This window comes from Ornithinibacillus bavariensis, assembly GCF_050433565.1.
GTDB classification, from domain to species: Bacteria; Bacillota; Bacilli; order Bacillales; family Amphibacillaceae; genus Ornithinibacillus; species Ornithinibacillus bavariensis.
The window spans coordinates 1-57395 of sequence record NZ_JBNPWZ010000005.1; the positions used below are offsets into that span (position 1 = coordinate 1).

The 57395-nt window shown below is 34.9% G+C and carries 71 protein-coding genes and 2 riboswitches (1 of these 73 running past the window's edge); of the genes, 56 read left to right on the forward strand and 15 right to left on the reverse strand.

Annotated features, from left to right (window positions below; translation table 11 throughout):
* The 14 genes from HNR27_RS10040 to HNR27_RS10105 form a co-directional block, all read left to right on the forward strand.
* The coding region (locus HNR27_RS10040) for an FtsX-like permease family protein (RefSeq protein ID WP_429339646.1) at nt 1-1704 on the forward strand (1704 nt) is incomplete at its 5' end.
* Between the two features lie 484 nt (nt 1705-2188).
* Entirely contained in the window at nt 2189-2818 is a 630-nt protein-coding gene (locus HNR27_RS10045; protein WP_429339647.1) for an NDxxF motif lipoprotein, read from the forward strand.
* A 215-nt stretch (nt 2819-3033) separates the two neighbouring features.
* Nucleotides 3034-3183 carry a 50S ribosomal protein L33 gene (gene rpmG / locus HNR27_RS10050; RefSeq protein WP_026681152.1) on the forward strand — a complete coding sequence of 50 codons (150 nt, stop codon included), beginning with the start codon at nt 3034-3036 and terminating at the stop codon, nt 3181-3183.
* An 86-nt stretch (nt 3184-3269) separates the two neighbouring features.
* Nucleotides 3270-3830, forward strand: a complete 561-nt coding sequence (locus HNR27_RS10055) for a 5-formyltetrahydrofolate cyclo-ligase (RefSeq protein ID WP_212921019.1) — start codon at nt 3270-3272, stop codon at nt 3828-3830.
* A 68-nt stretch (nt 3831-3898) separates the two neighbouring features.
* Entirely contained in the window at nt 3899-4096 is a 198-nt protein-coding gene (locus HNR27_RS10060) for a hypothetical protein (protein WP_212921018.1), read from the forward strand.
* A gap of 159 nt (nt 4097-4255) precedes the next feature.
* The gene (locus tag HNR27_RS10065; RefSeq protein WP_429339648.1) at nt 4256-4747 is read left to right on the forward strand and encodes a GNAT family N-acetyltransferase; all 492 of its coding nucleotides are present in this window, start codon (nt 4256-4258) and stop codon (nt 4745-4747) included.
* A 38-nt stretch (nt 4748-4785) separates the two neighbouring features.
* Nucleotides 4786-5349 (forward strand): HAD-IA family hydrolase, encoded by a 564-nt coding sequence (locus HNR27_RS10070; RefSeq protein WP_429339649.1) that lies wholly within the window; start codon nt 4786-4788, stop codon nt 5347-5349.
* Between the two features lie 34 nt (nt 5350-5383).
* Nucleotides 5384-6310 carry an MBL fold metallo-hydrolase gene (locus tag HNR27_RS10075; RefSeq protein ID WP_429339810.1) on the forward strand — a complete coding sequence of 309 codons (927 nt, stop codon included), beginning with the start codon at nt 5384-5386 and terminating at the stop codon, nt 6308-6310.
* An 8-nt stretch (nt 6311-6318) separates the two neighbouring features.
* Nucleotides 6319-7077 (forward strand): GNAT family N-acetyltransferase, encoded by a 759-nt coding sequence (locus tag HNR27_RS10080; protein WP_429339650.1) that lies wholly within the window; start codon nt 6319-6321, stop codon nt 7075-7077.
* A 307-nt stretch (nt 7078-7384) separates the two neighbouring features.
* Nucleotides 7385-7888, forward strand: a complete 504-nt coding sequence (locus tag HNR27_RS10085; protein WP_429339651.1) for an RNA polymerase sigma factor — start codon at nt 7385-7387, stop codon at nt 7886-7888.
* On the forward strand, nt 7888-8658 hold the full coding sequence (gene lepB, locus HNR27_RS10090) for a signal peptidase I (protein WP_429339652.1): 771 nt from the start codon (nt 7888-7890) through the stop codon (nt 8656-8658). Before HNR27_RS10085 ends, lepB begins: the two co-directional genes overlap by 1 nt.
* Before the next feature lie 21 nt (nt 8659-8679).
* Nucleotides 8680-8868: a hypothetical protein gene (locus tag HNR27_RS10095; protein WP_212921012.1), complete on the forward strand. Its 189-nt coding sequence runs from the start codon at nt 8680-8682 to the stop codon at nt 8866-8868.
* Nucleotides 8869-9237: 369 nt separating this feature from the next.
* Nucleotides 9238-10791 (forward strand): rhomboid family intramembrane serine protease, encoded by a 1554-nt coding sequence (locus HNR27_RS10100; RefSeq protein ID WP_244853552.1) that lies wholly within the window; start codon nt 9238-9240, stop codon nt 10789-10791.
* Nucleotides 10792-11140: 349 nt separating this feature from the next.
* Nucleotides 11141-11479 (forward strand): hypothetical protein, encoded by a 339-nt coding sequence (locus HNR27_RS10105; protein WP_429339653.1) that lies wholly within the window; start codon nt 11141-11143, stop codon nt 11477-11479.
* A 51-nt stretch (nt 11480-11530) separates the two neighbouring features.
* Here HNR27_RS10105 and HNR27_RS10110 read toward each other — a convergent pair whose 3' ends face one another.
* The gene (locus HNR27_RS10110) at nt 11531-12370 is read right to left on the reverse strand and encodes a hypothetical protein (protein ID WP_429339654.1); all 840 of its coding nucleotides are present in this window, start codon (nt 12368-12370) and stop codon (nt 11531-11533) included.
* Between the two features lie 142 nt (nt 12371-12512).
* Here HNR27_RS10110 and HNR27_RS10115 point away from each other — a divergent pair, with 142 nt between their 5' ends.
* From HNR27_RS10115 to HNR27_RS10130, 4 genes are all read left to right on the forward strand, one after another.
* A complete protein-coding gene (locus tag HNR27_RS10115) occupies nt 12513-12716 on the forward strand; it encodes a YqgQ family protein (RefSeq protein ID WP_212921009.1) in 204 nt (67 codons plus the stop codon).
* Between the two features lie 7 nt (nt 12717-12723).
* On the forward strand, nt 12724-13683 hold the full coding sequence (locus HNR27_RS10120) for an ROK family glucokinase (RefSeq protein ID WP_212921008.1): 960 nt from the start codon (nt 12724-12726) through the stop codon (nt 13681-13683).
* A 164-nt stretch (nt 13684-13847) separates the two neighbouring features.
* Nucleotides 13848-15722: an LTA synthase family protein gene (locus tag HNR27_RS10125; protein WP_429339655.1), complete on the forward strand. Its 1875-nt coding sequence runs from the start codon at nt 13848-13850 to the stop codon at nt 15720-15722.
* Between the two features lie 265 nt (nt 15723-15987).
* On the forward strand, nt 15988-16998 hold the full coding sequence (locus tag HNR27_RS10130) for an IS1595 family transposase (RefSeq protein WP_429339656.1): 1011 nt from the start codon (nt 15988-15990) through the stop codon (nt 16996-16998).
* Nucleotides 16999-17053: 55 nt separating this feature from the next.
* Here HNR27_RS10130 and HNR27_RS10135 read toward each other — a convergent pair whose 3' ends face one another.
* On the reverse strand, nt 17054-17332 hold the full coding sequence (locus tag HNR27_RS10135; RefSeq protein ID WP_429339657.1) for a hypothetical protein: 279 nt from the start codon (nt 17330-17332) through the stop codon (nt 17054-17056).
* 231 nt (nt 17333-17563) lie between these two features.
* Nucleotides 17564-17743 carry a DUF2759 family protein gene (locus HNR27_RS10140; RefSeq protein WP_212921006.1) on the reverse strand — a complete coding sequence of 60 codons (180 nt, stop codon included), beginning with the start codon at nt 17741-17743 and terminating at the stop codon, nt 17564-17566.
* 174 nt (nt 17744-17917) lie between these two features.
* On the opposite strand from HNR27_RS10140, the gene HNR27_RS10145 reads away from it, so the two are divergent.
* Nucleotides 17918-18544 (forward strand): MBL fold metallo-hydrolase, encoded by a 627-nt coding sequence (locus HNR27_RS10145; protein ID WP_429339658.1) that lies wholly within the window; start codon nt 17918-17920, stop codon nt 18542-18544.
* A gap of 58 nt (nt 18545-18602) precedes the next feature.
* Here HNR27_RS10145 and HNR27_RS10150 read toward each other — a convergent pair whose 3' ends face one another.
* The 8 genes from HNR27_RS10150 to comGA all read right to left on the reverse strand — a co-directional run bounded on the left by HNR27_RS10150 (nt 18603) and on the right by comGA (nt 22840).
* On the reverse strand, nt 18603-18845 hold the full coding sequence (locus tag HNR27_RS10150; RefSeq protein WP_429339659.1) for a DUF2626 domain-containing protein: 243 nt from the start codon (nt 18843-18845) through the stop codon (nt 18603-18605).
* 114 nt (nt 18846-18959) lie between these two features.
* Nucleotides 18960-19364, reverse strand: a complete 405-nt coding sequence (locus HNR27_RS10155) for a competence type IV pilus minor pilin ComGG (protein ID WP_212921003.1) — start codon at nt 19362-19364, stop codon at nt 18960-18962.
* Nucleotides 19336-19752: a competence type IV pilus minor pilin ComGF gene (locus HNR27_RS10160; protein ID WP_429339660.1), complete on the reverse strand. Its 417-nt coding sequence runs from the start codon at nt 19750-19752 to the stop codon at nt 19336-19338. Before HNR27_RS10160 ends, HNR27_RS10155 begins: the two co-directional genes overlap by 29 nt.
* Complete coding sequence (locus HNR27_RS10165) at nt 19736-20071, reverse strand: hypothetical protein (RefSeq protein WP_429339661.1); 336 nt, start codon at nt 20069-20071, stop codon at nt 19736-19738. The genes HNR27_RS10160 and HNR27_RS10165 overlap by 17 nt, the downstream gene beginning before the upstream one ends.
* On the reverse strand, nt 20058-20480 hold the full coding sequence (gene comGD, locus HNR27_RS10170) for a competence type IV pilus minor pilin ComGD (RefSeq protein WP_429339662.1): 423 nt from the start codon (nt 20478-20480) through the stop codon (nt 20058-20060). Before comGD ends, HNR27_RS10165 begins: the two co-directional genes overlap by 14 nt.
* Before the next feature lie 5 nt (nt 20481-20485).
* Nucleotides 20486-20800 carry a competence type IV pilus major pilin ComGC gene (gene comGC, locus HNR27_RS10175; RefSeq protein WP_212920999.1) on the reverse strand — a complete coding sequence of 105 codons (315 nt, stop codon included), beginning with the start codon at nt 20798-20800 and terminating at the stop codon, nt 20486-20488.
* A gap of 14 nt (nt 20801-20814) precedes the next feature.
* Nucleotides 20815-21852, reverse strand: coding sequence for a type II secretion system F family protein (locus HNR27_RS10180; protein ID WP_429339663.1), 1038 nt, complete (start codon nt 21850-21852; stop codon nt 20815-20817).
* Entirely contained in the window at nt 21830-22840 is a 1011-nt protein-coding gene (gene comGA / locus HNR27_RS10185) for a competence type IV pilus ATPase ComGA (protein WP_429339664.1), read from the reverse strand. Before comGA ends, HNR27_RS10180 begins: the two co-directional genes overlap by 23 nt.
* Before the next feature lie 97 nt (nt 22841-22937).
* On the opposite strand from comGA, the gene HNR27_RS10190 reads away from it, so the two are divergent.
* Together HNR27_RS10190 and HNR27_RS10195 are read left to right on the forward strand one after the other, a co-directional pair.
* On the forward strand, nt 22938-23429 hold the full coding sequence (locus HNR27_RS10190; protein ID WP_429339665.1) for a shikimate kinase: 492 nt from the start codon (nt 22938-22940) through the stop codon (nt 23427-23429).
* A gap of 55 nt (nt 23430-23484) precedes the next feature.
* Nucleotides 23485-23670, forward strand: coding sequence for a YqzE family protein (locus tag HNR27_RS10195; protein ID WP_429339811.1), 186 nt, complete (start codon nt 23485-23487; stop codon nt 23668-23670).
* Nucleotides 23671-23782: 112 nt separating this feature from the next.
* Here the strand turns inward: HNR27_RS10195 and HNR27_RS10200 are convergent, their stop codons facing one another.
* Together HNR27_RS10200 and HNR27_RS10205 are read right to left on the reverse strand one after the other, a co-directional pair.
* A complete protein-coding gene (locus HNR27_RS10200; protein WP_429339666.1) occupies nt 23783-24562 on the reverse strand; it encodes a YqhG family protein in 780 nt (259 codons plus the stop codon).
* Entirely contained in the window at nt 24549-26216 is a 1668-nt protein-coding gene (locus HNR27_RS10205) for a DEAD/DEAH box helicase (RefSeq protein ID WP_429339667.1), read from the reverse strand. Before HNR27_RS10205 ends, HNR27_RS10200 begins: the two co-directional genes overlap by 14 nt.
* A 148-nt stretch (nt 26217-26364) precedes the next feature.
* Nucleotides 26365-26466, forward strand: a riboswitch (glycine riboswitch).
* Between the two features lie 2 nt (nt 26467-26468).
* A riboswitch (glycine riboswitch) is annotated at nt 26469-26557 on the forward strand.
* Nucleotides 26558-26657: 100 nt separating this feature from the next.
* Here HNR27_RS10205 and gcvT point away from each other — a divergent pair.
* The 9 genes from gcvT (at nt 26658) to HNR27_RS10250 (ending at nt 36289) form a co-directional block, all read left to right on the forward strand.
* Entirely contained in the window at nt 26658-27770 is a 1113-nt protein-coding gene (gene gcvT / locus HNR27_RS10210; protein ID WP_429339668.1) for a glycine cleavage system aminomethyltransferase GcvT, read from the forward strand.
* An 18-nt stretch (nt 27771-27788) separates the two neighbouring features.
* Nucleotides 27789-29138 (forward strand): aminomethyl-transferring glycine dehydrogenase subunit GcvPA, encoded by a 1350-nt coding sequence (gene gcvPA / locus HNR27_RS10215; RefSeq protein ID WP_429339669.1) that lies wholly within the window; start codon nt 27789-27791, stop codon nt 29136-29138.
* Nucleotides 29131-30591 carry an aminomethyl-transferring glycine dehydrogenase subunit GcvPB gene (gene gcvPB / locus HNR27_RS10220; RefSeq protein ID WP_429339670.1) on the forward strand — a complete coding sequence of 487 codons (1461 nt, stop codon included), beginning with the start codon at nt 29131-29133 and terminating at the stop codon, nt 30589-30591. Before gcvPA ends, gcvPB begins: the two co-directional genes overlap by 8 nt.
* A gap of 502 nt (nt 30592-31093) precedes the next feature.
* Nucleotides 31094-31768 (forward strand): response regulator transcription factor, encoded by a 675-nt coding sequence (locus tag HNR27_RS10225; RefSeq protein WP_429339671.1) that lies wholly within the window; start codon nt 31094-31096, stop codon nt 31766-31768.
* Nucleotides 31765-33120, forward strand: a complete 1356-nt coding sequence (locus tag HNR27_RS10230; RefSeq protein ID WP_212920989.1) for a sensor histidine kinase — start codon at nt 31765-31767, stop codon at nt 33118-33120. Before HNR27_RS10225 ends, HNR27_RS10230 begins: the two co-directional genes overlap by 4 nt.
* Nucleotides 33121-33205: 85 nt before the next feature.
* On the forward strand, nt 33206-34267 hold the full coding sequence (locus HNR27_RS10235) for a hypothetical protein (RefSeq protein ID WP_429339672.1): 1062 nt from the start codon (nt 33206-33208) through the stop codon (nt 34265-34267).
* 661 nt (nt 34268-34928) lie between these two features.
* Nucleotides 34929-35507 carry a VanZ family protein gene (locus tag HNR27_RS10240; RefSeq protein WP_429339673.1) on the forward strand — a complete coding sequence of 193 codons (579 nt, stop codon included), beginning with the start codon at nt 34929-34931 and terminating at the stop codon, nt 35505-35507.
* Nucleotides 35508-35520: 13 nt separating this feature from the next.
* Nucleotides 35521-35697, forward strand: a complete 177-nt coding sequence (locus tag HNR27_RS10245) for a hypothetical protein (RefSeq protein WP_429339674.1) — start codon at nt 35521-35523, stop codon at nt 35695-35697.
* A 142-nt stretch (nt 35698-35839) separates the two neighbouring features.
* Nucleotides 35840-36289, forward strand: coding sequence for a GNAT family N-acetyltransferase (locus HNR27_RS10250; RefSeq protein WP_429339812.1), 450 nt, complete (start codon nt 35840-35842; stop codon nt 36287-36289).
* An 87-nt stretch (nt 36290-36376) separates the two neighbouring features.
* Here the strand turns inward: HNR27_RS10250 and HNR27_RS10255 are convergent, their stop codons facing one another.
* Nucleotides 36377-36748, reverse strand: coding sequence for a rhodanese-like domain-containing protein (locus HNR27_RS10255; RefSeq protein ID WP_212920986.1), 372 nt, complete (start codon nt 36746-36748; stop codon nt 36377-36379).
* Nucleotides 36749-37139: 391 nt separating this feature from the next.
* Here HNR27_RS10255 and HNR27_RS10260 point away from each other — a divergent pair, with 391 nt between their 5' ends.
* The 5 genes from HNR27_RS10260 to HNR27_RS10280 all read left to right on the forward strand — a co-directional run bounded on the left by HNR27_RS10260 (nt 37140) and on the right by HNR27_RS10280 (nt 42312).
* Nucleotides 37140-39698, forward strand: a complete 2559-nt coding sequence (locus tag HNR27_RS10260) for a vitamin B12-dependent ribonucleotide reductase (RefSeq protein ID WP_429339675.1) — start codon at nt 37140-37142, stop codon at nt 39696-39698.
* Between the two features lie 393 nt (nt 39699-40091).
* Nucleotides 40092-40631 carry an AAA family ATPase gene (locus HNR27_RS10265; RefSeq protein WP_429339676.1) on the forward strand — a complete coding sequence of 180 codons (540 nt, stop codon included), beginning with the start codon at nt 40092-40094 and terminating at the stop codon, nt 40629-40631.
* 20 nt (nt 40632-40651) lie between these two features.
* Nucleotides 40652-40837 carry a hypothetical protein gene (locus HNR27_RS10270; RefSeq protein WP_212920983.1) on the forward strand — a complete coding sequence of 62 codons (186 nt, stop codon included), beginning with the start codon at nt 40652-40654 and terminating at the stop codon, nt 40835-40837.
* Nucleotides 40838-40927: 90 nt separating this feature from the next.
* Entirely contained in the window at nt 40928-41347 is a 420-nt protein-coding gene (gene mntR, locus HNR27_RS10275) for a transcriptional regulator MntR (RefSeq protein ID WP_212920982.1), read from the forward strand.
* 74 nt (nt 41348-41421) lie between these two features.
* Nucleotides 41422-42312: a patatin-like phospholipase family protein gene (locus HNR27_RS10280; RefSeq protein WP_212920981.1), complete on the forward strand. Its 891-nt coding sequence runs from the start codon at nt 41422-41424 to the stop codon at nt 42310-42312.
* 15 nt (nt 42313-42327) lie between these two features.
* Here the strand turns inward: HNR27_RS10280 and HNR27_RS10285 are convergent, their stop codons facing one another.
* A complete protein-coding gene (locus HNR27_RS10285) occupies nt 42328-42699 on the reverse strand; it encodes an SA1362 family protein (protein WP_429339677.1) in 372 nt (123 codons plus the stop codon).
* A 196-nt stretch (nt 42700-42895) separates the two neighbouring features.
* Here HNR27_RS10285 and HNR27_RS10290 point away from each other — a divergent pair, with 196 nt between their 5' ends.
* The 21 genes from HNR27_RS10290 to HNR27_RS10390 form a co-directional block, all read left to right on the forward strand.
* Nucleotides 42896-43414, forward strand: coding sequence for a YqhR family membrane protein (locus HNR27_RS10290; RefSeq protein ID WP_212920979.1), 519 nt, complete (start codon nt 42896-42898; stop codon nt 43412-43414).
* A 125-nt stretch (nt 43415-43539) separates the two neighbouring features.
* Entirely contained in the window at nt 43540-44601 is a 1062-nt protein-coding gene (locus tag HNR27_RS10295; RefSeq protein ID WP_212920978.1) for a M24 family metallopeptidase, read from the forward strand.
* A 28-nt stretch (nt 44602-44629) separates the two neighbouring features.
* A complete protein-coding gene (gene efp / locus HNR27_RS10300; protein ID WP_429339678.1) occupies nt 44630-45187 on the forward strand; it encodes an elongation factor P in 558 nt (185 codons plus the stop codon).
* Nucleotides 45188-45796: 609 nt separating this feature from the next.
* On the forward strand, nt 45797-46732 hold the full coding sequence (locus HNR27_RS10305; RefSeq protein ID WP_429339679.1) for a hypothetical protein: 936 nt from the start codon (nt 45797-45799) through the stop codon (nt 46730-46732).
* Nucleotides 46733-46812: 80 nt separating this feature from the next.
* The gene (locus HNR27_RS10310; RefSeq protein ID WP_212922036.1) at nt 46813-47346 is read left to right on the forward strand and encodes a GNAT family N-acetyltransferase; all 534 of its coding nucleotides are present in this window, start codon (nt 46813-46815) and stop codon (nt 47344-47346) included.
* Between the two features lie 54 nt (nt 47347-47400).
* Nucleotides 47401-47673, forward strand: coding sequence for a hypothetical protein (locus tag HNR27_RS10315; protein WP_429339680.1), 273 nt, complete (start codon nt 47401-47403; stop codon nt 47671-47673).
* Between the two features lie 499 nt (nt 47674-48172).
* Entirely contained in the window at nt 48173-48661 is a 489-nt protein-coding gene (locus tag HNR27_RS10320) for an AraC family transcriptional regulator (protein WP_429339681.1), read from the forward strand.
* An 84-nt stretch (nt 48662-48745) separates the two neighbouring features.
* Entirely contained in the window at nt 48746-49063 is a 318-nt protein-coding gene (locus HNR27_RS10325) for a hypothetical protein (RefSeq protein WP_429339682.1), read from the forward strand.
* 224 nt (nt 49064-49287) lie between these two features.
* Nucleotides 49288-49695 (forward strand): SRPBCC family protein, encoded by a 408-nt coding sequence (locus HNR27_RS10330; RefSeq protein ID WP_429339683.1) that lies wholly within the window; start codon nt 49288-49290, stop codon nt 49693-49695.
* A gap of 30 nt (nt 49696-49725) precedes the next feature.
* Complete coding sequence (locus HNR27_RS10335) at nt 49726-50106, forward strand: VOC family protein (RefSeq protein ID WP_429339684.1); 381 nt, start codon at nt 49726-49728, stop codon at nt 50104-50106.
* 86 nt (nt 50107-50192) lie between these two features.
* On the forward strand, nt 50193-50390 hold the full coding sequence (locus HNR27_RS10340; protein ID WP_212922031.1) for a hypothetical protein: 198 nt from the start codon (nt 50193-50195) through the stop codon (nt 50388-50390).
* Between the two features lie 312 nt (nt 50391-50702).
* Nucleotides 50703-51203, forward strand: coding sequence for a GNAT family N-acetyltransferase (locus HNR27_RS10345; RefSeq protein WP_429339813.1), 501 nt, complete (start codon nt 50703-50705; stop codon nt 51201-51203).
* Between the two features lie 61 nt (nt 51204-51264).
* Entirely contained in the window at nt 51265-52020 is a 756-nt protein-coding gene (locus HNR27_RS10350) for a DUF4181 domain-containing protein (protein WP_212922028.1), read from the forward strand.
* Nucleotides 52021-52058: 38 nt separating this feature from the next.
* Complete coding sequence (locus HNR27_RS10355) at nt 52059-52526, forward strand: SRPBCC family protein (RefSeq protein WP_429339685.1); 468 nt, start codon at nt 52059-52061, stop codon at nt 52524-52526.
* Between the two features lie 109 nt (nt 52527-52635).
* Nucleotides 52636-53121: an NUDIX hydrolase gene (locus HNR27_RS10360; RefSeq protein WP_429339686.1), complete on the forward strand. Its 486-nt coding sequence runs from the start codon at nt 52636-52638 to the stop codon at nt 53119-53121.
* A 275-nt stretch (nt 53122-53396) separates the two neighbouring features.
* Complete coding sequence (locus HNR27_RS10365; RefSeq protein ID WP_429339687.1) at nt 53397-53732, forward strand: hypothetical protein; 336 nt, start codon at nt 53397-53399, stop codon at nt 53730-53732.
* A gap of 313 nt (nt 53733-54045) precedes the next feature.
* Entirely contained in the window at nt 54046-54516 is a 471-nt protein-coding gene (locus tag HNR27_RS10370; protein ID WP_212922026.1) for an NUDIX domain-containing protein, read from the forward strand.
* 45 nt (nt 54517-54561) lie between these two features.
* Complete coding sequence (locus tag HNR27_RS10375; protein WP_212922025.1) at nt 54562-54939, forward strand: hypothetical protein; 378 nt, start codon at nt 54562-54564, stop codon at nt 54937-54939.
* A gap of 43 nt (nt 54940-54982) precedes the next feature.
* Nucleotides 54983-55336, forward strand: a complete 354-nt coding sequence (locus HNR27_RS10380) for a VOC family protein (protein WP_429339688.1) — start codon at nt 54983-54985, stop codon at nt 55334-55336.
* Between the two features lie 869 nt (nt 55337-56205).
* Entirely contained in the window at nt 56206-57216 is a 1011-nt protein-coding gene (locus HNR27_RS10385) for an AraC family transcriptional regulator (RefSeq protein WP_429339814.1), read from the forward strand.
* 98 nt (nt 57217-57314) lie between these two features.
* Nucleotides 57315-57395, forward strand: the 5' portion of a protein-coding gene (locus HNR27_RS10390) for an SDR family NAD(P)-dependent oxidoreductase (RefSeq protein ID WP_429339689.1). It continues 714 nt past the right edge of the window; the window shows 81 of its 795 coding nt (coding positions 1-81); the start codon lies at nt 57315-57317; the stop codon falls past the right edge of the window.

Here is a 57395-nt window from a genome sequence, read left to right on the forward strand (position 1 = left end):
GATACTATGGATACTTTGGCAATAAAAAAACGCTTCCATCTAAGTCCCGAGGATATGTTAGACTTTATTATTGACGGAGAAAAAGACAGTCGTGATTTTTTGGAAACTCTAAACGAAATAGAACGTCTATCTCAAACAACCTTCGAGTTTGATTTGTCACCTTATTTATCTACATTTGATTCGCAACCTATTGCATTAGATTACACAGGTAAACCAATAGAAGTAACAGGATATGCAAAGTCTATTGGGGAAACGACTAAATTTTATTTTACAGAGACTATTGATTATGGTATACATGATGGCTATTTGTCTGTAAAACAAGTTGGTACAGAATCGGGAGTACCTATTCATCGTAAATTAATAGAAAAAGGAAAACCAGCATACGAGATGCGTGACTATCCGTTTGTATTATTTCCGGTAGGCTCCTACACCACAAAAGAATATCAACAATCATTAGCAGCAAGTCCATTAGGGATATACCAACAGGCCCCTGTAACAACTGAGAAAGGGCAAGTAGTGCATGAAATAGCTGTTGCTGGAAGTTTTATTGCCTCACCAGCGCATGGAATAATACAAATTGAAGATGCCGAACTAATTAAAGGAAATGCACCAATTGATGCTATTCGGATCAAAGTCGCCGGTATTTCATCATATGATGATTCCGCAGAGCGAAAGATTTTAGATGTCGTTGAACAATTGTATCAACTAGGCGATTTTCAAATTGATATTGTTGCCGGGGCATCCCCTGAAACGATGAACATGGATGTAGAATCCATCGGTATGGTAAAACAACAGTGGACAAGTTTAGGTGCAGCAACAACTATCTCTGAAGGATGGACTTTATCCAATTTTATTATTACCGCTTTGTTCATTATCGTAGGAGGACTCTACATGTTAAATCGTATCTTATTCTGGAGAGAAACGAGACAAGAGGAAAGCGAACTTTTATTTGATATCGGTTGGAGTAAAAGACACATCACTCAATTCTATTTAATAGAAATAGGGTTATTAACTTTTGCTGCAGTAACAATTTCCTTATGTATAATAGGGGGATTGATTTCAGCACATTTTTTAGATATCGAATCACTATTTTTTTTCATCAGTAGCACTTTACTGTTTTTAATTATTCTTATAGCAAGGATTACTATACCGATTAAAAATAAATTAAAAATTCAGCAAGGTGCACCAGGAAAAACGATGTTACTTAGAAATATATATTATTATCGTAAGTTTATTGGAATAACCTTCCTACAACTAGCAATGGTTACTTTTTTAGTAATATTTATTATTACATCCATTTTTGCAACGATGGAGTTGACTGGAAAAACAAATTTAGGTGAATTTATTAATAGCTCTATTTATTTTATATTACTCTTAGTTGTACTAGTCTCAATAGGGCTTACTATGATTACGGTGTTTGAAAGCAATTCATCATTTCTGACCTTACGAAATACAGAATTGCGTATATTAAAAGATATAGGCTGGGCACGAAAGGACATTCAATTGTTATGTATGAAGGAATCAGCTATATGGACGTTTTTGGGTATTCTACTAGGAGCTTCCGCGAGTCTAGGTATTCTAGTTATATTGTTTGATATTAAACCAGTTATGTTTATTATATCTATAGTAATTGTTGTAATTATTTATTGTATTGTGTTGTGTTTGACGTATATTGTTACATTTTTCCAAACCAATAAAATCTAATCTTATCTTCACAATCCTGTTTTATAGCTTTAGATGATTAAATTGCATTACAGCTAATTTCATTTATGCTATCCTTTTATTATCCGTATTTGTCGGGAATTTTTATTCTTAATACATAGATAAAAATGTGTCTCAAGAACAAAGGAAATAATGAAGCAAATCAGAATTTATTTGCCTCAGTTATCAAGATTTATAAAATCACAACTGAATGGTAAGGGTGGTTAGTGGTTTAGGTACAACATTGAATGGAAATCTGAGCATCCTATTTGAACATTTAGCAAAGCAGTACGTTCAAATATTAAATGTCTTAACAAGTGAAAAAGCATAAATCATTTTTTATATTAGGGGGATTTTTCGAATTTATGAGAGGAATTTTATTAGATACCTTATTAGCAACCCTAGGGTACTAAGCAGGATGAAATTTTATTAGATTCTTACTAAAATACATAAGATAGAAGACATCAATTTCAAAGGGGAAGAATTTATGATAAGAAGGCTTTTTATTAGCTTTTTGATAGTTTTTATTTTGAGCGCATGCTCTCATGAAGAAAATATTCATGATTCAGATGATGCAGAAAATGATATTCTCTCTACGGAGGACGTAAAGGTTCCGAGTGGGATTTTTACCTCCGAAAAACAAAATAGTGTAATTGACGAAGAAGAAATTAGATTAAGCATTAAGACCTACCTTGACAGCCATGAAGAATTAGATCAAGCTAGTATTCCATTTCAAGAGATTATATATGAAGGAAAGGAATTAAATAAAAATGAATTAGAGAAGTTAGCCAAAATTACTAAGCTTACAATAGAAAATGATGAGAACTTTGCTAACTATATTATAAATAATACTTTACCTGATGATTACAAAGAAGAATCTGAAAGAATTAGCAATTATATTACAGCTTACAATGATATTCTTTATGAGCTAGGTGATATCCTCACTGATGTTACAGATAGCGCAACAAAAGGGGAAATTCCAAAAATTAATATAGGATCTATAATGAATAAAATGGAAGTGGTGAATGGGAGAGAACAGAAAAAAATCGAGGAATTTCTTGATAAGAAAAATATTAAGACTAAAGCATTTGGACGGGAAGATTTAGAAAAAGAGTGATTGGGTCGAACTTATTAAGATTGACACGTAAGGGTAACCGAATTTTTAATGATACACCTTTTTTAAGCATTTTTGGCTACTGCTATTTAGTAAATATCATCCTATTTTTCACACAATCATCTTGATTCCAACATTATTTTCTGTTATCATTAACTAGTCTGAAATGAACTAATACATGCAAGTAATGCAAGTTTTGATAGTTTGGAGGGAAAAACATGCGCGTAAACATCACTTTAGCTTGTACTGAAACAGGAGATCGTAACTACATTACGACTAAAAATAAGCGTACAAATCCTGAGCGTATTGAGCTTATGAAATATTGTCCACGTCTTAAAAAACACACTTTACACCGTGAAACAAAATAATTATGGTATTGTACTAAAAAGCTTGCTCTTGAACTTTGGATAGAGCAAGCTTTTTTCTACATTTCCGCGTGTTAGGAGGACAAGCAGTGACCAAACAAGCTATTCGTAAAGGGATTATTGGGACTTTACAAAAGCTTTCTGATACCGAAAAAAAAAGAATAGAACAGAAGCTATATGAACATCTATTTCAATCTGCCATTTGGAAAAATGCAAGCACGATTGGAATCACGATATCACGAGGATTTGAATGGGATACGAGACCGGTTATTGAAGAAGGCTGGAAACAAGGAAAAACGATTGCTGTACCAAAATGTTATCCAGATGAGAAAAAACTTGTTTTTTACCGATTACATAGCTTTAATGAACTGGAGACTGTATACTACAACCTGTTAGAGCCAAAACCAGAAGAACAAAATAGATTAGATGAAAATCAGATTGATCTTATTATTGTCCCTGGAGTTGTTTTTAATCAAAATGGTTATCGAATTGGGTTTGGTGGGGGCTATTATGACCGATTTTTATCAAACTATAAAGGAAATACAGTTTCATTAATCAGTGAGCAGCAACTTGTAGAAGAATTACCCATCGAAAAGCACGATATTCCGGTTCAGCACCTAATAACGGAATCGGGCTTTTTGAAAAAGTGACTTCGCATATTTTCATCTAGAATGAAAAGACTAATAACAGATTACACACAAGGAAGGGATGTTATTAGATGCGAGTGTTTATCGTTTTGACTGCCATTGCAGCTACTATCACGATGATTTATAAATGGCGTTACAAGCTAATGAATGCGATGCTTGCAGTTAGCTTTTTACGAAGAATAGCAGTTAGTCTTACCATGAGAATGCCATCGATTAGAAAAGATATTCTTCCAAGTATGTTTAAGGAAGAGACGACCACACAATCATAAAGAAGTATTATGGCTACCATTTGAAATTTATTGGTAGTCATTTTTTGTTTCTATAAAAAATAATAATTTTCATTCCGCTTTAATCAGATACTTTAGATAATTTTCTATGTTAAAATTTAATTAACGAAGAATGGAACCAACAGGAGGAAGTATAGAAACATGTCTACCCAAATCACAGATTCTGTAACTTTAGATTTTTACTCGGATAAATATAGGAGAAGATTATGCGACTATCATTTATCAAAGGAGCAAAGCCGTTATGCATACGTTCCATTAGAAGTATTAGAAACGTGTAAAGAGGATGACTTAAGATACCCCGTTGTCATTCTATATAATGGTGAGCCAGCGGGCTTTTTTGTTCTCCATGGATGGGAAGGGGTTCAGACTTATAGTGATAATCGAGATGCTATCTTATTAAGAAGTTATTCTGTTAATTCGAGGTTCCAGGGAAAAGGAATTGCAAAAGAATCCTTATATGCATTAGATTCGTTCGTGAAAAAGTATTTTCCTGAAAAGAAAGAGATTATTTTAGCGGTAAATCATCAAAATACGATTGCCCAACATGTTTATAAACGAAGCGGGTTTATAGATAAGGGAGTAAGAAAGATGGGACCAAAGGGTGAGCTGTATATTTTACAAAAGGAGCTATGAGTTATGCAGACTTACTACATAATAAGGTGGTAAATAGTATGAATATTCTATGGGATTTCGATGGAACGTTATTTGATACATATCCAATGTATGCATCGATATTTTCTCTAGTATTAGGTGACAACACAGATGAAATAGAAATAATTAAACATTTAAAAGTATCATTTTCCCATGCGATTAACCATTATAAGCTTTCTAAACAACAAGTTTTGGACATGCATGACCTTGAAAAGGATTTATCACTTAATGAAATAATTCCTTTTGATGGAATCGAGGAGGTACTTAAGTTTGCAAATAAGAATGTGATTATGTCACATAAGGATAGAGACGGTGTTTTAGCCATTTTGCAGCATTATAATTGGGAGAAATATTTCACCGATTTGGTCACAATTTATGATGGATTCCCACGAAAACCAAATCCGGCAGCATATAACTATTTACATAGAAAACATCGTATTGATCTAGTAATTGGTGATAGGGAAATAGATATATTACCAGCTAAGGAGCTAGAAATTGCCACTTGTTTATTTAGAAATAAATATGATAAAGCAGACTATTATTTAGAAAATTATTCAGACTTTTTCAAAATCATAGCAAGATAAGTCTAATATGATAACAGAAGGGGGAAGCCTGTAGATTAGCATGGAGTATATTTCCAACAAACATTTTACTTTAGAAAAGATCACTCAAAATGTATATGCGGCAATTGCTAAAGAAGGTAGCGGTTCTGTAGCAAATGCGGGTTTTGTAGACTTAGGAGACAAAGTAATTGTATTCGATACGTTTAATACGCAACAGGCATCAGCAGATCTGAAAAATGCCGTAGAAAAAGTTACTGGGAAATCAGTAACTTCGGTAGTTAATAGCCATTGGCATGGGGATCATATACGAGGAAACCAGACGTTTAAAGGCAGTAATATCATTTCAAGTGAAACTACTTTTCAGATAATGAAAGAGAATCATCCTTTAAGGATTAAAAAGCAGAAGGAGGATATAGAAGGTTTATCAAACTATATTACATCCTTGGAAAAATCATTAAAAGAGAATCATGATGACAACATACAGAAGCAGATAAGCTTCCTGATCGAGTTAAAACAGTCTTTGCCAACACTGGAATTAGTTTTACCAAATCAGACTTTTCAAAGAGAACTACTTTTTTCAGGTTCTACATGTAGTGCGAAACTTTTTACCTTAGGCGGTGGACATTCTATTTGTGATTCTGTTCTTTATATCCCAGAGGATAAGATTATTTTTATGGGGGATTTATTATTTGTCAATTGTCATCCAACTATTTTTGAGGAGTCAAATGTCAATCAATGGATTGGTATTTTGAAAGAGATTGAACAACTGGACTTTGAAGTAGCGATTCCAGGTCATGGTACCGTGGGAAAGAAGAAAGATCTTACTAAACTAATAAACTATTTTAATGAACTAATAAGTGTAATTAGAGAAAATGATAGCATCGAAGAAATTGAGCTTCCTTCTAGGTATAGCAATTGGAGTTCACCAGAGGTCTATTTTCAAAACCTGAAAATTTTACATAAAAATAATAAAGAGGGGTGAAATACATAATGGAATCGATTAACTTTGTCGAACTTAAAGAAGAAAATCTCGAAAGTGAAGGATGCTATTGTCTCCGCAGCAAGCCCAATTCACACGGTTATAGTAATAAAAACAAGTGGCTTAAAAATCAGTTCCAAGAAGGGTTAAAGTATGTAAAAGTCATGGAGAATAATAAGCCTGCTGGGTTCATTGAATATACCCCTATTGAAAATTCTTCGAGGGTTGTTCATGGAGAGAATTATCTAGTCATTCATTGTCTTTGGGTGAATATTACAGGAAAAGGTTATGCCTCTCAATTGATAAAGAAATGCATTCAAGATGCAAAGAAACAAAATAAAGCTGGAGTTATTGTTATTACAAATCCAGATACATCATGGACTCCGAGTAAGGATATTTTTATTAAGAACAAATTTAAGGAAATTGCTCGTGCACCATATGGTTTTGAATTGCTCGTTTATAAGCTTGGAGAAGCATCAGATCCGTATTTTCCAAATGATTGGGAGGAACGCCTTCATATTTTTAATGATTTAACCATTCTTCGCACACCACAATGCCCATTTGTCGACGTGGCAACAGATAATGTGATGTCCGCTGCAAATAAGGTAGGGATAAAAGCGACAATCATTGATATACAGGATAGAGAAGAGTTACTTCGGATTTCACCAACTCCATATGGAATTTATGGAGTGGTTTATAAGGAAAAGTTAATTTCATATCATCGATTGACCGTACATTCTGCTTATAAGAAATTAAAGGAGCTTGTTTAAAATAGGTAATTATTTGAAATAGGACATATTGTTTTGGTGGGTGGTTCTTATAATGGATTTAATAATGTGTAAAGGATATTCAAAAGTTCGGGAGTCTATCTATTTCAACTCTAGATAAACTTCACAATGAAAGAAATTGAGAAAAGATTAAAAGTAAGTGTCAAGCATATTTCTAAACGGAATATGCTTTTTCTTTTAATTGATGGGAGAGGAGGTATTCGTGCTACGCTATGATTAGTGGGTAGAATTTTCAAATAAGCGCAACCAATCCCATTTTTAATCGACTGTATATATAGGGGGTGCAGTAATGGATTGGGAGGAATTATACCATCAATACAGTGATCATGTCTTTAAATTTATATACTTCATGGTGGGGAACAAAGGGATTGCAGAAGATTTAACACATGATACCTATGTCCGCGTGGAAAAGGCATTACCGAACTATCGTGGTGAGTCCAGCTACTACACATGGATAATATCCATAGCGAGAAATGTAACCAATGACTTTCTGAGGAGAAGTAAAAAGATACGATTTATTCCATTTGAAAATAATCTCCATGATTCGATAGGTGAGAAAGTAGAGGACCGTCTCATTCATGAGGAATCTACCTTAGAAGTGATGAGAATGATTCATAATTTAAAACTAAATTATCGGAATGTCATCATCTTAAGGAAGATACAAGAGCTTTCCGTTGAGGAAACTGCTGAGGCATTGGGTTGGTCTTCGAGTAAGGTTAAATCAACAACTTATCGAGCAATGGAGAAATTAAGAAAAGAATTACACTATCCTGATAATGGGGAGGAAGCGTGATGAATAAAGAACAATTAGACCAAACTCTTTCTGATTTAAATCGTTCCGTAGCTAGAAACTTAGAAGATAAAGAGAGAACATTAAGTAAGATTCGGTTAACAATTGATAATAAGATCCCTACTAATAAATATTTACTAAAACCTCCTATCGCCTTAATGATCAGTGCCGTTCTTTTCGTGATTATCTTTATATCCATTAATAATGGAGCTATTTTTCGAACAGCCCAAGAAAGCACGATAACAGATCCTTATACGGAAAGAAAGCTAGAAAAAGTGAACATGGAAGATGGTATGCTTGTTATAACCTATGGTAGTGATAATATGGAATGGGGAGATAATCCTTACAATTATTTATCGCGAGATATTGTAGTTGACCCAGGTTATTATGAAGTGGAAAAAATTCAAAGAGGCGATGTTGTATTCTATAACGAGCCTGAAGCCTATTTTAATTATGTGCAGGAAAAAGGTGTATATAGCGAAGATATTAACGATACTAAAATTGCTAGAATCATAGCTCTTCCTAGTGAAGAAATTAAAATAGTCAATGGTCAAATTTACATTAATAATAGGAAGCTAGATACATTTTACGGGAACGGAACGAATAATATTCGAAGCAATGATTACGAAGAAGAATACAATATGGAAACAATTAGAGTTCCAAAAGGACATATTTTTGTCTGTGGTGATCTCTGGTGGAGAGGATTAGACAGTAAGGAGTATGGTCCAATCCCGATGGAAAATATAATCGGAAAAGTAATGGGATATCAATAAACTTTTCTTTGGAGGTATATCATGAGATGTGGTGCTAAATGCTTTCTCATTCAGATGGAAGCGGATGGGAAGAAGCAAGTGAAGTCCGTTATAGCAAGAACTCCAGCTGAAGCTAGGAAGAGTTTTCGTAAAGAATATGGGGTTAAACCACAGATCTTATCTGTAAGAGAAAGCAAAAATGATAGGTTAAATAATACTCAATACAAATAGTTTAAAAATAGGGTACAATATAAGTTTTATAATCAAGTAATATGGGTGATTAAAATCGAGTGGCTGTAACAACAGAATGATCGGAAATTTTAAACCGCATAACGTGTGCTTGCCTTATCTTTTTCATGAAAGTATTCGCCCCACTGCCTGGGGCGAATATTCGATTTATAACAAGGATTAACATTTTTACTCCATATTCTTTCGACATACCTTTTCTTGAAAATCGTATCAATTTTATTATTCAACAAATTTCGCCATAATTTAGGAAATGACAAGCACCACTATACGTATAAGCATCATTTCAGTCACTATCTTTATAAAGGCATTTGTTTTTAGATTTTGGTATGATGTTAGGGGGAGGGGAATTGCTTGGAACGTAAAGAGTTGTATGATGCTTATAAGATGGCTTATGAATTATCCACAAATAATGGATTTGAAGTTTTATATTTGAATGATAAAGCGGAAGAAATCTGGTTGGAAAAGCTGGAGAATAAGGTATCCAAGCTTGTTCGGATTTCAACACTTGGCTTTGATTGGAAAAATCACTTGAAACGTGATATTGGAATTGTTTTTCAAAAGACGAAGGCAATGCAGAAGCTACTCCGTAGTAAAAATGTTGAAGTAAATAATATTTATATAACCCCTCATACACCAGTAGACAGCTGGGAAGAATTGAAAAAGCCAATGGTCATTCAGGATAAGCATCTAATTAAAATGAAGACCTTTTATATATCTGGAGAGGACGTTCTTTCTGAGGTTAACCGTTTGGAAGAGACGTTAGCTGTTTCACTACCAAACGAAAATGAAGAACAAACAGGGGAACAGCGAGAAGAAAGCATGCTTCGCTATAAAATGGAACTGCGTCGTACCATTGAGGAAAAAAGAAGAAAAGAACAGCATGTATTTTCCCATGGTAAACCAATCATTACGTATCTGTTGATTGTCATTAATGCAATTATGTTTTTATTATTAGAATTAAACGGCGGCAGTGAAAATACGAAGACACTTTTGGAGTTTGGGGCGAAGTATAACCCTGCTATTTTGGATGGTGAATGGTGGAGAATTTTTTCATCGATGTTCCTTCATATTGGTTTATTGCACTTTGCATCTAACATGTTGTTTTTATATTATTTCGGATCACTTGCAGAGAGAATTTATGGATCGACCCGCTTCTTTATTATTTATATCCTAGCTGGCATTGGTGGGGGAGTCACTAGTTTTGCTTTAATGACAAATCTATCTGCTGGGGCGTCAGGAGCATTATATGGATTGTTTGGAGCTTTCTTGTATTTTGGAATCATTTATAAACGGTTATTTTTCCAAACAATTGGTAAAGACATTCTTGTTCTACTTGCTCTTAATATAGGTCTTGGATTTATCCTACCTCAATTAGATTATACAGCACACTTAGGTGGATTAGTTGCTGGGTTTATTGCTGCAGCAATTGTACATCTTCCAAAAAAGAAAAAACCATTGATTCAGGTTATTTCATTCGTTGGCTATGTAGTATTAATTGTAGCCATGTTCCTATTTGGTGCCGATCATAACCAAGGGAATGCCACCTACCATTTAATGGATATTGAAAGACTTTTGGAGCAAGATCGTTATGAGGAAGTTGTTGCTAGTGCAACAAAAGGACTCGAAAAACCAGACGATTTAGAAGCAATCTTATTATTTCAACGTTCATATGCATTAATTAAGCTAGGTGAGGTGGAACAAGCGACAAAGGATTTGGAAAAATGTGTGGAAATCTTGGATAATCCAGAGGATCTTCCAGAGGCTTATTATAACCTAGCTATCCTATATAACAATGCTGGTGATGAACGTGCCAAAGAGCTTATTAGTAAGGCATATGAAGCAAATCCATCGAATGATGATATAGAGGAATTATATAAACTAATTACTGGGGATACGGTCGAATAAGTTTATAACTGAATAAATTTGAAACAAATTAATATAATAGTTTTTATCATAACCTAAGAAGGTAGTTAGAAAAGGTGATCAGATAATTGATCATCTTTTTTTCTTTTAGAATGGTCACTACAATTTACATGCTAATATGGTAATATTGGTTTATAGAAAATGTACAAGATAAAGGTTAAGTTCGTCCATAACATAGTGATAACAAAGGTAAAAAATGTAGTAATCCTCAATATTCTTTTACATGATAACTTGATTGCTAAGAGTAGAGCTTCTAGACTCCCTACGATGTATCAACCATACGATTCCCAAAAAATCTCTATATCCCAGTAAGAACAGGAGGTATTGATCGTTGAAACGTTTTTTGGTTCTTGTTGTACTCTTGGCTTCTATTGTCTTATTGGTACAGGTTATCAACAATCTTTCTGCAGAAGATGATTATACAATTGACGGTTATTTAATTAACAAAGGAAATAGTACTTATTTAATAGCAGATGAAAATTTTGATTTAGAAAAAGCTGAAATGCTGTCAAATAAGCAGCTTATAGTAGCGTATAGTGGCACTTATGTAATCGATACAAGTGGAAGAACAAAAAATGGCGATAAAGTCCGTATATGGTATAGCCCGAAAGAGATACAAGAAATGCATCCCGCTAGGTTAAAGGTTCTAAAATTGGAAAAAATTAACTAAAAATTAATGGATTACAGCGTTAATTATGGGTTTTTAAGCTGAAACAGTTAACTAATCCAACTGTAATTTTTGAATCAGTTTTTCCTTTCTCCCATTTATCTCATATACAACTAATAAGTGATCACCTTTTTTATCAAATAGAATTAATGGTACAAAGCTTTTTAATGAATCTTTGGACTCGATATTTGGGATAATATAATTTTTATATAAGCCTTCCCATAGTTGTCCAATTACTCTATCCGAATTTTCTTTATCCATATTAAGAAATGGTTTATCTTGTATGGTATAGAGATCGGTTAAAGGTATGCTTTCATAGTTTTGAATATCAATTTTGAAGTAAGTTAATAGACTTTGCCAATGGGATAAAAGTTTTTTCTTTGTTTCGAGTTCTACTAGCTTTTGCTGCTTGGACTTGATGTCAGAGTCTGTAAGTTTAAATATGGAGTTTTGACGGTATACGAAGAGATGATCTGCTGTAATCTTTTGTACACTATTTATGGTGTTATCTAAATGAATTTCTCCATAGTGAAAGGTAATGGCATCCCATCTGGCATCCTGATTATCTTTTAACCTTTCTGTATATTCGATCGTATCCGTATTCTCTCTCCATTTACTTCTCATACCTTTTAGCTCACCATTTGCATAAAGAAGTGAAACATCCTGTCGTAAATACATCGGTACCTCTGTAGTGGAGGAAACATCCCATTCAAGAATATAATTTTTAGTAGAATCATTTGGATTAACTTGTAAATGTGTAGTCGCATTTGTAAAGCTTGTCCCATAATCAATTGGGAAATAGGTAATCGTTGGTAGGCTATTCAAATCTTTAACAAAATAAATTCCAATTGCCGTTAGTAGTATGAGAAATACCACCACAGTTTTCTTTGGCATAATATTCATCCTTACTGGTTTTATCTAGTAAATTTATATGAAATACACTATAACTTTATGAATCTTTCTAATCCACAATTTACTTAGTGAAAATACTATAGGACTTTTGTATAATTTTGGTATAATACAGATTGGTGATAACATGAAAACATTTTATGATGTTCAACAAATATTAAAACGATTTGGTACTTTCATTTATACAGGAAATCGGCTCGCAGATATTGAATTAATGCGTAGCGAAATAAATGAGTTGTTCAAATCTGGTATGTTGGACCCAGAGGAATATAAATTTTCGATATTAATTTTGAGACAAGAAGAAAACAAGCTAAATTCTGAAAATAGGTGAAAATATCATGAATAAAAATGTGATTGTCGGAGTAGATATTGGAGGAACTACCGTAAAAATTGGTTTTATAAGTCTGAATGGAGACTTTAACCAAAAATGGGAAGTTGACACAGATACGTCAAATGGTGGAGCAAATATTCTAAAGAATATATGGGATTCCATTGTTGAAAAAGCAGCTTCTTTTTCGATTGAAATTAGTGAAATAGCCGGGATTGGCATAGGTGCACCTGGTTTCATTGATGGTGAGAAGGGGTATGTTTTTGATGCAGTAAATATTGGTTGGAAGGAGTATCCACTGGCAGCTGAACTATCCAAACTGTCCGGGCTCCCTGTCTATCTTGAAAATGATGCTAATATCGCTGTTTTAGGTGAAAACTGGCTAGGAGCTGGGGAAAACGCTGATAATGTTATCGCAATCACTCTTGGTACTGGAGTTGGTGGTGGTATCATTACAAATGGAAAGATAGTAAATGGAGTAAATGGAACAGCTGGTGAAATCGGGCATATAACGGTAGAGCCAGATGGATACCAATGTAATTGCGGACGTAAGGGCTGTCTGGAAACGATTGCATCTGCAACTGGAATCGCCCGACAAGCAATGAAAATTATTGAAAAAAAACCAGCCAGTAAATTAGCAGAAATTTATAACGTAACTCAAAAAATTACTTCAAAAGATATATTTGAGCTAGCCAAGTCAGGTGATGCCGATAGTAAGCAAATAATAGAGCATACAGCGGATATTATTGGACTCACCATTGCCAACTTAGCAATGACGTTAAATCCATCGAAGATATTAATTGGTGGAGGTGTTTCTAAAGCGGGTGAACAATTATTACAACCAATTAAAAATGCCTTTACAAAATATGCTTTGCCTCGTGTAAGTGAGGCATGTGAAATAAGGATTGCTGAACTTGGTAATGACGCAGGAATGATTGGTGCTGCTTACTTAGTGAAAAGTCATTTGTAGAAATATTTTCTTTTCTATTAAAAGTTTGTAATATTTTTGAAACCTTTTTGTATATTAAACCGTCTTAATTATTAAGGCGATTTTATGTTTGTACCATTTATGCCGTTACAGGCTTTGTTGTACTGCATATATATAAAAGCAGAAGTTTCTTAGGAGGATTTATTATGTTTGGTAAAGGATTTAGGCTTCCTTTATATGTAATTGCTACGTTATTATTTGGAATAAAAACCTATATTGTTTACCGTTTCTTATTTAGTCTCGAGATAGAGAATTCCATGCAGGAGTTTATCCTTTTCATTAATCCATTTGTATCAGCATTTTTAGTATTTGCTATCAGTGTATGGATTAAAAAGACATCGAGACAAGTGAAGTACTTAAGATATACAGCATTAATAGGAACATTAGTAATTTATGCTAATCTAGTTTTCTATCGATCTTTTTCCGATTTCATAACAATACCTCAATTATCACAAGGTGGAAATGCGGGAGATCTGGGATCTAGTATCTTATCTTTAATTAAAGTGTATGACATATTCCTATTTGCTGATGTAATCTTCATTTGGTATCTAGGCAAGAAACAGCAAGATCGAGTGTCAACGAAATATCCAAGAAGTGGAAAAGTATGTGCTTTTGCATTATCGTTAGCACTATTAGTTGGCAACTTTTTCTTGGCAGAAATGGAAAGACCACAATTATTTACACGTGCCTTTGATAGGGAGTATTTAGTTAAATATATTGGGTTATTTAACTATCATATCTACGATGCTTTCCTTCATTCGAAGGTGAAGACACAGCATGTTTTTGCGGATGGTAGTGAACTGCCAGCTATTAAAGAATACGTGAAAACTACTATTGACCAAAAAGGTGAATCTGATTTATTTGGTGTTGCCAAAGGAAAAAACGTCATTTTTATTTCTGCAGAGTCGCTACAGACCTTTGTCATTAATAACACCGTAAATGGTCAGGAGATCACACCGTTTTTAAATAGTTTAGTAGCAGATAAAGATACGTATTACTTTGAAAACTTTTACCATCAAACGGAACAAGGTAAAACATCTGACTCTGAGTTTTTAGTGGAAAATTCATTGTATCCTTTACCAAGGGGGGCAGTTTTTTACACACACGGTCAAAATAATTATCATGCATTTCCGGAAATCATAAAGGAAAATGGATATTACTCTGCGGTATTTCATGCGAATAATGATAGTTTTTACAATCGTGATCAGATGTATCCGAGCTTAGGTTTTGATTATTTTTATGACCAAGAAGCATATGAGGTAACAGATGATAATAAGATAGGCTGGGGACTTAAAGATAAGCCATTCTTTGAACAATCTATGAAATATCTACAATCCTTAGATCAGCCATTTTATGCGAAGTTCATTACGTTAACAAATCATTTTCCATTTGAATTAGATGATCAGGATAAATCAATTGATCGCTATGATTCGAACTCTAATACACTAAATAACTATTTCCCTACGGTTCGTTACATGGATGAAGCAATAGAACAGTTCTTTCAGCAATTAAAAGAAGCAGGCCTTTATGAAAATTCGATTATTGTTATTATGGGTGACCATTATGGAATTAGTTCAAATCATAATAAAGCGATGAGCATGTATCTTGATAAGGAACAAATAACACCTTATGATCATGTTCAACTACAACGTGTTCCATTGTTTATTCATATTCCGGGTCATGGAAAGGGCGAAGTACAATCAACGATTGCTGGTCAGATTGATGTGAAGCCGACACTACTGAGCCTTCTGGGTATAAAAGAAAATGATATATACTTCGGAAATGATTTGTTTAATGAAGACCATAAAGGCTATATTGCTTTAAGAAATGGCGATTTTATTACAAAAGATTATATTTATACAAATGAAACTTGCTACAACTTTGAAACTGGTGAAGCAGTAGAAGAAACAGAAGCAAGTGCTTGCACAGACTTAAGTCAGGTAATCGAGAAAGAACTAAGTTACTCCGATGATATTATATATGGTGACTTGTTCAGGTTTGTAGATTTCAAACAAGAGTGATAATATTTAATGCAAAATGACCATCAATATCGGGGGATATTGATGGTCATTTTGTTTTTTATGATTCCAGTAAAAAAATAGAATCACAGAAGTGGAAAAGTATTATGTGTTTGTTTTTTCACAACTTATTAGAGCTTTTACAAATATTAGATAACCAGTTGGATGGGGAAGGATTATTTATTAAGGCTGTTTTCGTATAGATTGTTGCTTTCTTGACCATACTGTTAAAAGGTTGATATAATAGGGTTTAGGGAGGCGTTCGGATATGTGGAAAGATATTTATGAAGATTTCAGCGAACTAACAAAATCGGAGCAATTGGCGTTGTTTAACGCTATGAAACAAGATTTGTTTCCCGATGAACCAGATAAAATTACGAAACTACTTAAAAGCATTCGAGAAGCCCGATTTGCTTCTGGTTTGGGTTGTGTTCATTGTGGTAGCACATCTGTTAAACGGAACGGTAAGTATCGTTCCAGACAACGCTATCTATGTAATGATTGTGGAAAGTCTTTCAATGATATGACGAACACACCATTTTCAGGCTCTCGCTACCCTGAAAAGTGGGTGAAGTACATTGAACTGATGGTAGAGGGATATACACTACCAAAAATCGCTGAACGGCTAAAAATTCATATCTCCACTGCATTCTATTGGAGGCATAAAATCTTGAACGCATTAGGCAGTCTTGGCTTTAATCAACTACAAGGTATTGTTGAGAGTGATGAAACCTTCTTTCGTGAGTCAATGAAAGGAAATGAAATCACCCATAGAAAACCTAAGAAGCGGGGAGAAAAAGACGAAAAGAGAGGTATTTCTAACCTTAAAATTGCCGTTGTCGTAGCACAAGACCGTAACGGTAGTGTGATTGCCCGAAAAGCAGGAACAGGTCGTGTTAGAGCCGAAGAAATTGACACTGTGATAGGTGAGAATATTCACCCATCTGCTTTGTTATGTACAGATACAGCAACAAATTATAAAAAGTTCGCAAGAATAAAGGGATTACAGCACGAAACGGTCAATGAGCGACAGAAACAGTGTGTGAAGAAAGGAATATACCATATTCAACACGTCAACAACTTTCATAATCGTTTAAAAACTTGGATGGAACGCTTTCAAGGAGTTGCAACAAAATATCTCGACAACTATCTCTATTGGTTCCGTTGGCTTGAATTAGGCAAGAATATGGCATTTGAAAAACGAGTGGAACAAATGCTTATTTCAGCGTGTCAAAAATCGAACGACACCACAGTTAATTCATTAAGGGCTGTTTTGTGAGACGAAAAAACGCTTGGATAAATCTCCAAACGTTTTTTTACCGTATTTAAAATCACTACACGAAAAATGTGAAGGGATAAAAGATATAATAGTCATCTACGTTGTGTATTAATGGATTCCAAACGACATATGAAACAACACAGATTGCAATAGAAATACCAATAAGTCTGGAAGTTTTCATTCCTTTTCTTAGCAACTTAAATGATATAGCCAAACCAAATAACAAAAGTAAAATCGCTCCAAATAACACATATAATCCAATCGAAAATCCAGAGATAAAACTTAGAAAATAAATAACTAAAGCACCTAAATAGAACCAAAGGGAAACCTTCATTTTTACCCCTCCTAAAAGTTACTTGTTATTTCTAATTTATCATATTCAAACCTTTATACAATTACTATTTAATTCCTTTTATATCTTTATTATATCACAATGTTTATTTTTCACCTTAAAAAGCAACAAAGTTTACGAAAACAGCCTTTATTAAAGAAAAAAAGAATAAAAAATTGAAAAAAGCACCGTTTTTTGCGGTGCTTGCATTAGTTCAATATCAATATCTTGAACTTATAGAGAATCCTTCAAGACTTTTACAATAGTTGCAATAGAGAAAAATCCAAAAACAAGAACAGTTAATCCGGAAAACCCTAATGCAAAATAGTTTCTATATTTCATTTGACGAACTACGGAAACAAGCGCAACGATTGCGACAACTAGAAAAATAATACCTAAAACAATATGTCTCATACTATTACCTCCTAACATTTCTAGCGATAATTATTGTTTGTTTGTTTTTAAAAAACATTTATATTAATATGTATCTTACTAACACATTTATTCTAGTATAAAAAAATTCATTTGTCGAGGAAATCAAGTGCTTTTTCAAAAAACTGTCTGATTTCTTCACAGAGGGGGGCACAAATGCAAATCAACGGTTTTTCGCTTGGTCCTTTAGGGACAAATTGTTACATAGTATATCACGGTAACCAAGCCATCATCATTGATCCAGGAGAAGAGGCTAATCGGATAATGGAATGGTTAACAGAAAACAAATTGGTTCCCTTAGCAATTCTTCTAACACATGCACATTTTGATCATATAGGTGCGGTAGAAGATTTAAGAAATCACTTCACTATTCCGGTGTATGTACACCCTAATGAAGCAAGCTGGCTGAGTGAGCCAAGCTTAAATGGTTCAGTATTGTTTCTACGTAAAGAAGTTAAAACGCGGGAAGCTGAAATTCTAATTGAACCTGGCTTACTGCAAATAGGACCTTTTGAATTTGAAATCCTATATACACCTGGACATTCTCCTGGTAGTGTAAGCTTCTATTGGAAAAAGGAGAAAAAGCTCATAAGTGGTGATGTTCTCTTTAACCAGGGGATTGGAAGAACCGACTTACCAGGTGGGGACTTTAATGTTTTAAAGGAATCGATTCTTTATAAATTATATCAGCTTCCAGATGATATAACAGTTTATCCAGGACATGGACCAAGTACGACTATTGGTGATGAAAAGAGACTGAATCCTTTTATACGTCCAGTTTAAGGCAAACAAAAAAACCCTGCAGGTTAAACCAATATGTATACGCAGGGTTTTTTGTATTTTAATGCCCAAAGCCAGGCACTAAAATAAATTCTGAATACCATGTAAAACCAATCATGAAAACAGTACAATAAGCTCCGAACAAGTACATATACATACGCTCAGATAACTTCAAGTAACTTACTGTTAGGAAAAATACTGTTTGAACTAGGAAAAGTATTGATACGTTGAACATTCCACCAACATAGAACATGACAGTGAAAATTCCAGTCCAAAAGCCCAGGACACGAAACATTCGATCCATTATTTCCCCTCCTTTATGATGTCGCTATCATTGTTATTATATACGAGTAATGGAATAAAGTAAACGAATCATGTAATTAGCCTAGGACTATGATGCATAGCCCATCAAAATAGCTTATTCTTTAGTATCATCCAGATCGAATAAATTATGTGATTCAGAATCTAATTTTAACGATTTTGTGACAGAAGTGTGAAAGCCATTATTCGTTTCAATAAGTACATGAATATGTAGCGTAGATTTATCGATAATAATAGGAGTTATTTCAACGGTTCCATTTGGAAAATGGTATATCCGCTTCTCATCATTAGCTAAATGATGTCCTTTGGAAATAAACTCTGTGTATCCCATTTGAAATAGAGTTTCTGCGTGAACCTGCTCAATGATATTCTTCGTCATATGCATATCTTGCCAGTAAGCTACAATCGTGCTTGAAAGATATAACAGGACTAATGCCGAAATAATTAACACAGACGGGAGAATAAAACCATTTTTATGGATAGAAGTTAATTTTCTTTTCATAGGTATATCCTTTTTTATCAGTTATCGTAACAATAAATCCACTAGCTTCTTCTGCAAATTGGATTTTTTTAATTTTTCGTAGATAAATTTCGTGTCCTTGTCCGTTAACCTGTCTGCGAATATTATCTCCATAAAGTTCAATGGTAATTAAATCCTCCTTAGCTCTTAACGTTATCCTTCCATCGCGATGTACAAATAATTCAGATGCTTGTATGACCTCTTGTTGAAGGAAAAAGAAAAACTGCTGTATCGAAATTTCTCGGTAGTAAGAATGGTTTTTCATAGTCTTTAAAATAGCTGCTTCAATAGGGATACACATAATAAGTATCGTTAAGATAAACAGTATCGTATAAAAAGTGAATCCTTTCTCCTTATTTTTGCTTTCCATAAATACAAATCTCCTCATTACGATTTCTGATGTTTGTCCAAGTTGCACAACCCTTTATTAACCTAGATTCGGTATTGGTGAATTCAAATGTTGTGACTACTGAATCTAGGAATACTTTACGAGTCGTTGGAAAATCGTTTTTCATTAGCACAGACTGTAACTCATCATGTAAGAGAAGAACGATTTGTCGTTTGTGGCTAAGTGCTTCTTTCTCATAGGATACAAATGAAGCAAGTGGCAGAAAGGATGTGGCGACGAGCACTAATATACCCAGAGAAACGAATGCTTCTATCACGGAAAATCCATTACTGTTTTTCAAGATAACCACGTCCTTTCCCAAGTGGAAATACATATCTGTAGGTATTATTAGGAGTTTTCAAAGAAATCGTTCCTGCTTTTCGAATAGTCCCATTTTCATTAAAGGAAATGGAATCGAGCTTTCTACGGTCCAATGTCCAATTGCTTGGGAGATCCCTAATGATTGATTGCTGATCTGGCTCAACGATGATGTATTTATTTTCCTGAAGAATGATACGGAAATTCTTAGTAGAACCAATGGCTTGATTTTGAATATAAAGTATATCGTTTTCCATTCTTTCCAAAATCTTCTCCTCGTTCTTTTTAGCAAGTAAGGAGTGCATCGTAGGTACACTTAAGCTTAGTAAAATTGCTAATACAGAAAGTGTGACCAATACCTCTAAAAGGGAGAATCCTACCTCGTTTGCCATCTTCATTAATCGGGTGCCGAAACCTTTCCTGTAGCTGCAGAGTAAATTAGTTTGGATTCGGTGTTAGAGCAGTACGTTTGATTTTTTCGAATATAATTTTCTGTGACTAATTCCTCAAGATTCTTTGGATACGTATATTTTTCTAAATAAAATGCGTCAATCTGCGTTTGGACGACTGATACTAATGCTTCACACCCTTTACTTTGAACATCTTTACTCTTATTCCCTAAATTAGGAATGATTAATATCATTAGAACAGACACAATCATAAGAACGATTAGCATTTCTATTAATGTAAAACCTTTTTGATTTCTGAACATAAATTTTCTTCTCCTCATATTGTTTCAATTATTTGATACATAGGCCACATTAATGATAAGTAAATGAGAATCACGACTAAGCCCAATAAAATAAAAAAGACAGGCTGTATATAGGTAATGGTTCGCATTATCTTTTGGTGGAGATCATCAGTTAAAAAGGTGGCATAGACAGCTAGATCCTTTTCAAGTGTATCGGCATTACTGTTTTTTTGGAAAATAGAGGCCAGCTCTTGCTTAATGAAGCTAAAATTGTGTAACAACAGGGATAGGTGAATTCCTTGGTTTAATCCATCGATTAATATATGGGCATAATGAGAAACAATATTCTGCTTGGGCTGTTCTTTTAAAATTAATAAGACGTCCTTAATGGAAATACCCGTTTGGAGTAACGAGCTAATATGTGTTGCTAGCAGAAATGATGTATTTAGTGTGATATAGCTGCGGTAAATTGGGATCATTTTTATGACCTTCAGCTGTATTTCCATGGGGATTTTATATTGGAAGTGGTTCCAGCTCAAACGAATAGTAAGGACGAATAGGATAACGAAAAGAAATCCGTAATACAAAAAAGCTGAGATGGTAATCATTGTCGTTATAAGCATCGAATGTTCACTGCCTTGTTCCGTTAAGGTTAATAGATTGGGTAGAACGGAATGTTGGATAAAGAAAAATAGAAAGGAGAAAACAACGATTAATATTAGAGGATAGCGTATTACTTGTGTGAATTTTTTACTGTATTCAATACGCCTTTCAAATATTTCTACTGTCTTTTGAATATTGCTTTCTAAATCTCCATATTCCTTGGATAATGCTAAGAACGAAATGACAATAGGATGAAATTTCATTTTTTCTAAAGCGAGAGGAAAAGAATTACCATCGCGTAGAAGTACGATTATCTGATTTGCGGTAGAGGATATTGTTTTATCCCATTGTAATACCTCAAGTGCTTCATTTAATGAATACCCAATTGATAAAGCTCTAGATAATCGCTTAAGAAATCTTAGCTGCATAATGGGCTTTAATGTGGTATTAGAAGCTCTCATATGTGTCATAGGAAATAAACCCATATATAAATGCCTTCTTTCTCATGTGATGAAAGGATTGCTTATTATTTGTAATACTCGATAGCTCCCCATTTATGGCTTGACCCAACAGATTTCCTTCCAATATCTCAAGTATGGCAGCACGTTTCTTTTCAGTAGCCTTTGGTAAAATTGGCAGCAGTTGAATGGAGGCGACCCCAATTAATGATTGCTTAAGGTCTGAAGCAGAGAGTCCCATTTCTTGAAGACGTTGTATCGTACCTGGGGTATTTTTTGCATGGATGGTACTAAGAACTAAGTGTCCAGTAAGTGAAGCTTCAAATGCAAATTGGGCTGTTTGTTTATCGCGAATCTCACCAACCATAATGATATCAGGATCATGTCTTAGTGCAGCCTTTAACCCGGATTGATAGGTGATTCCCGCTTTTTCATTAACCTGTACTTGTAAAATGTCGTCAATATTCTTTTCAATCGGATCCTCAAGGGTAATGGTTTGATAGGATTTTTCTTTGATGACAGATTCAAGAAGTGCATATAGGGTAGTTGTTTTGCCACTGCCTGTGGGTCCTGAAAATAGGATTAAACCAGCTTTATGAAGCATCCAGGACTTCACCTTGTTTAATTGAAATTGAAATAAGAATAATTGATCAAGGGAGAGTTGTTTATCCTGAGGAAGTATGCGTATTGCTAGGCTTTCCTTTTGGTTAACGGGGAGGGTGGAAAGGCGTAAGAAATAGTGTTTACCATGAACTTGATGGGCAATGATTCCATTTTGGGGTTTTCTAATTTCACCAATATCCATTCCTGATGTAAACTTATAATACGTGAGTAAGAAATCGAACTGGGAGGAAGTAATCGTCTGGAGTAGAAGTCTTTCACCTTGTACTCGGATGTAAATAGTTGTTTCAGACTCGAAGGGGTAAAAGTGGATATCGGTGGCATCTCTTGCAATGGCAGTTGAGAGGATTCGCTGCGAAAGTCGTTCAGCAGGATTCAAGTCAAAACACCTCCAATATATTGTACAGCTATCTATTCGACATTCATTTACGAAATCCTTCTTTTTTTATAAAAATAGTTAAAAAGGATGTTGCAAATTGCAAATCATATATTTAATTGGATTTATGGGTAGTGGAAAAACTACAGTAGGACGGGCATTAAGTGAAGCAATGCAGGAACAGGCAGTAGATATTGATGTAGAGATTGAGAGTAGACTCGGAAAAAAAATTGTTGATATCTTTCAAGATGAAGGAGAATGTGGATTTCGCATACATGAGACAGCAACATTACGCTCCTTGCAGCATATACCAATTATTTCAACAGGTGGAGGAATTGTAGAACGCCAAGAGAATATTACATATATGAAGGAAACAGGGGTAATTGTTTATTTAAAAGCTTCTTATGAACTCATCGCGAAAAGACTCTCTGGGGATTCCTCTAGACCGCTTTGGCAGGGAAACCAGGAAAAACGTGCATTATATCAAAGACGGATTACGATGTACGCAGCATGTGCAGATGTTACAGTTGATTGTAATAAGCTGACATTAGAAGAACAAGTAGATTTTATTCTCTCTCAAGTAAAGGTATAAACAATTTTTACAATGTAAAAAATAAGAATAATCCTACCTAAAAGAGGTGATACCCATAAAAGGAAATGATTATGTGAAATTTATGACAGAACAAGTTGTATCATATATCGATTTGCCAAAGGAAGAAAGAAAGAAGAGAAAAACGGATTTAAAAGCTCAAAAAAATCATCCACCGATTGGTAATAGATGGTTTGGCGTATTACCTGTTGCCATTCGGTTCTTCTTTAAAAAAGCAAATTGAAACGATTTTGCTCAAAAAATGGTCTGACTCTTCGAAATAGATGCTTATAGAGTCAGACCATTTATCATGTTAGTCATTCTTAAATGAAAATGTATGTTAATGGTTTACCCAACTACTTCTGCTCCATATAAAAAATCCCACCATTTATAACCGAAACCCTAATCTTAGGGTGATATCGTTCCTTTAAATCCGCTAGTTCTTTATCCATTTGTTCGCGTTCTTCCTCTGAACTGTCTTCGTAAAAATGCTTCAGCAGCTCTATTTCGTTTTGGAGCGCTTCTAAGGAATCCTTTGCCCATTTATGATCTTGGTCGTTAATATACTGGTTGATTACTGTTAGAATCCGTTTATAGCCACTAATTGGTTTAATTAGTGGCGTGATGGTATAGCAATAGTCAGAGATCTGCATTTGAAAATCTTGTTGCTGTAAAAATTCCATCATGTCTATTTTCATCATGCCATTAATTAAATTTAGTCCGATGGAAAAAACTTCATCTTTATTATGTTTTCCGATATAGCTTAATTTCATATTAACAACTAACCATGGGTGTAGCGCAGTGTTATTGTTGGTATTTACTACCTGGAATAGTCTTGTAAATCGTTCGTTATCACGGAGGTGTCTTAGGATTTGCTGAAGCCTTGGACTACCAAAATGAATCCGTTCTCCTTTTACATCGGTTTGCTCCTGATTGGTGATTAACGTAAGTTGCATTGGATCACCATCTCTCCCCATTTTTTTAGTATAATGCCAATAGAAAGGGCGATTCATTAGGGCGCGGTCCATTTTTTCATTTAATTGAATTTGCAAGATACCATCGTGATTGGATAAGATTTCACAGTGGTGAGCAGAAAAATATTCCTGTAAAAAAGTGTTAAGGTTAGATATTGCCATAGTTTCTCTCCTCTTGCATCGATTTCTCTTGTGTGCTCTGTATAACCGCAGCTAAATTGTCTAATTTTATTTTGATTTCCCCGGTAGAAGATGATCCATTCATAATGGATTTTACCTCGTTTTCAAAGCTATCAATATTTAATTCAGCAAGAATATCGTCCAAATGCCCAATAACCTTTTCGAAGAGAACTATTTTTTCATATAACAGCTTCATAATATGCTCTTCAAGTGTATTACGTATGGCAAAATTATAAATATGGACATCTTTTTCTTGACCATAACGATGTATTCTACCAATTCGTTGTTCAAGTCGCATCGGATTCCAGGGTAAATCATAATTTATCATATAATTACAGAACTGAAGATTAATACCTTCACCACCAGCTTCTGTCGCTATCAACACCTGTGCCTTATCCTTAAATAATTGCTTCATCCAATCCTTTTTTCCACGCTTAAATCCCCCACGAAAAGGAACAGAAGTGATTCCATGCTGCTGTAAATACCATTGAAGATAGAGCTGAGAAGCGCGATACTCGGTAAAAATAATGACCTTCTCATCACCAATTTCTTTCATTAATTCTACAACCTTCTGTGCTTTTGCATGATGTGGTAGTTGTCCAATCTTCTCAACGATTGGCTGTAGAATTTCGCGACCTTGATTTTCTTCATCATTAATAAATTTTTGTAGGGAAAGATAACAAGCTTCCCTGGATGAACACAGCTCACGTAGAAAGGTAATTTTCGAGAAGCTAGCAAATGGCTGAAAGCTCCTGTCTAGCTCGTTATAAACCTCGTACTCTTCCGGTGTGAAATCAAGCCAAACGGTTTCAATATGACGTTTCGCCTGATCCAATGAGGTTTCCTTTCTTGTATTTCGAACCATGACCTTTTGAACTAGTTGTTTTAAGTAGACATCCTGGTTGATGCGCTTACGATCACGACCATATTGCTCAAGAAAGGATTCGTAATTGCCTAAGTGTCCCGGCTTTAAAATGGATACGAGATTAAAGATTTCTATTAATTGATTTTGAACAGGTGTTGCAGTTAGTAATAAGCAATATTTCTTTTTTAGTGCACGAACAAACGCATAGTTTTTTGTATTGTGATTTTTAATTTTATGTGCTTCATCTATTAAAATAAAATCATAGTGAATATCTAAAATAGCCTCCCGATGTGGGGAGCGTTTTGCCGTATCGATGGAGGTCACGAGAATATCATACTGATCCCAAGAATAATTCTTACGATAAGCAGCTGCAGGTATATAGAACTTTTCATTTAATTCTTTTACCCATTGATTTACTAAGGATGCAGGAACAATAATTAGTACTTTATTAACAAGGCCACGAATCATATATTCCTTCAATATTAGTCCTGCTTCAATGGTCTTCCCAAGTCCAACCTCATCGGCTAGAATGGCACGGCCATGCATCTCTTCGATCACTTGTTTAGCAGTATCAATTTGATGTGGTAAAAATTCCATATGTGGAAGAAACTCTAATGCTCGTAAGCCAGTAAATTCCTTCGTAACAGTCGTTAGTTCCGCATCATAGGCCATCTTAAATAAACTCCAGGGCGAGAATGGACCATCTTGCTCTAGTTTTTCTTCTAATGCTCCAATAAAACTTACATCATGTTCCATATCTATTTGTTGCATCGCAAACTTCCTTTATCAATAGTTTCTAAAATGGTAAATAATAAAGATACATTTTAATAGCTGTGTGGTATAATGAATCTGAAATAGAAGAAATAAAAGAGTTTTGATACATAGTATAACCATATTGATTTAATTTCATAAAAAGCGAATGAATACAGGGGGAGAGATTACTTTTCGTGCATTCGATAAGTAACGCCGAAGGAGCAAGCTTATTAGCGAATCTCTCAGGCAAAAGAACCCTTGTAGGACGCACCTCTGGAGAGTGTTTGTCAATGGATAAACCACCCACGAAGCACGCATTTTTTAAGGAGATGCTAAACTTTCTGGTTACAGGACAGAGGCAGTAATGTAGGGGCAATGCCTTATTTTCAGGCTTACCCCTACATTACTGCCTCTATTTTTATGTGATATTATTAGAAAATTACAAAGGGAGTGGAAATTGTGAGTGAGCTAAAAAGGACCCCAATCTATCCCGAATATGAAAAGCTTGGGGCAAAGACCATTGATTTTGGTGGATGGGATTTACCAGTGCAATTTTCAAGTATTAAGGAAGAACATGAGGCAACAAGAAATCGGGCGGGGTTATTTGATGTTTCCCATATGGGAGAGATAAGGGTAACAGGTCCAAAGAGTCTCGACTTTCTTCAATATGTTTCTACCAATGATGTTTCAACACTTGTTCCGAATAAAGCGCAATATTCATTTATGTGCTATGAAGATGGTGGAACAGTGGATGATTTTCTAATCTATATGATGGCTGAAAATGATTATTTAGTAGTTGTAAATGCTGCTAATACGACAAAAGATTTCGAATGGATGCAAAAAAATAATCATTTTACTGAGGAAGAAGTAATGATTACAAATGTTTCATCCGATTACGCACAATTAGCATTACAAGGGCCAAGATCAGAAGAAATCTTGCAAGCGATTACAGATACAAATGTAACGGAGATTAAGTTTTTCCGTTTTGATCAAGAGGTCTATTTCACGGGTATAGATAAACCTGCACTAGTGTCTAGAACTGGTTACACAGGTGAAGATGGCTTTGAAATTTATATCGCGAAAGAAGAGGGTCCTAAGCTATGGAACCTCATTCTGGATGCAGGGAAGGACAAAGGTCTTTTACCAGTCGGCCTTGGAGCACGTGACACTCTACGATTTGAGGCTAATTTACCGCTTTATGGTCAAGAGCTATCTGAATCTATCACACCAATTGAGGCAGGTCTGAAATTTGCCGTAAAAGTGAATAAAGAAGCTGATTTTATTGGAAAAGAAGTATTAAAAGCGCAAGTTGAGAATGGAACAAGTCGTAAAATAGTTGGGATTGAAATGATAGATAAGGGAATTCCACGACACGGTTATGAGGTTTTCCAGGGAGAGGAAGAAATCGGTGTTGTGACAACTGGTACACAATCGCCAACCTTACAAAAAAATATCGGCTTAGCTCTTATTAAGTCGGAATATGCAGTAGAGGGAACAGAGCTTGAAATCCAAGTAAGAAAACGGCGCCTGCGGGCAATGATTATTCCGAGAACATTTTTAAAGCAAAATTAACCAGGGGAGGGAAATAGTATGGATTTTCGTTATTTACCAATGACTGAAACAGATAAAAAAGAAATGCTAGATTCCATTGGAATTCAAGAAACAGACGAGCTTTTCTCAGACATTCCTGAAAAAGTTCGTCTTAAACGACCACTAAATTTGAAAGAACCAAAAAATGAATTTGAATTAAAAAAAGAATTAGCTCAAATGGCGAAGAAAAACTACAATTTGAAAGAATACACGTCGTTCCTAGGGGCAGGGGTTTATGATCACTTTATTCCGTCAGTAGTAGACCATGTTATTTCGAGATCAGAATTCTATACTGCCTACACACCATATCAGCCAGAAATCTCACAAGGTGAATTACAGGCAATTTTTGAATTTCAAACAATGATTTCAGAATTAACTGGAATGCCGGTTGCAAACTCTTCGATGTACGATGGAGGAACGTCTTTAGCTGAGGCGGTAAATCTTAGCGCGGGTCAGACAAGAAGGAAAAAGGTAATTGTTTCAAAGGCAGTACATCCAGAATATCGTGCAGTAATTGAAACATATGGTAAAGGTCCAAATTTGGATATCGTTTATATTGATCATGTCAATGGACTTACAGACTTAGAGCAATTAGCTCATGAATTAGATGATACCACTGCTAGTGTTGTCATCCAATATCCGAACTTCTTTGGTCAACTTGAGCCATTAGCAAAGATTCGTGAGCTATTAGATAATCAGCCAAAGACAATGTTTATCGTTTCTAGTAATCCATTGTCATTAGGAGTATTAACACCTCCTGGTGCGTTTGGAGCTGACATTGTTGTCGGAGATACACAAGTATTCGGTATCCCCGCTCAATTTGGTGGTCCACACTGTGGATATTTTGCAACAACTGAAAAATTAATGCGCAAGATACCTGGCCGGTTAGTAGGTCAAACCGTTGATGAAAATGGTGTTCGTGGTTATGTATTAACACTACAGGCTAGAGAACAGCATATTCGTCGCGATAAAGCAACCTCTAATATCTGCTCAAACCAAGCATTAAATGCACTAGCAAGTGCTGTTGCAATGAGTTCTATCGGTAAGAACGGATTAAAGAAAATGGCAGAGCTAAACATGCATAAGGCACGTTACGCAAAGAAACAGTTAGAAGATGCTGGATTTGAAGTAGTTCAAGATGGTTCGTTTTTTAATGAATTTGTCGTGAAGCTTCCAGTACCTGTGAAAGTGGCGAATGATAAATTATTGGAAAAAGGTATAATTGGTGGCTATGATCTAGCAGCATATTATCCAGAGTTAGAAGGTCATATGCTAGTAGCGGTAACAGAAATTCGTACAAAAGAGGAAATCGATGCTTTTGTAAAAGAATTGGGGGATATCCATGACTAATCAAGATTTTCCATTAATTTTTGAACGTAGTAAAGAGGGTCGTGTAAGCTATAGCTTGCCAGATTTAGATGTTCCTGAAGTGGATTTGGAAGCAGAATTAACAGCTACCTATATGAGACAAGAAGCACCTGAACTTCCAGAGGTTAGTGAATTAGAAATCATGCGTCATTATACAGGGCTTTCGAATAGAAACTATGGAGTAGACTCAGGGTTTTATCCATTAGGATCATGTACGATGAAATACAATCCAAAAATTAATGAAGATGTTGCACGTCTAGAAGGGTTTACACATATCCATCCATATCAAGATCCGAAAACCGTTCAAGGTGCGCTTGAAATGATGTATGATCTCCAGCAAGCATTACAAGAAATCACTGGTATGGCTGGAGTATCGCTTCAATCTGCAGCAGGTGCTCATGGTGAGTGGACTGGATTAATGATGATACGTGCCTTTCATGAGGCAAATGGTGATTTTCATCGTACGAAGGTAATCGTTCCAGACTCTGCGCACGGTACAAACCCAGCCTCCGCATCTGTAGCTGGATTTGAATCGGTAACTGTTAAAACAAATGAAAAAGGCTTAGTAGATTTAGAAGACTTAAAACGTGTAGTCGGTGATGATACTGCAGCACTCATGCTAACCAACCCAAATACGCTTGGACTATTTGAAACAGAAATTCTTGAAATGGCTGAGATTGTTCACGGTGTTGGTGGTAAGTTATATTATGATGGTGCTAATTTGAATGCGATTATGGGCTATGCTCGTCCTGGGGACATGGGATTTGATGTGGTACATCTTAACCTTCATAAGACATTCACTGGTCCACACGGAGGTGGTGGTCCTGGTTCTGGTCCTGTTGGAGTTTCTGCAGAGCTAGAGCCATTCCTACCAAAACCATTAGTAGTGAAAAAAGATGACTTCTATACATTAGAATATGATCGCCCACAATCGATTGGTCGTGTAAAACCATTCTACGGGAACTTCGGTATTAACCTTCGTGCCTACACATATATTCGCACAATGGGAGCGGAAGGGCTGAAGAAGGTTAGTGAGTATGCTGTTCTAAATGCAAACTATATGATGCGTAAGCTTGAAAAGGTATATGATCTACCATATAACCAGCATTGTAAGCATGAATTTGTTTTATCTGGTAAGAGACAGAAGAAACTAGGGGTACGTACACTTGACATTGCAAAGCGTCTTCTTGACTTCGGTTATCATCCACCTACTGTTTACTTTCCATTAAATGTGGAAGAGGCGATGATGATAGAGCCGACCGAAACGGAGTCTAAGGAAACCTTGGATGGGTTTATTAACACCTTATTGATTATTGCTGTTGAAGCGGAAAATAATCCAGAAATTGTACAAGAAGCTCCACATAATACGATTGTGAAACGTATGGATGAGACAACTGCAGCAAGAAAACCGATTTTACGTTATTACAAAGCATAGTATTTCAAATGTATAGGTAGGAAAGTTTTGGTGGTTTAATTTATAAGGGCTTTGTCACAGAGTGGCAAAGCCTTTTTCATTACGGTAATAGTGATTTTCGTAGTGGTTAGATAGTCTTGTAACTATCATAGCTGTATAAATAATCAAGCATAAGGTTTAATGAGTTGAAGTATAGAGCGAAGTATTGGAAAGTTTGATAGTTATACGGTATCCAACATTCCAATAAAAAAAGCTGTAACTGGAAATATAAAGTAATAACCAATGTTGGATTAAGAGGAAGAAAAGGACGGATTATCTAATTTTATATCGTTGAATATTTCATTCATACAAGAGTTGAGTGTAGCGATTATTGGATGGTCGCTTATTATTATATAAGTCTAATAGTGTATTTTGAATATTATGTTAGTATTAAAGTGGAAAGAGATGAAAGTTGTTGGGATTGTGTATGGTATCTTAAGCAGTCTATAGAGAGAGGTATTTGTGGGAGGTACATGTTTAGGTTATGAAGACAACAATATTACATATAGAGGACGATCAAGAAATCGGATCATGGGTGAGTAGTTTTTTAATAGAGTCTGGATATGAAGTCATTTGGATTACCTCAGGGGAAAAAGCTATCGAGTATATGGAAAAGGTTGACCTTGTTATTCTAGATATTATGTTACCGGGTTTAGATGGATATACAGTTGGTCAGCGTTTGAAGCAGCGGTACCCGAATATACCGATTATGATGCTGTCAGCTAGAACATCAATGGAAGATAAGTTGCAGGGTCTCTCTTTCGCGGATGATTATATGACAAAACCGTATCATCCAGATGAGTTAATTGCTCGGATTCAAGTTCTAGTAAGACGATTTGGAGTTGTTGAATCGGCTGTCTTGGAGATAAAGCATTTACGAATTGACCAGAAGATAAATCGCATCGTGAATACAATAACCAAAGAAGATATCGTGTTAACAGGTAAACAATTTCATATATTTATGTATTTGTTAGATCATTTGAATCAAATTTTAACGAAAAAACAAATATACGAAGCTGTTTGGAAAGACGCATACATAGATGGAGATAAAACGTTAATGGTTCACATTCGCCACCTACGTGAAAAAATTGAGATTGATACAAGTCGACCGGAAATAATTGAAACAATTCGTGGCATTGGATATAGGATGAAATCATGAAGATTTTACAATCATTAATGTCTCGATATTTGTTACTTATTTTATTCGCTCTAGCACTTTTTCCACTAATTCCTGCGGTTTACTATTCCTACACTATTCTATTTAATCATAAGCTATATGCTACACAGGAATTGGAAACACTTTGGCAAAATACTGCTGTCGAGTTAGATGGTCAAGGTGTAGAAGCTATTGAACACCGACTTCAATCAATAAAAAATAATTACCCTGAAGCGGGAATTTTTTGGATAACTGTTAACGGCGAGACAAGATTTATAGATGATCGACCAGAAAATATTCCAGATAAATGGACATTTGCTGATTCACTTAAATTTATGGAGGAAAGAAAATTTTTTGTGGACACCTATTTAAATAATAGAGAACCTCAAGAGATGTATACGACTACGGCTTTAATTGGAAATGATTCAAACCAGGGAGTAATCGTTTTTCAATTGCCACTTTCGAAAACAGATATTGGCAGTTTGTCTAAAGATTATATATTTATAGCACTTTTCCTATGTGTTATCGGATTTTTTATTGTAATCTCTTGGTTATTTTTCTACAAAATACGAAAGCGACTTGTCCAGCTTCAGATGACAATGTCCGTACCAGGGAATAATGGAGTCCCAGATCAAGTAGATATTAAAAGGATGGATGAGATTGGTAGATTGGAAAGTGCATTTAACGATATGGTCAACCAGTTAAATAAAAGTAGAGCGAATGAGCAAAAGGAAGAAAATATGCGAAAGCAGCTAATTGCTAATATATCGCATGATTTAAGGACACCTCTGACCGTTATCAGGCAGCATGTATATTCTGTAAAAAATGCTTCTGATACCTCTAAGGAAATAGCTTCACTTCAAATTGTTGAAAATAAATTAGAGGATATGGATAACATGATCAATAATCTACTATCTTACACACTGCTTTCGGCTGGCAAACATCCAATGAATATAATAGAGATAGATATATTAGACGAAATCCGTAAAGTTATTGCTGAATGGTATCCGATATTGGAAAAATATCAGTTTGAAATAGCTATTGATTTACCTGACAAATCGTTACGCTGGAATGTAGATCCTATTTGGTTAAAAAGTATTTTGGATAATTTAATACAAAATATCGTTCGACATGCCAGATTGGGTCGATATATTGGGATTAAAACGGTTGAACGTTATGGATCAACATTCATCGTGATAGAGGATAGGGGAAAAGGGTTTGAACATGAATCAGAAAATAAAGGAGTTGGAATAGGGCTTTCAATTGTTACACTGATGATGAAGGAGATGTGTTTAGAATGGGACATATCGACTTCTTCTACGGGAACTTGCATAAGCTTCGGTAAGAAAATTTAAACAAAACTTTAACTTCAGGTCACCTTAATGAACATCTTACTGATATATCCTTTCTATAAAGAACATATAGAAAGGATTGAGTTAAATGGAGATGGGTGTAAATAAAAAAGAGGTTAATCAGGTAAGGTGGCATTCCTTGCTTGGATATGCAGCATTAATTTGGTCTGTCATCTATGGGATTATGAATTTTTATTGGTTACAAGGAGGGGCGGGCTATCCTTTTATACAGGAAACCGGTACAGGTATCTTTTCGGCATTAATCACATACCTACCTTCTCAAGTAGGATCAAGCGTTATTTGTCTGATTTGTATTCTAGGGGTGTTTTTTAGTTTAGCTATGCATTTTCAGTGGGGGAGAGTCCTACCGTCTTGGCTTATCATTCTGTTTTCATGGAGCATTGCTATTTTTTTACTTCTTTTTATCCCTGATTTCAGATTAATTGCAGCGATTGCTTACGCCTTTTTGTTTAAGTTTGCATTTACTTGGCAGATGGTGAATCAAGTTATCTGTATTATTGGTGCATTGCTCTGGATATTTACTGTTATTTCGTATCAACGAAAAGTACGTAATGCTTGCCTAGGATGTGGTAGAAAAGAAAATGGTAACGTTTTTGTATTAGTAAGATGGGGAAAATGGATAACAATTACCGCGGTAGTTGCGCCATTGCCATATGCAATTACAAGATTTGCTTGGGCACTTGGTATACCACTTGGTGTGGACGATAAGTTTTTAGAAGAAAGTGTACGGATAAATCCGAGCGCTACTTTAACAGAATGGGTTTTTGGTGGATTATGTATAGTTGGAGGGCTTTTAACACTTGGGTTAATTCAAAAATGGGGAGAATTTATTCCAAAGTGGGTACCTCTCTTAGGGGGAAAAAAAGTGCCAATTCTTTTCGCAGTGATCCCTGCGTCAATAGTAGCAATCGTATTAACTTCTGCAGGCTTTATTTTTACCGTGGGATTTTTAGCGGTATCATTACAGATGGTCCATGCTGAGGGAATTGTCATCAGTGAAATCGGAGGTACGATTGGACCAATGTTGACATGGCTTCCATGGGGGCTAGCTTTAGGGCTAGCGGCAATTTCCTATTATTATCGTAGAAGAAGTAGATGTCGATATTGTAAGCAAGATGAATATATTTGAACAATTATAAGAGTAGTTATCTTGACTTTACAAAATATATGATGTGAATATTAGATTGATCGAGCGATTCAATTAGGTTGAAATATCTCTATGTATAGGAAGAAACCTAATATCCATCTATATCTCGCCATAGATGTGATGTATATCACACCAGCTAAATGTGTTTAAGCATACTTTAATAACATATATAAAAAGATCAACAAAACGATTATCATAACTGAACTTATAAGTAATATTTGGGTCCAGTTTATTTTAATCGTTTTTCTATTGAAATTCTTATGCGTATTTTTTGAATATTATGTTAGTATTGAGGTGACTAGGAGTTTCGATAACAGTATAGGTTCAAAAGTAGAACTATTCATGCTAGAAATTTTTAATCTGGGAGTGAGGGGGGATAAAATTTAGTTCCTTTATCAGTATTTTACTTTTACTTAATCATTCTTTTTGGTTTCTCAACATTGCTTTTTTTTCATTCAATTCTATATGGGAAGACAATAGAACCTATAATTGCTTATCTGTTATCATTAATTTTTGTATATTTGATGTTAAATACTATCGGGGAAATTAGGAAACGTGAAAGGTGATTGAGGTTTATAGGCATAAGGGTGTACCCCTATAGATCATTTATAACATGGAAGAGATTAGGGAAGGAAGTTCTAAATTGTTGTTAATATTTGACGTAGTAGAAATAGGATTAGTATTTTTAATCTTGTATATCATCATTGATTTCATACGTAATAGAACTAGCAACCTCTTAAAGAGGGTAATTATTTATAGTTTTGTATTTTATATACTTAATGTCATTCAACTGACAACTGGCGGAATATACATACCTCCTCAGAAAGAATTTATACCGCAATTTCAATTAGTACCTTTTTATTTTATTCGGGATTGGATAAGCATTTACCAAAATAAGGGGTTTGACTGGTTCTTTTGGCATTCTGTAAAGTTATCATTTTATAATTTGATCATGCTGTTTCCTTTAGGGGTATACATATCCGTATTATTCAGAGTGAAAAGAAGTTTAATCGCTATATTAACAGTATTTCTTTCAAGTCTTATAATAGAAATTTATCAAGTAGTATTGGCATATTTAGGATTTGTTGGAGGAAGAACATTTAATATTGATGATCTTCTTTTAAATACTTTAGGAGGTTCAGCAGGGTTTTTAACTATAATGTTAGTAACGAGATTTTTTGAATCTAATCATTATTGGCAGGGTAAAAGAGAGGCCAGTTAAAGAAGTTAATTGTGTGAAATCAGTTAGTAGAGAAAGCGGGAGAAGAATGGAATTATTATTTTTAGTACTGATTTTCGCTGGTTTATTTGCAACTTACGACGCGATAAGGAGGGTTAATAAAAATCTTATTGACCAGACGGAAGAAATTAAGAAAATAAGGGAGGAGTTAATAAAAAATAATAAGAAGTAGACTAATTATAGTTATTCCGTATTAATGAAAATAATTATGGATACAATCCATACCAAAAATGATATGCTTAACTGCCAGATACATATAAAATGTTCCGGAGTAAGAGATTATAAGTTAAACAACTAGAGGAGCTACTCACATGTTGAACTATCGAAAAGCAAACGTAGATGATATTAGTCAATTGATAGAACTAAGAAAGAAACAATTACTAGATGAGGGAATTGATCCTAATATTGACATAGATACAGAACTATATAGTTTCTTTGAAGAGAAGCTAAATGAGGATACTTTAATTCAGATTCTGGTTGAGGATGGACGGGAGATTATCGCTTGTGGTGCAATCGTCTTTTATGATTTCCCACCTACATATACAAACAAGACCGGGAAAAAAGGATATATTACCAATATGTTCACAAAAGAGGACTATCGTGGACAGGGGATAGCAACAAGTATACTAAATAAGTTAGTTGACGAAGCGAAAGAATTTGGTGTTTCCAAGCTGTGGCTTGGAGCATCGAAATTAGGGAGACCAGTCTATAAAAAGTTTGGTTTTAAGGAATCCGATGAGTGGTTAGAATTAGATGTAGAATGAATAATGAAAACGAATAAAACAGAGGAACACGTCCTATCTGGAGTGTTCCTCTGTTTTTTTAATTTAAGAAGTGAAATAGCTAGTTTATTATCCTTGTTTGACCTTACCAGTCCACTTTTTAAATCCACCTTTTAACTGGTTTAAATCCTTGTATCCTTTTTTGTGTAGAATTTGTGCAGCACGTTGGGAACGTGCACCACTAGCACAATATAAATATACTGGCTTATCAGGACGGATTTCTACTAAGCGTTGCTTTAATTGTGTAACAGGAATATTTCTAGCACCAAGAATATGGCCGTTCTTAAATTCCTGCGGTTCTCTTACATCAATTAATTGTGCTTTTCGGTAGCCTTCACGGAATTGGTCTTCTGTTAAGGTTTTAAGATAGTTGCGTTGTCTAAAATAACGAAATACTGAGATGATGATTACAACAATGAGTGCCAATAAAATATATTTCATTAAACTATTCCTCCGACTTTCCATTTATACTATTTCATTATAGGCTGAAACTATCTATTTTTCAAAGTTTTTCTCTGGACAGAAATAGCCAACCAATGTCGAATTTTGAATTATTTCGTTTGCTATCATAATGAATAATCTAGTGCAATAATAAAAAATATCCGTTTTTGTAGATTTTTATGAGCTTATCACTATAAATCTTTTATTTTCTTTGTTTTTTATTCATTATTGCAAGTTGACAAAAATAATCTAATGTGCATATTTTTCCATATGTTGTGGTTTTAAAAAAACGGGTACACAATATGTTGTAATCCAATCCTTAAATATGGTATGGTATTTTTATTAAAATCTAATTTAATAGATTAAGAAATTTGTAAAAGGGAGCGATAAAATGTCTACGGTTGTCGAATCGAAAACAAACATTAATGTGGATATGCTTAATGAAGACATCAAACTTTTTCCACAAGTACATCCAATTACAGAAGACATGAAACTACTACATAAGGGTGTATCACGCCTAGTTATGTTAGACCGTTATTCATTTAAAGATACGGAGAAAAAGACATTAAAAGAAGGGGATTTTGTTGTTCTAACTGTCAAAGCGGATCCGAAATTCCCAGCAAGAGGTCTTGGCTTTATTAAATCAATTGATCGGGTGAATAACGAGGCCTTTGTACAAGTTGAACCTGACTACGTATCTGTCCTAGAGGGCGAGGAAGCGGAGACTGGCGTTGTAAAACGTGGGTTAGATGTCATTGACAAGCCACTAGAGGTTTTCTACGAGCAAATCGCTAAAAGAAATGCAACTGGCTTAGCGGGTGTAGAACAGACAGAGGATTTACGTAAGGAATGGACTGAAAAGTATTATCAAGAATTATCTAATTTGAATTTTATCCCTGCAGGAAGAGTTTTATATGGAGCAGGATCAGATACAGAAGTAACCTATTTTAATTGCTACGTAATGCCATATGTAAAAGACTCTCGTGAAGGGATTTCTGAACACCGTAAACAGGTTATGGAAATTATGAGTAGAGGTGGAGGAGTTGGAACAAATGGTTCAACACTACGCCCACGAAATGCTTTAGCAAGAGGAGTAAATGGAAAATCATCTGGATCAGTTTCTTGGTTGGATGATATTGCGAAGCTGACACATCTTGTAGAGCAAGGTGGTTCAAGACGTGGAGCTCAAATGATAATGTTAGTGGATTCTCACCCCGATATCATAGAGTTTATTATTTCTAAAATGCAAAATCCGAGAATTCTGCGTTATCTAATTGAAAATACTGAAGATGAACAAATTAAGAAACTAGCGCAAGAAAAACTGAAATTTACTCCTTTAACTGAAACAGAATCAGATCTTTATCAAGGAGTGTTGAATTATAAGAGCATTCCTGGACAAGGTGGATTTACTAGCTCTGTAATCCGAGAAGCAGAAGAGAAATTAAGAACCGGCGGAACGTATGCTGTTCATAACCCGGAGTTCTTAACAGGTGCTAATATTTCAGTATGTATCACAAAGGAGTTTATGGATGCCGTAGAAAATGATACGTGGTATGAGCTTAAATTCCCAGATGTAGAAAATTATACTGAAGAGGAAATGAAAGCTTATAACGAGAACTGGCATCAAGTTGGTGACGTACGTCAGTGGGAAGCGATGGGTTACGGTGTACGTGTATACCGCCGAATAAAAGCAAAAGAGTTATGGAATCTTATAAATATTTGTGCAACATACTCTGCAGAACCAGGAATTTTCTTTATTGACAACGCGAACGACATGACGAACGCAAAGGCCTATGGCCAGCAAGTAGTAGCGACAAATCCTTGTGGCGAGCAGCCACTTGCACCATTTTCTGTCTGTAATTTAGCAGCAGTTAACTTAGGTGCTATGGCAAATAAAGATTCGAAGACAGTAAATTTCGAGAAGCTAAGACAAACAGTAAAAACGGGCGTAAGAATGCAGGATAATGTCATTGATGCGACACCGTATTTCCTAGAAGAGAATAAAAAACAAGCACTTGGCGAACGTCGTGTAGGACTTGGGGTTATGGGATTACATGACTTACTAATATACTGTGAAACAGAGTATGGCTCAAAAGAAGGAAATGAACTAGTAGATAAGATATTCGAAACCATTGCTACGACAGCTTATCGGGAATCAATCGAGCTAGCGAAGGAAAAAGGAAGCTTCCCGTTCTTGGTGGGAGATACTGAGGAAGAAACAATGAAGCTTCGTGAAGCATTTATTAATACTGGATATATGGAAAAAATGCCAGAAGACATTAGAGAAGATATTCTAAAATATGGAATTCGAAATTCCCATCTTCTAACCGTTGCACCAACTGGATCCACTGGTACAATGGTTGGAGTTTCAACTGGACTTGAACCTTACTTCTCCTTCTCTTACTTCAGAAGCGGAAGATTAGGTAAATTTATTGAAGTAAAAGCAGATATTGTACAAGAATATCTGGATCAACATCCAGAAGCAGATTCACAAAACCTACCAAATTGGTTTGTAACTGCAATGGAATTATCACCAGAAGCACATGCAGATACACAATGTGTTATCCAACGCTGGGTAGACAGTTCTATTTCCAAAACTGTAAATGCTCCAAAGGGATACACTGTGGATCAGGTTGAGAGTGTATACAGAAGATTGTATCGCGGCGGTGCTAAAGGTGGTACTGTCTATGTAGACGGTAGCCGTGACACTCAGGTTCTAACTCTAAAGGCAGAAGAAAACAACTTCGAGCAAACAGAGCTATTTGAAGAACCTGATACGCCTAAAAAGGTAGTATTAATGGATACAATCCAAGAACTAAAATCAACAGATGTAACGATTGGCTCTGAAGTAGGTGACACTTGCCCTGTTTGTCGTGAAGGTAAAGTAGAAGACATTGGTGGCTGTAACACTTGCACAAGCTGTGGAGCACAATTGAAATGTGGACTATAAGATATTAACAAGAAGGCTATTGAATTTTAATAAGTTCAATAGCCATTTTTAATGCAACCTTCAAAGTACACGTATTGACGATAAACACGGTCCAGTCTTAAGTTATAAAGGTGTTTAGAATTGCGATAAACCTCATTACGGATTGAATTAAGAGCTGAAGTAAGTGTAGTATTCTATAAATATCATTTTGAATAGAGTATAAAATGATGTTAAGAGCTACTATTGAATTCATTTTAAAAAGAAATTAGAACAGAAATGAATTAAAGCAAGCCAATAGAAATCAATTCAAATTTAAAATCGAATTAATATGATCTTTAAAACCGTCATTAACAATTATTTGAATATCCGTATTATGCTAAAATTAATACCAATAACGAATAGGTGGTATAAATCATGATCATTCTCATTAATGGTGCTTTTGGAGTTGGAAAAACTAGTGTCGCCAATGAATTACATAAACATATCGAAAACAGCATGATATATGATCCAGAAGTAGTGGGTTATATGCTCCGACATATCATCACAGATGATATAAAGAAGCCGCATGAAAAAACCGATGATTTTCAAGATTTAATCCTTTGGAAGCAACTGGTAGTAGACGTTGCAAAAGCAATCAAAAATGAATATAAAAAGCCATTAATTGTACCAATGACAATTTATAAAAAAGATTATTTACACTATATTTTAACTGGATTTCGCGAAGTAGATATAAATACGATTCATTTTCTGCTTACAGCGAAAAAGGAAACGATTCATCACAGGCTATTAAATCGTGGGGAAGAGGAAGGAAACTGGTGTTTCCAGCAAATTGATAAATGCCTGGAAGGATACCAGGATGAAATCTTTGAAAATAAGATTAAAACTGACAAACTACAAATAACAGAAATCGTCAACAACATAATGGAACAAATTCAATTCCCTGAATGTATATAAACTAAACGGAGGGATGAGGAATGAAGGATTGGTGGAAAAGAAAAAGAGAAAAAGCTAGAGGACGCCGAAAATCCGTGGGGGATCGGTATACCATTGGAGAAATGATAGCAGATATTCTTTTCTGGGCTCCAGAAATTATTCTCCTCCCATTTCGATTATTGTTTTGTGGGATAAGAGGTTTGTGGCGATATATTGATATTAGCTAATAACTTGTTTCCTATAGTTTTTTCCTGTATCCTCGAATTAGAAATAATTTTGCCTATGATAAAAATTATTCTTGAATCGAGGAGATCATAATGCCTACACCTAGTATGGAAGATTATATTGAAATTATCTATAACTTAATTGAAACCAAGGGGTATGCCAGGGTTTCCGATATTGCTGAGACATTAGAGGTCCATCCATCATCGGTAACGAAGATGGTTCAGAAGTTAGATAAAGGTGAGTATCTTTTATATGAAAAATATCGGGGATTTATTCTTACAGAGAAGGGCAAAAAAGTTGGCGAGAAGTTAGTATTCCGTCATGAATTATTAGAAGACTTTCTAGCAATTATAGGTGTGGACAAGGAGAATATCTATAATGATGTAGAAGGAATTGAACACCATTTAAGCTGGAACTCCATCGACCGCTTAGTCGATTTGGTGAAATATTTCAAAGAAGATGAACAGCGAATAGAAGATTTACGTAAAGTGCAAAAGGAAAATGAAAAATAAACCAACCATTGAGCGTTCTAAATTTATCCAAATTCGCTTACACATAATAAAAAACAATTGTAAGGGGATATTGGATGAAAATAGATGGTGTCTTCTCGGGTGGTGGTGTTAAAGCTTTTGCTTTTCTAGGTGCACTAGAGATGATTACGGAGAATAAATTCGAATTCGAACGTGTTGCTGGTACTTCTGCTGGTGCGATTGTTGCAGCATTCATTGCAGCAGGATACAGAATAGATGAACTAGAAAAACTACTAGAAGAACTCGACTTAACAACATTATTAGATTCTCCACGAATTACTCGTATAATACCAGCGAGTAAATGGTTCTTTCTCTATTTTCAGATGGGAATTAATAAAGGGGATAAGTTTGAGCAATGGATTTACTATCAACTAGCTAAGAAGAAAATATATACATTTGGTGATATCAAAAAGGGCTATTTAAAAATTGTTGTAAGTGATTTGACCCTAGGAAAACTAGTCGTTATTCCAGATGATTTAGAACGAGTATACGGAATTAATCCAGATAATTTCCCTGTTTCCAAGGCAGTGAGAATGAGTGCGGGTTTTCCGTATTTCTTTATGCCTAAGAAGCTAAAGGGTATTGGTAAAGAGAAAAGCCTTATGGTCGATGGTGGTCTACTAAGTAATTTTCCAATTTGGGTCTTTGATAGTGAAACGAATAAACGAACTAGACCGATTATTGGTCTAAAGCTAAGTGATAGCCCAGAGCGAAGTACTCCAAAAAGGATTAAAAATGCACTAGACATGCTTCATGCCTTATTTGCAACCATGAAACAAGCCCATGATGCAAGATATGTTGCAAAATCTGAGAAAAATAACATTATTTTCATACCGGTAAAGAACGTCCAGACAACCAACTTTATGATTAATGAAGAAACAAAAATAAAGCTGATAAACAGTGGTCGTTTGGAAGCGGAACGTTTTTTAAAAACCTGGAGCATGTAAAGAAGCGAGCTTCCATTAATTGGAAGCTCGCTTCTTACGTTTTGCCTTATTCCCATCAATTACTCGTAAATGATTCGGGCGTTTTTTGTTTTTCTTCTTTATTGTACTAGGCTGTTGATTTTGATAAGTTTGCACTGTATTTCGATTTTGTGTATATTTCGACTTCGATTGACGAACTGCCTGTTTGTATTTTTTTTCTTCAGAAGAGGATCCTCTTCTACCAAATACAACATAATATAGAATGCCAAATAGGACTAATCCCATAATTACCATCATTAAAATATTGGTGAGAAAACCAGCTGGATTCGTAACTAGATTCCAAACTATTCCGATTGCTGCTAGTATGATAAGCCCATATATAATAAATGATGCTTTGCCCTTTCTCATTGTAAACTTCCTTTCTTAAGCTATACGTTGTAATTCTATTTTATCTCATTATTTTAAATAGAAAACGAACTTTTTAATCTAGTATAATTCTATCCCTATTCATCCAAAATATTCAACGATAATTCATCAAATTTAGTGCTTTTTTCTATGATAGTATTTTCTTTGGTGGGTGATACTATTCTTGGAGGTGTTTTCAATGGCAGAAAAAAAACACGATACGCAGCAGGAGGATTCATCCACTCTTCTAGGTAGGTCGCTCTTAACCGGCTTTATTGGCGGAATTCTAGCAAGTTTAATCGGAATTTTTATGTACAAATTTAATTTTATTGAAGTCTCCGCTAAGTCCTATGTACTTCGTTCGTGGACTACAGCCAGATGGACCGACACCTGGTTAGGCGAGTTAGTTACTATCCTGATTATTGGAGTACTTTCGATCGGGGTAGCCCTGGTATATTATGGCCTCTTGAAAAAAATAAATTCTATCTGGATGGGGATTGTATATGGTCTTATTCTATGGGGGATTGTGTTTTGTGTTCTTCATCCAATATTTCCTAATGTGCCTTATGTAACAGAATTGGAGTGGAAAACGATTGTATCTAGTGTGTGTCTGTATATCGTGTATGGCACATTTATTGGTTATTCCATTTCATTTGATTATCATGATAGTGTTATAAGCGCCGCAATTAAAAAGGATGAAAAAAAAGCTTCTAATTAAATCGTATTATTCGTCTCTCTAAACAATATTCAATTTTGTCTATTTATGGTAAACTTAAAAAGTCGTTATGTAGTGATTTTATATCCGATTTTTTAATTTATCTTAAAAAGAAAGGGATGAATGGAATGGAAAAACTTGTAAAGATAAGAAAAGCACTTCAAGAATTAAATCTTGATGCTCTCATGATCACCAGTCCAATTAACCGGAGATATGTAAGCGGCTTTACAGGTACTGCAGGGATTGTACTTGTTAGCTTGGAAGAGGCTATCTTCATTACCGATTTTCGTTATACTGAGCAAGCACAGGAACAAGCAAAAGGGTTTACTATCGTTGAACATAAGCAGTTAATTGAAGAAGAAGTGAAGGAACAGTTAACTCGTCTAAAGGTGAAACGCTTGGGTTTCGAAAAAAACCAAGTAACCTATGCTACATATGATCGTTATAATAATTTATTGGATGCAGAATTAGTTCCTACAAGTGAAATAATAGAAAAAATTCGTCTGATTAAAACACCAGATGAGTTAACCATATTAAAGAAAGCCGCTGAGATTGCTGATGCTGCTTTTGAGCATATCCAAGGATTCATTAAACCTGGTGTAAAGGAAATTGAAGTATCCAATGAACTTGAATTTTTCATGCGTAAACAAGGAGCAACATCTTCTAGTTTTGATATAATTGTCGCATCTGGATTCCGTTCTGCGATGCCACATGGGGTTGCATCAACGAAAGAAATCCAAGCAGGAGAATTAGTGACACTAGATTATGGTGCGTTATATAATGGATATGTTTCAGATATTACTCGTACAGTAGCGGTTGGGGAAATTAGTGATGAATTACGTAAAATCTATGATACCGTTTTAGAAGCACAATTACGGGGTGTCAATGGGATCAAACCTGGAATGTCGGGAATAGAAGCGGATGCTTTGACCAGAGATTATATTACGGAACAGGGATATGGTGAATATTTTGGCCATTCGACAGGTCACGGTATTGGTCTTGAAGTTCATGAGGGGCCAGGGCTATCATTCCGTAGTGAATTGAAATTAGAACCGGGCATGGTTGTCACTGTGGAACCTGGTATTTATATCCCAAATGTTGGTGGTTGCCGCATCGAAGACGATATTGTCATTACAGAAACTGGTAATGAACGATTAACCACTAGTAACAAAGAACTTATTCAGCTATAATTGGTTGTTGTAATTAAGGAGGAAAACAATGATTTCAGTAAACGATTTTAAAACAGGTTTAACAATAGAAATAGATAACGATGTATGGCAAGTAGTTGATTTCCAACACGTTAAACCAGGAAAAGGTGCAGCATTCGTTCGATCTAAGCTTCGCAACCTTCGTAACGGAAATATTCAGGAAAAAACCTTCCGTGCAGGTGAAAAAGTAGAAAAAGCACATGTTGAGCACCGTAAAATGCAATATTTATATGCATCTGGTGATTCCCATGCGTTTATGGATACAGATTCTTATGAGCAAATTGAGCTTAGATCCGCACAAATTGAGCATGAATTGAAATTTATTAAAGAAAATATGGAAGTATCCATCATTCAGTATAATGGTGAAATGATTGGAATTGATTTACCAAATAATGTTGAACTTGAAGTAGTAGATACAGAGCCAGGAATCAAAGGGGACACTGCTAGTGGTGGCTCTAAGCCAGCTACAGTAGAGACAGGTCTTGTTGTTCAAGTTCCTTTCTTCATCAACAAGGGTGATAAACTGATCATTAACACCTCTGATGGAAAATATGTTTCAAGAGCATAAATTAACCTTATATTCATTAAAAGACCATCAATTGTTGGACACAATTGATGGTCTTTTTCTTTTTGAATAATAAGATAGGAAATTAAATGAGTACTCGAAGTGTATTATGGAGAATCCCTGTCCATTTACGGTGAAAATAAGAGACACTCTGATTTAGGCACTATTAAAATTGGTGGAAGCGGTTCGATAAACGTCATTTCGAGTAATAGGTGTAATTGAAATGAAGTGTAGAGGGTAGCTTAATATCATTTCGAGAAAAGGATGTAATTGAAATGATGCATAGAGGGTAGCTAAACATCATTTCAAGTAAAAAGTGTAATTGAAATGAAGTATAGAGGGTACCTAGACGTCATTTCGAGAAAAGGATGTAATCGAAATGATGAATAGAGAGCTTATAAACGTCATTTCAAGTAAAGGATGTAATCGAAATGATGAATAGACAGCCGATAAACATCATTTCAACTAAGGATTGAAATATTATAGCTATAGTATTTCTAAACAATACCTATCTACAAGTAGCAGAGTCTAAATATAATTTAAGAATTTTTTCATTATTGTTAAATTTTTTGTGATAGAATAAATTTAAAATCGAATAGAAGGAGTCACTCTATGAAAAAGTTAATTCAGTTAGAGAATGTAAAACGATTTCTACAATTAAATTGTCGGGAAATAGAAAATGCAAGATTTAATCTAATCTTTTATGACGGTGATAAGGAACAGGTAAGGAACTCTCTTCAACGGTATCAAAATGAAGATGGTGGCTTTGGACATGGAATAGAGCCAGACTTTTGGGCACCGACTTCCTCTCCTATGGCAACCTGGGCAGCTGGGCAAATACTTATGGAGATAGGTGCTGAGAAGACGGATCCAATGGTGGAGGCTATGGTTGGTTATTTAGTAAGTACTTTTCACCGTGATACTGGTATGTGGGATGCAGTCATGCCAGCTAATAATCAATATCCACATGCACCTTGGTGGCATTGGAGTGAGGGAGTTCAGGAAAATTGGGCATTTAATCCTGGAGTTGAACTGGCAGCATTTTTAATCAATTGGTCTGATGAAAACTCTGAAGCATTTAGAATTGGCTGGGATTCCATAGATAAAGCCGTTTCACATTTAATGAATCAAGCAGAAATGGATCGACATGAAATAAATAATTATCAAGCATTTATAAAAATAATTGAGCCGTTCAAGTCAGAATTAGAGCGAAAAATTACTCATAGCTATGATGCAATCTCTGAGAAGGTACTCAGTCTCGCCTATGAATGCATCAATAAGGATGTATCAAGCTGGAATTCTGGTTATGAACCTCTTCCACTAGATTTTGTAGATTCACCATCTCATCCATTATGTGAAAGGCTCGGAACGTTAATTGAACAAAATCTAGCTCTCTACCTAAATCAAATGACTGATGAGGGAGTATGGGATGTTCCATGGAGCTGGGGAGCTTATCCAGCAGAATTTGAGGTAGCTAAAATGCAATGGACGGGTATTTTGGCAGTAAATCGTTATAAGCAGTTAATGGAATTTGGTTACTTGGAGTAATACCTTTCAACAAAGAAAGAGTAAACATTGGGTTTCGTATTAAAAGATGATAAAAATTTATTACAAAGCAAGGAGAAAAAATGTTCCAATCAAATAGGATTAAATTGCGAAAAATTGAATTAAACGATGTAGAACAATATCACACCTGGAGAAATGATACTGAAGTTATGTATTCTACTAATCCATATATGGACTTGTATTCATTGGAAGAAACAAAGGGATTTTTTGAGATGGTAATACTAGAATCTAAGACAGCGAAGAGTTATATGGTTGAGGAAATAGATAGTGGAAAAACTATCGGTATTACGTCATTAATCAATATTGACTATAAAAATAGAAATGCAGAATGTATCTTAGACATTGGAGAAAAAGATTACTGGGGAATGGGATATGGGAAGGAAGCACTAACCTTATTACTTGATTATGCATTCTTGGAGTTAAATTTACATCGAATTTCATTAAGAGTCTTTTCCTTTAATAATAGAGCAATTCGCTTATATACCGGAATAGGATTTGTGGAGGAAGGGATAAGCCGTCAAGCTTTATATCGTAATGGCGAATGGCACGACATTGTTAACATGGGAATATTAAAAAAGGATTATCTTAGTAATTAGGTCATTTTAGAGAAGGATTATTTTTATAAATAACTCATTCAAGGGAGTTAAATTATGAGTATTGTCTTATCTGCAGATAGCTTTCAAAAGGCCCATCATTATCTTATGAAATATGGTAGAGATTTAGAGCAAGAATTGTACCGATTTTACTTTGAAAATGGTCATCCCAATGATGTCATTCGCTTATTAGCACAATACCAGGCAGACAACGGTGGTTTCAGGAATATGGGAGAAGGAGATGTAGATTTTCCAAATGGCATGGATACATGCATGGCCGAGCGAAAGTACAGAGCGAGACTTGGACAGATAATCCGTGTGCAGAATTAGTAGGTTACTTACACGAATACAGAGAGTTAGTTCCTAGTGATTTTCTAAGAAAAGTAACAGAGAATGCGATGAGCTCCATGAGTACTATCCACACCACGACAGAATTACCTCAATTTTATTTCCTAGAAGCACTAAGTTTATTTCGTTTTGCGAGTAGAGTAGATGACCCATATAAATCTATCCTTTTAGAACAATTAAATAATGATATTTTTCAAATAATTGAAGCAGATTCTAGTAAATGGTCAACTTTTTATTGCGCAAAGCCATTTTTCTTTGCTTACACCAGATAGTCCGTTATTTGAAGAGCTAAAAAATGATGTTAGACAACGTTTAGAATATGAAATACACACCTAAGCAGAGGACGGGCATTTTATATTAAATTGGCACTGTGACGAAGAAAGTGCGTGAGTATGGAAAAGTATTTGGACTTTGGATGTACTGGCACTTAAACAACACGGCATGATTGAAAATATTAATTAGTGGTAAGGGGATGCTGAATTTGGATATTAATATCAAGGAAATACCAGATTTGGATGTCGCATTTTTTAGAAGAACTGGCAGCTATTTTGAACCACAGGATCACTGGGAGAAATTATTTCAATGGGCAAGTAATAATGGACTTTTTCCGCCACATCAATCATTTATTGGAATATCTCTAGACAATCCAGATTTGGTGGAGAGTAGTAAATGTCGTCATGATGCATGTGTCACTATTCCTGAAGGTTTTGAAATAGAGAATCATAGCGATATAAATTTCAGGAAAATTGATGGTGGAAAGTTTGTAGTATATACATTTTATGATAATCTTGAAAAATTAACTCTTGCTTATCACTATTTATATAGTGAGTGGTTACCTAACAGTGAATTTGATGCAGATTTCAATCGATATAATTTAGAATTTACGTTGAACAATCCAATAGAAGATCCTCATGGAAAGTTAAAGGTAGATTTATATGTTCCAATTAAGGAAAGAGCATCGGCTTCCTAGAACACACCATTGGAATTATAAAACATTTTACACTAACTGATAGTAATTAGTTTAAGAAATAAAATAGGAATTGTAGGTGTAACTATGTTATTAACCCTACTAGGTCCTATTAAAATGTTTGTAAATGAAATAGATATAGATTTTATATTGGTGAGATACATTTTAGATGAACATTGTCAAGACGTTAATGGTAGGTACTTTATTCAATACGAATATAAAAAGGAATACAAAAAGCAAAAAATCCGATGTTGTTTACCTTCTATTAAGGAAGAAGGGGATATTGAGAGTGGGGAAAGACAGGAAGCGACTTCTTTCTATAAAGATTTTACAAAACTAACAATAGGAAAAGAGGCTTCCTTAGGCACGTATGAGGAGTGCGGTTATGATTATTCAGGAAGTTAATTGAGTAATGGGATTGAATATGAAACAAGTGAAAACACCAAGAGTCAGCTTCTCAGCTTTGGAATAAGTTGGATTAGACCATATACAGACGATAATGAACATCAAACATGTATGCAACAGATATAAGTGTAATAAGATTCAGGCAAAGAAGTTAAGTATCAAGCCATGCACAGATTTTGGAATTTTAGAGTAATTGCTTTTTAAGATAGAAAGGAGTGGTTGAAATGGAATCAAAACCTATTGGACAAACGAAGGCGGTAGGATTTCAAGTAGGGGTTAGAAGGACTTTTCCAATTTCTCAAGAGAAGGCTTGGGAACTTGTAACATCTGCTGAAGGTTTTGAGTTATGGCTAGGGCTGAATACTAGTTTAATTCTTGAACCTGGCCAAGCATATATCGCCAAGACAGGTGCTGGTGAATTACGAGTAGTTAAACCACTCGAACAACTTCGTCTTACTTGGAAAAAAGATGAATGGCATAAACCTTCTACCGTACAGATTCGTTTTATCCCAAAAGAACGTAATAAAACTACGATAAGCTTTCACCAGGAAAATCTTCCTAATCAGAACGTTAGGGAAGAGATGAAGGAATATTGGGAAAATGTATTAGAGGAATTAAGAGTAAGATTTTAATAATTTTTTACATTGGGGAGGAAGAAGAAAATGAATCCATATAGCCATATCGATCTACGAGTAAGTAATTTTTCTGAAGCCTTACCGTTTTACGAGAAGTTTCTTCCAGAACTAGGTTTCACGCAAACATATCACAGCGAAAATTGGAAAGTATTTGCAGGTGAAGGAAGTCTACCAAGTTTAGCGTATTTTGCCATAACAGAAGAAGCTTCTCATAAGCCAAATGGAAACCTTATTGGTTTTTGGGCAAATGATCGTGAAGAAGTAGACCGACTTGCGCAAATCGTTCAAATGGCTGGTGGTAAGATTACAAGTGGCCCTAAATTATTTCCAATGAGCCCGACTTACTATGCGTTTTATTTTGAAGATCCTTGTGGAAATCAATACGAAATTGTTCACCGCTTAAACTGATAAAGTGTGTCATCAATTTTGTATGGTAGATAAAGGATATTGTTTTTTCAAATAATAGATATAAGTATATTAGAGGGGCTATCTGTGTGTCTGATAGTCCTTCTTGTATAGTAAAGAAACGGAATTATTTTGAAACAACATGGCTTTTAATAATGCAAACGAATGAATCAATTGATGGGCTTCTTACCTCTGTTAATCAATCTTTTGAATTAGGTGGTGTAGTTAATATTTGCACAAGATATCCAATTGTAGGAGAATTATTTCAGCCATTTACTAAAGAATAGTGGAGACGGTATACCAACAGTAAAAACAATCATACTGTTGATGTATATATAATAAGTCCATATGACGCATTAAAACAAATGCAGCAATATCCAACGATAAATATAAAAATGATGCCGATGAAATAGTTAATGAAATTAGGCCTACTATTAGTTTGCGAATTAATTTCCGAAAAGAAATGGTGAGACTTCTGTTATAAAATGGTTTTGAAATTTTGCAGAGATTGAACGCAGAATTCAATAACGAATGATGGCTATGAAAGCTATATGTATGTTAGAAGGTACAATAAAAATATAATGAGGTGAAAATAATTGGTGCAGGTTAATGACTTAGTTATGGAAGAAAGAGTCATAGAAACAGTTGATCTTCTCTATGAACAGATATGGAACCATTCCATAAAGGAACGCCTAATCAAGCACTCCGGTTATAAAGGATTTAGAGGTAATATCATAATCTCAGATCATAAGGAGTTGTTAGGGTTTTCTTATGGTTATTCATCCTTACCTGATCAGTTCTATCATAATCTACTAGCTTCTGAGCTTAGTTCACTAGAATATGAAAAGTGGTTAAAAGACTGTTTTGAATTGGTTGAGTTAGCTGTATATCCATCGTATAGAGGCCAAGGTTATGGCAAGCAATTGATTACAAATTTACTTGCGGATATTCAACATAAAACTTCTATACTTACAACTCAGATAGAAAACAAGTCAGCACGTAGCTTGTATCACAGTTTAGGTTGGGAAGTAATCAAGGAACCATTTGTTTCAGATCAAAATGGTCCTGCTTATGTAATAATGGGAAAGGTATTTAGATAATTTGTTCTGGATAATACGAGGAATCTTTGATTGTTTTTTAGAACTAATAGGAGGTTAGGGGATGATTGTATTTTCGATTTTGGTGTTACTGCTTTCCTATCTTGTAACGTTTATTGTTAGAAGAAGATACAACATCATAGCTGATTTTGACAATTATAGACATGTTAATCACATGCATAAGAGGATTGAACTGATACTCTTGATTCTTTTCCTTTTAATTTCGGCTGTTCTGATATTTGTATTCTCCATTACGGAGGTTTATTTATTGTCTGCGGGAAATTTTGTAATTCTCTGTGGTTTACGCACATTTATGGAATATAAATATGATCGTGAAAAAAAGGAGTACATTATTGATTTTATCTGGGGGATAGGTGCTATTGTACTTTTTGTAGGTATTTTGTTTTCTTCGATAAATACCACATCATTTGCTGAAGTAGCAAATGACATCACTTCTTTAAATCCGAATTCAATCAAACAAGTTGAAATAAGAAATAATGCTTGGAATGAAGAGGCTAAGAATGTTTGGGATAAAATAATCGAAAAACGTAATATAATTATTGAGGATAGGCAATTAATAAATCGTTTATTTGTTGAGCTATCGACTATGGAGTTTCGTAAAAGCACTGACTTCAATAGTAATTTGGATAACTATTATTATTTACATTTTCAGAATAGTGATGCTCGTACAATAACTATATATGATAAATACATAAGTCTTGACTCAGACTATTACAAGATTGTTGGTGAAAATAGATTATATAAGCTGTTAGATAGTCATGATTTGGATTGGGATTACCCAGGAGAAAGTAAGGAATGATTAAACTCCTATAAAGTTCATTTGTAAGGAGGAAATAAATGCCTATCATTGAACATCATCAACTTATTCATGCACCGATTGATTTATGTTTTGATTTAGCTAGAAGTGTAGATATTCATATCCAAACAACTACTTTTACGAACGAAAGAGCTGTAGCTGGAGTCACAACAGGTTTATTAGAAATGGGTGACACAGTCACTTTTGAAGCAACACATTTCGGTGTTAAGCAAAAGTTGACCGCTAAAGTCATTAAAATGGATAAGCCTCATGAATTTATTGACATAATGGTTAAAGGTGCATTTCATTCCTTTATGCATACCCATCGTTTCATAGAAGAATTAGATGGAACCTTAATGATTGATTACTTTCAATATAAGTCACCTTTTGGTGTAATTGGTAATATTGCTGACAGGCTGTTTTTGGAAAGATACATGAAAACATTTATTGCTTCTCGAGCGGAAGCATTGAAGAAGATTGCTGAAAATATGAAAGGTGATATAGGATAAGAAGAAACACTGGATAGGAATTACTAGGTTTTTATTTTTATTAATTCTTAGCTGATAAATAGTTTCACAGGAAAATAGTTTTCATGACAAATTGTTAGGGAGTAATTATATGGAGATTTGGGATTTATATGATGAAAACAAGAAAAAAATTGGTAAGACCCATGTTAGAGGAGTTCCACTTCCAGAAGGCTGCTATCACTTAGTTGTCCATATATGGATTCAAAATGACAAGGGTGAAATACTCTTATCAAAGCGCCATCCCCAAAAATCCTGGGGTAATTATTGGGAATGTACCGGTGGCTCTGTGCTGACCGGGGAAACAAGTTTGGAGGGCGCTTTAAGAGAGACAGCTGAAGAGTTGGGCTTGGTACTAGATCCAAGTCAAGGAAAATTAATGATAAGTGAACGACGGAAACATTTTCACTCCGATATTTGGTTATTTCAATCAAATGTAGTAATTGAGGATCTTCAATTTCAAGAGGATGAGGTTATTGATGCAAAATGGGTGGATAAAGTTTCATATGAAGATATGCTGAGTAAAAAGGAGATTGTCCCTACTTTACCTCACTTTTGGAACGTAGTCTTGGGTCGATAGAAATTTGAGATTTGTAGATAGGAGAAATTAGAAATAAAAGGCTTAGACAAAGCAACCCTTCAACCGAGCTGAACATTAATAAAGGAACCATTTTTAAAAAGTGGTTCCTTTTTTGTAATTTATAAAATAATTACATTATAAAAGATAGAAAAAAATGATCTTTGTAATAATTCGCTGAACTTAACCGTTCATAATGGTAAAATAGAATAGGCATTTGTTTCGTCGTTATTATTAGGTTTTGATTTGTATATTCTTGCAGAGGAAGAGGATATTGATTGAGGAAAACTAGGGAAATAACATTTTTTATAGTGGGTTCCATAGGAGTTTTTATTCTTATTTTGACCTGGTTTTATCCCTTTTCAATTTTTGGTATCAATAAAACCTATAAGATAAAGCCTGATCCGATAGTGGTTGACCAATATGCTATGGATTTACAGACTTTGAAAGAAGCTATCGGAAACGATGTGAAGGAAGGATTAAGTACATCTATAAATTATACGGTTGAAAGAACACAATCCATACTTTTACTATTTGAAAAAGAGTGGCTACTAAGTAAAGATCCGATTAAACTTAAGAAATCTGATTCTAGAGAATTTATTGTTTGTTGTTAGAAGTACTAGAGATTTAATGCTTAGTTTATTAAAAAGGGAAGACTATACTAGCACGCAACGACAATATTTGGCCTATAGTATTGAAGGCATACTAGAATTAGAAGAATTAGTCACTAATCTTAAAGAAAGTAATTTCTATTCCAAAAAAGATTTAAGAATTCAATTTCATAATCTAAAGGCGGAAATAATGAGGAATTTTATGATGTATTCTACTTTTTATGAAATTTATCAAGAAGAAAATGGCAACTAATTGAAATGTAATGCATCAATGCAATTAATATATGAAGTTATTATAAAGAGAGGGAATGTATCCATGCTAAAACCATTTCATCATTTAACTAGAGGTGTCCTTATCAAAGAAAATAAGGTTTTACTTGCACAAGCCAAAGGATACAGTAATACATTTTTACCGGGAGGACACGTTGAAAACGGTGAAAGCGCAAAGGATGCACTAAAGAGGGAGCTTGAAGAAGAATTAGGAATAGCCAGTAAAATTGGCAGTTTTCTAGGTGTAGTTGAACATAAATGGGAGAAAAAAGAGATAATACATTATGAAATTAATCAAGTTTTTCTAATTGAGTGTGAGGAATTAGCTTCTAGTTATAAACCCGAAGCTAATGAGCCCCACCTTATTTTTCACTGGGTAAAGGTGGATGAACTAGATAAATATAATCTTCAGCCCTATCCCTTTAGAGATCTAATTAAGAACTTTGTAAACGGAAATAAAGAAGTTTGGTGGGAAAGTACATTACGTGCAGTAATAGATGATTCAAATAGGAATTAGGGCAAGAAAAAATTATTCAAGTTAATCGATTAGGAGGATGGGGAGATGATTTACTCATTATCAATTATAGTTTTCGCTATGTTTGTAATTATAGCGATATTTCAAGTTTTATTATCACTAGGCTATCCATTAGGTGAGTATGCCATGGGCGGTTATTATAAGGTCTTGCCCAAAAAATTACGTATAATAAGTGCATTTAATGCAGTATTACTTTTATGCATGTCTTTCATATTTCTTCAACATGGAAGTGTTATACATTCACTAGATTTTTTGCCAATTAACGTATTAGCTTGGATAATTACTATTTTTCTAGGTATTAATACATTAGCTAATTTGGTTTCGAGAAGTAAGAAGGAGAGGATGGTTATGACTCCTCTGTCTAGCATCGCCTTTATTTTATGTTTGATTATTGTATTAAATTAATTTTTACAAAGTATTATATTAAAAAAATTCTAAGGAGGTAATGATGAGTAGTCCAATTTTGAATCAAATAGGAACAGTCTTCATCCCAGTTAGCAACATAGAAAAAGCTCGCGATTGGTATTGTGAGATGTTAGGTATAAAGGTGGAGGGTGATATTCAGTTTGGTCATCTATATGTTATACCTATGGAAGGTACTGGGATAGTTTTAGACAGCAAAATATACGCTAAAGACAAAGTGTTTAGAACAGCGGCCTTTCATTTCAATACGGAGAATATAGAAGAAGCATATTGTTACATGAAGGAAAAAGGTGTCGAGCTAATATCTGATATTGAACATAATCATTACTTTAATTTTAAGGACCCAGATGGAAATATGTTAATGATATGTAAATGTTGATTGAAATGATCGAGAACGATTTTATTTAATCGTATTTATCAGTGAAATTGGAGGAATGAACATGCCTAAAGTAGGATTGCAAAATACGGAATTCAAATACTTGGAGAGTTAAAGCTAGTGGGATATAGAGTTTTATGTGCCGGTGATCAATATGTAAAGGAAATACCAAAAGCAGCAATACGTTTAAGTGAGATCAAACAAGTAGTTAATCCAACTCAACAATATGATATATAATCGAAAATGATACCGATGATAAAGATGGTTATTGGGTTTGTGTGGAAGTCAAGGAAAGTTAATAGGTGATAATCAAATATTCTCCATATAACCAGCTAAGTGTAACTAAAGCTGGTTTTTTGGTTACATCCAATTTTTATAGAATACACCTAAGCTAGATTTATTCAGATATTAATTTATAGGTAAGAATTATGCAATGACAAAAAGGAAGTTTAATATACAATATAGTTGATAAAATAATAAAGTTGTTAAGAGAGAGAATTAATGTATTCAATTAATTTGGACCTATTGTTTGCAATATGGACATATTGATTACCAGGTAAAACTAAGTCAAAATTATAAAGAGTAACTTTCTGATGAGTAGTCCAAATAACAAAAACACAAATATATTCTTACGCTTTAGTTAAAAGGATTTTAGGATATTTTAATAAAACTCCTGTATTAAAGGTAGCTTTATTACGTTGACGGTCTATTATAAACGGATTTATTTGACGTTATTGGCAAGTAAAATGTCGCCCTCTGCTAGTTACAAGGAGATACGGAAAAGGTAATATAATATTTGTCCCGTTAATGAAGCAGAATACATTTCCAGTCAAAACTAGTGAAAGTGTAGAAAGCTAAAGGAGGACCCAATGATGAAATCTCTTAATCGTATTAAAGTCCCGGCAGGATTTTGGACAGGAATACATCAATTAGGGATTGCCCCTCAAGATGTGGCTCGAAAAGCACGACTGCCGCTCACCATTATTACGGATCAATCTGTCACCACCGACCAATATTTCGCAATTTGGCAGGCATATTCGGATCTCATTGATGACACTGCTGAAGGAATTATCAAGCTTACGACCGTCTTTGAAACAGCGCATTACCCACCCGCAGTCTTAGCGACTTACCATGCTCGTGACTACCGTGACGCACTAAAACGAATGGCACGGTACAAGCAAATGTGTCCCCCTGAAAGTTTACGTATCAACGAGGGTGATGAGGACTGTACAATTGAACTAGATTGGTTGTATACCGAGCAATCAGGTCCACCGATGCTGGTTGGAATCACTCTGGCATTTCTTGTGGAGCTTGGACGTCGGGGTACGGGTCAACCGCTCACTGCGAAATTTGTCGAATTTACGCACCCAATGGGCGACATACGCGCTCTAGAAGCTTACTTCGGATGCCATATCCGGATTGGTGCAAATTGTAACAGGTTGACATTACGTCGATGTGATTTGGACTTGCCTTTTGTCTCGTACAACGAAGAATTGCTGGAGATTCTGACACCTGTATTGGATAAATCGTTGGATGAGCAGCAACACAGTCGCTCAATCACGGAAATGGTCAAATGGATCCTGAAACGTAGTTTATCGGGAGGGCGTCCTGACATTCAGATTGTCGCAAGTGAGCTAGGGATGAGCGATCGTACCTTGCAGCGCCGTCTTACTGAAGAGGGCACGAGCTTCAAGCATCTTTTGACACAAGTCAGACATGAATTGTCTCGAGTGTATTTGGCAGACCCCGCATTCGATATTAAGGAGGTAGCCTTCATGATTGGATATGAGGACCAGAACTCGTTCTACCGTGCCTTCCGCCTTTGGGAAGGTGATACTCCCTTTAATTGGCGTACTAAACATTTAGGTACTTCAACAATATAACGTTGACTTAACACTATTAAAAAAGAATAACATAATTATTGCCTCAATGGGGAAGAGCGTAGTTATTTTATTCATAAAGGCAAAAGGAGAAATATATTATGGATATGGGATTAAGCAATAAGACAGCTTTAGTTACAGGATCAACGAAAGGTATAGGTAAAGCGATTGCAATTGAACTT

What these genes read in the sequence shown, in the direction of transcription:
- HNR27_RS10045 (WP_429339647.1), top strand. Translation starts at nt 2,189, where the DNA reads ATGATAAGAAGGCTTTTTATTAGCTTTTTGATAGTTTTTATTTTGAGC.
- rpmG (WP_026681152.1), top strand. Translation starts at nt 3,034, where the DNA reads ATGCGCGTAAACATCACTTTAGCTTGTACTGAAACAGGAGATCGTAAC.
- HNR27_RS10060 (WP_212921018.1), top strand. Translation starts at nt 3,899, where the DNA reads ATGCGAGTGTTTATCGTTTTGACTGCCATTGCAGCTACTATCACGATG.
- HNR27_RS10065 (WP_429339648.1), top strand. Translation starts at nt 4,256, where the DNA reads ATGTCTACCCAAATCACAGATTCTGTAACTTTAGATTTTTACTCGGAT.
- HNR27_RS10070 (WP_429339649.1), top strand. Translation starts at nt 4,786, where the DNA reads ATGAATATTCTATGGGATTTCGATGGAACGTTATTTGATACATATCCA.
- HNR27_RS10080 (WP_429339650.1), top strand. Translation starts at nt 6,319, where the DNA reads ATGGAATCGATTAACTTTGTCGAACTTAAAGAAGAAAATCTCGAAAGT.
- HNR27_RS10085 (WP_429339651.1), top strand. Translation starts at nt 7,385, where the DNA reads ATGGATTGGGAGGAATTATACCATCAATACAGTGATCATGTCTTTAAA.
- lepB (WP_429339652.1), top strand. Translation starts at nt 7,888, where the DNA reads ATGAATAAAGAACAATTAGACCAAACTCTTTCTGATTTAAATCGTTCC.
- HNR27_RS10095 (WP_212921012.1), top strand. Translation starts at nt 8,680, where the DNA reads ATGAGATGTGGTGCTAAATGCTTTCTCATTCAGATGGAAGCGGATGGG.
- HNR27_RS10110 (WP_429339654.1), bottom strand. Translation starts at nt 12,370, where the DNA reads ATGCCAAAGAAAACTGTGGTGGTATTTCTCATACTACTAACGGCAATT.
- HNR27_RS10115 (WP_212921009.1), top strand. Translation starts at nt 12,513, where the DNA reads ATGAAAACATTTTATGATGTTCAACAAATATTAAAACGATTTGGTACT.
- HNR27_RS10120 (WP_212921008.1), top strand. Translation starts at nt 12,724, where the DNA reads ATGAATAAAAATGTGATTGTCGGAGTAGATATTGGAGGAACTACCGTA.
- HNR27_RS10125 (WP_429339655.1), top strand. Translation starts at nt 13,848, where the DNA reads ATGTTTGGTAAAGGATTTAGGCTTCCTTTATATGTAATTGCTACGTTA.
- HNR27_RS10130 (WP_429339656.1), top strand. Translation starts at nt 15,988, where the DNA reads ATGTGGAAAGATATTTATGAAGATTTCAGCGAACTAACAAAATCGGAG.
- HNR27_RS10135 (WP_429339657.1), bottom strand. Translation starts at nt 17,332, where the DNA reads ATGAAGGTTTCCCTTTGGTTCTATTTAGGTGCTTTAGTTATTTATTTT.
- HNR27_RS10140 (WP_212921006.1), bottom strand. Translation starts at nt 17,743, where the DNA reads ATGAGACATATTGTTTTAGGTATTATTTTTCTAGTTGTCGCAATCGTT.
- HNR27_RS10145 (WP_429339658.1), top strand. Translation starts at nt 17,918, where the DNA reads ATGCAAATCAACGGTTTTTCGCTTGGTCCTTTAGGGACAAATTGTTAC.
- HNR27_RS10150 (WP_429339659.1), bottom strand. Translation starts at nt 18,845, where the DNA reads ATGGATCGAATGTTTCGTGTCCTGGGCTTTTGGACTGGAATTTTCACT.
- HNR27_RS10155 (WP_212921003.1), bottom strand. Translation starts at nt 19,364, where the DNA reads ATGAAAAGAAAATTAACTTCTATCCATAAAAATGGTTTTATTCTCCCG.
- HNR27_RS10160 (WP_429339660.1), bottom strand. Translation starts at nt 19,752, where the DNA reads ATGGAAAGCAAAAATAAGGAGAAAGGATTCACTTTTTATACGATACTG.
- comGD (WP_429339662.1), bottom strand. Translation starts at nt 20,480, where the DNA reads ATGGCAAACGAGGTAGGATTCTCCCTTTTAGAGGTATTGGTCACACTT.
- comGC (WP_212920999.1), bottom strand. Translation starts at nt 20,800, where the DNA reads ATGTTCAGAAATCAAAAAGGTTTTACATTAATAGAAATGCTAATCGTT.
- HNR27_RS10180 (WP_429339663.1), bottom strand. Translation starts at nt 21,852, where the DNA reads ATGACACATATGAGAGCTTCTAATACCACATTAAAGCCCATTATGCAG.
- HNR27_RS10200 (WP_429339666.1), bottom strand. Translation starts at nt 24,562, where the DNA reads ATGGCAATATCTAACCTTAACACTTTTTTACAGGAATATTTTTCTGCT.
- HNR27_RS10205 (WP_429339667.1), bottom strand. Translation starts at nt 26,216, where the DNA reads ATGCAACAAATAGATATGGAACATGATGTAAGTTTTATTGGAGCATTA.
- gcvPA (WP_429339669.1), top strand. Translation starts at nt 27,789, where the DNA reads ATGGATTTTCGTTATTTACCAATGACTGAAACAGATAAAAAAGAAATG.
- gcvPB (WP_429339670.1), top strand. Translation starts at nt 29,131, where the DNA reads ATGACTAATCAAGATTTTCCATTAATTTTTGAACGTAGTAAAGAGGGT.
- HNR27_RS10225 (WP_429339671.1), top strand. Translation starts at nt 31,094, where the DNA reads ATGAAGACAACAATATTACATATAGAGGACGATCAAGAAATCGGATCA.
- HNR27_RS10230 (WP_212920989.1), top strand. Translation starts at nt 31,765, where the DNA reads ATGAAGATTTTACAATCATTAATGTCTCGATATTTGTTACTTATTTTA.
- HNR27_RS10235 (WP_429339672.1), top strand. Translation starts at nt 33,206, where the DNA reads ATGGAGATGGGTGTAAATAAAAAAGAGGTTAATCAGGTAAGGTGGCAT.
- HNR27_RS10255 (WP_212920986.1), bottom strand. Translation starts at nt 36,748, where the DNA reads ATGAAATATATTTTATTGGCACTCATTGTTGTAATCATCATCTCAGTA.
- HNR27_RS10260 (WP_429339675.1), top strand. Translation starts at nt 37,140, where the DNA reads ATGTCTACGGTTGTCGAATCGAAAACAAACATTAATGTGGATATGCTT.
- HNR27_RS10265 (WP_429339676.1), top strand. Translation starts at nt 40,092, where the DNA reads ATGATCATTCTCATTAATGGTGCTTTTGGAGTTGGAAAAACTAGTGTC.
- HNR27_RS10270 (WP_212920983.1), top strand. Translation starts at nt 40,652, where the DNA reads ATGAAGGATTGGTGGAAAAGAAAAAGAGAAAAAGCTAGAGGACGCCGA.
- mntR (WP_212920982.1), top strand. Translation starts at nt 40,928, where the DNA reads ATGCCTACACCTAGTATGGAAGATTATATTGAAATTATCTATAACTTA.
- HNR27_RS10280 (WP_212920981.1), top strand. Translation starts at nt 41,422, where the DNA reads ATGAAAATAGATGGTGTCTTCTCGGGTGGTGGTGTTAAAGCTTTTGCT.
- HNR27_RS10285 (WP_429339677.1), bottom strand. Translation starts at nt 42,699, where the DNA reads ATGAGAAAGGGCAAAGCATCATTTATTATATATGGGCTTATCATACTA.
- HNR27_RS10290 (WP_212920979.1), top strand. Translation starts at nt 42,896, where the DNA reads ATGGCAGAAAAAAAACACGATACGCAGCAGGAGGATTCATCCACTCTT.
- HNR27_RS10295 (WP_212920978.1), top strand. Translation starts at nt 43,540, where the DNA reads ATGGAAAAACTTGTAAAGATAAGAAAAGCACTTCAAGAATTAAATCTT.
- efp (WP_429339678.1), top strand. Translation starts at nt 44,630, where the DNA reads ATGATTTCAGTAAACGATTTTAAAACAGGTTTAACAATAGAAATAGAT.
- HNR27_RS10305 (WP_429339679.1), top strand. Translation starts at nt 45,797, where the DNA reads ATGAAAAAGTTAATTCAGTTAGAGAATGTAAAACGATTTCTACAATTA.
- HNR27_RS10310 (WP_212922036.1), top strand. Translation starts at nt 46,813, where the DNA reads ATGTTCCAATCAAATAGGATTAAATTGCGAAAAATTGAATTAAACGAT.
- HNR27_RS10315 (WP_429339680.1), top strand. Translation starts at nt 47,401, where the DNA reads ATGAGTATTGTCTTATCTGCAGATAGCTTTCAAAAGGCCCATCATTAT.
- HNR27_RS10325 (WP_429339682.1), top strand. Translation starts at nt 48,746, where the DNA reads ATGTTATTAACCCTACTAGGTCCTATTAAAATGTTTGTAAATGAAATA.
- HNR27_RS10330 (WP_429339683.1), top strand. Translation starts at nt 49,288, where the DNA reads ATGGAATCAAAACCTATTGGACAAACGAAGGCGGTAGGATTTCAAGTA.
- HNR27_RS10335 (WP_429339684.1), top strand. Translation starts at nt 49,726, where the DNA reads ATGAATCCATATAGCCATATCGATCTACGAGTAAGTAATTTTTCTGAA.
- HNR27_RS10350 (WP_212922028.1), top strand. Translation starts at nt 51,265, where the DNA reads ATGATTGTATTTTCGATTTTGGTGTTACTGCTTTCCTATCTTGTAACG.
- HNR27_RS10355 (WP_429339685.1), top strand. Translation starts at nt 52,059, where the DNA reads ATGCCTATCATTGAACATCATCAACTTATTCATGCACCGATTGATTTA.
- HNR27_RS10360 (WP_429339686.1), top strand. Translation starts at nt 52,636, where the DNA reads ATGGAGATTTGGGATTTATATGATGAAAACAAGAAAAAAATTGGTAAG.
- HNR27_RS10370 (WP_212922026.1), top strand. Translation starts at nt 54,046, where the DNA reads ATGCTAAAACCATTTCATCATTTAACTAGAGGTGTCCTTATCAAAGAA.
- HNR27_RS10375 (WP_212922025.1), top strand. Translation starts at nt 54,562, where the DNA reads ATGATTTACTCATTATCAATTATAGTTTTCGCTATGTTTGTAATTATA.
- HNR27_RS10380 (WP_429339688.1), top strand. Translation starts at nt 54,983, where the DNA reads ATGAGTAGTCCAATTTTGAATCAAATAGGAACAGTCTTCATCCCAGTT.
- HNR27_RS10385 (WP_429339814.1), top strand. Translation starts at nt 56,206, where the DNA reads ATGAAATCTCTTAATCGTATTAAAGTCCCGGCAGGATTTTGGACAGGA.